Raw genomic sequence first — 57,671 nt, 5'->3', positions numbered from 1 at the left:
CAGCCTAGTTATAGATGTCATAAGCAACAAGCTAACGAGATTGAATAAGTTTATTGGCTTAAATCTATAAAAACTCAAAAATATTAATGAACTTAGAAAATATATAAATATATGAACTTGAAGTACTTGATTGTCTGTTATAGGCGACAAGTGCTTTTTTCATTTTAGCAGGATCACATTCCAGTCGAAATGACAGAAGAACAGAAACAGCAAGGCTTAATGACAGGCCTCATGGTCGGTGGAACAGCAGGAGCAGCAAGAATTATAGATAAAGGAGTACCTAACCTCCCATACAGCAAGGAATACGTCCAGCAGCAGATTCAGAAGGGTCAAGCGATTCTGAAGGATATGGGCAGAGCGACGAATAGAACGCTGACAAATCTGAGAGAAGCAGCAGTATCCAATATTCAACAAGCAGTCTCCCGTATCGAAGGAGCTGTAAAGAAAATAGGAGATCTAAAAATCCCGACTGGAATGACAAGGGAACAGCTCATAACTACTAATGGGGCGGCTAGTGATCTTAATGTTAGAATAGAGACAACACCGTTGAAAGATTTCTTTCAGAGGGCTGATAGTGGGAGTTCTGGTTCGCGGGTTGATGATGGTACGATTAATCTGAAAGACTTGCCAAGCATTGTAGACCGTGTTAAAGAGATAAGGTCTCAATTACCTAGTAAGTTAAAAAAATCAGGTAACTTTGGCTACGCAGAGGCTGATGTTCAAGGAATTAAAAAGAATGAATTTTTCGCTCATAGTTCAGTAAACGAAGCAACAGATAAAGATGTATTACCAGGAATGTCATTAAAGCCTCAAGGAGAACCAGTATTCAAAGCGAAAAAGGTTGACCCTGATAACGCAAGAGTTGACACACCTGAAGCATACCTAAGAGACTATGATACAGAGTATAAAATTTTAAATGATATAGCATCACAACTTGGAAATAACAAATATGCCAAGGGAACTATAAACTTATTTACAGAGCGTCTTACATGCCAAAGTTGTACTGATGTAATTATGGACTTTAGGAAACAGTATCCAAATATCACAGTAAACATTCTTACAAACGACGGAAAAGTTGTAAAATAGGAGGGAGAATGTATGGAAGAATGGGATTATAAAGAATTAAAAGAATATGTAAGTGAAGTTTTCACCAATTCTATAAATGACGGATTAGATGCCCTTCAATCAGGAGGGCGATGTTTGTATGAATTTGCCAATGTAATTGAAGAGGGAGAAACAGAGAAGGCTATATTTTATATTAGCCTAGCTCATTTACAAATTGAAAAAGGGATACTATCGCAACGAATCTTTGACGAAGTCAAAAGTATTACTAAGGACTTTAATATTGATAAATTCATTAGTGAACTCGGTTTAGAGGATGCTCAGGATTTGAGTGAACTTCTCCGAATAGTAGAAGCTAAATTTCATGGTGTTGAGGTTGTGAATTGACCAATGTGCAACCAATTAAAAACTAGCTGTTAAGCAAATTCAATTCGCTAGAAGAAGCAATAAGAAATATATAAGTTCTAACGTAGCGGATGGTGGGAACAAGAACAAGTCTTGAAATGCATTATGAAAAGGCTAGTAAGATAGAGAATATATTTATACTCGCAGCTAGATTTTCTCTGCTCTTTAATAATTATATGAAAAAAAGTTAAGATATTGATAGAGAACTACATTACCTTGATTGGCTTCCATACCTTTCAAGGTTTTTTAATTAATTTATGGTGAGTAATGATTGAAAAATATAATTTCATATTCATATCAAAGTTGACCAAGAAGCTCTAAGGGTTCGAAAGGTTTCGAAGAATGGGAGGAAAGTTAATGAAAACTAAATTATCAGGAAAAACTATTAATATACTGGAAGAATCAGGATGGAACCCGAATAGTAAGGTTGATTTAACCGAGACAGTAAGGTTTTTAGAGACAATGGGATATCAAATATTCAATCCAGTGATAGAGGTATTAAGTATATTTGGTGGAGTTAAATCTAAGTTTAAGCACCCGAACGGAAGTTTAGAAACCTTTCATTTTAGTCCCGAAGAAGCTGTTGGGGATTACTATGAAAAAGAAGATTTTGAAGAATTTGAGCAGCGAGTAAAAGAGCCGCTTGTTGTAGTTGGAGAGGCATACCGTGGAAATTTAATTATGTTTGTTTCAAAGTCGGGCAAGGTCTTTGGGAAAAATGGTTATTCAGTATATAGGTTTGGCAATAACATTTTTGAGGCACTAGATACTCTTTGTTTATTTAGAAAACCGGAAGAAATAGAGTAAGAAGAAAGTTCAGTATTCTATAAAAAGATGGTAACATGAGAAGCGACTATCTGGTGTTCAAGAAAATACTTAACCTTATATTTAAAATAAACTAGTAGTAAGTTTTTCATGGGAGGAGTGAAAAAGTAGTATGAAAGAATTTGAAGATAAGTTTAGTGAATTGCAAGCAGATATGATATCCATATGTATGGAATATGTGGAAGATAGAGCCGATAAAGTGTATGTTTATGCCTCATGTGAAGAAGGAGTTATTTCGAGCAGATTCTTCTATTTGATTAATAATAAATATGTAGAATGTCATAAAGTGAATGATGCATTGGAGAAGGGAGAAGAAAGATATGATGTGTCTCCAAAACGAGGGTTTATGGTATTAAATATCTTAAATGAAGATATTGAAAAAATGAAAGAATTATGCAAAGGATACGAAAGAGAAATGCCAACTGAAATGAAATTAATTTATGATGTAAAGAGTGGCAAATTTAAAGCTGAATACAAGTATGATTTAGTTTATACTAATCACGATACTAAAACGGCTGGTCAAATTGCTAATGAGTGGTTTGAGGAGATAAAAAATAATAATATTTAAATAGACCGGCCTACTTATAGATCTCATAAAAAACAAACTAAAGAGATTGAATAAGCTCATTAGTTTAAATTTATAAAAACTCAAAAATATTAGTGAACTTAGAAAATATATAAATATATGAACTTACAGCACTTGATTGTCTATTATAGACGAAAAGTGTTTTTCATTTTAGCAGGATCCATTCGTTTCGAACTGACAGAAGAACAGCAAGGTCTGATGACGGGTCTCATGGTCGGCGGAACAGCAGGTGCAGCAAGAATTATCGATAAAGGAGTACCTAACTTCCCATACAGCAAGGAATACGTCGAGCAGCAGATTCAGAAGGGTCAAGCGATTCTGAAGGATATGGGCAGAGCTAGTTATAGACAATTAGAACAAATAAAAGAGGGCGGAAAAAAGGCTGCTGAAGTAATTGGAAGAGAAATAAAAAAAGTCGATCTTTTTCCGATTATTTGAGTCAGAGAATCAGTTGCTACGAACGGGATAGTATCATCCAGCACTTATGGTATAGAGACGATCAAGGTTGAGGATATTATACAGAGATTAAACGTGATGGTTCTGGGTCGCAGGTTGATGAGTATAAGGGTAAAGTTAGTCAGAAGACTAGCAATGAAGATATTGAAGAAACCAAAGCATGGATTATAAATAAAACCTAGCTATATGCCTTTTAATATTATGAAGAGAAAATATATTTTTTAAAATATTTTCTCTTTTTTTATCTAGAATTTCCCTTTTCCTAGAAATAAGCCGAATTTCAACCTAGTAATAAAAGACACTATGAGAAAAGGGACTAATGTAATAGTTTTGCTCTTTTTTCGGCTGAAAATAAAAAAATACATACTAATAACCTAGATTAAATTTTAGAAGTTTTTAAGTATTTATTACTGTTTTTTACAAAAAATACAAAATCTATTGACCCGTCAAAGTGAATTCACTAAACTGTAGTTGAAATAAATAAACTGTCGAATAAAGGAGATGGGAACATGTCAGGAATTATTCGTGCTACTCCAGAAGAACTTAATAGTGTAGGTGGCCAGTACGCAGTACAGAGCCAAAATGTTGAAGAGGTTATTAGACATTTAGAAGATATGAAGAAGCATTTAATTGACATCTGGGAAGGGGAAGCTAGAAACGCTTTTATTACTCAGTATGAAGAATTAAAACCTTCTTTTGTAAATATGGCTACATTATTACAAGAAGTATCACAACAACTGCAAAGTACTGCTAAAGCGCTTGCTGATGCAGACCAACAAATCGCTAGCCAAATTCGCGGTTAATGAAGTTAGGGGCGCTTCAATCAATTGAGATTTTAGCGCCTTTTTTAATGGAATATTATTTTTGACATGTTTAAAGGTGATCGCTATTTATATTCAAATAACAATTGACTTAAAAAATTATAATGGGGAAACGCTTGATCTCAGGCTTTCTAATTACTATACAATTAAAAAATTAATAGATATTGTTTGGCAGGAAAGAAGTATTTCTATGCCTCCAAGAGAAGGTTATTGGGTGAGAGTGCTAAATAAAAATACAGTTTATCCTGGTTCTAATACGCTTGAAGATAGTGAAATAATGACTGGGGATAAACTGGAGATTCTATAAAGTTAACTGTAGAAAATGAGGTTCATCGTATGGAAGAAACGAATAAGACGTATTTAGAACAACAGCTGGATGCCATTATTTCAAAAGAAGAGAATGGAGATTTTGTTTTTGTTTTTCAGCGTGCGAGATTAAAGATGCAGCATCAGCTGGAAATTCAAATGCTGGAAACGTTGGATAAACCTCTCCATAGAAAGATTGAAGAAACAGAAGATGAAGTGAAGATCACTATTCAGAAACCCTCATCTTTTTTTGATTTTAATAGAGTAAAAAAGAAAAATGCTTATGCGAGACTGGTGGCTGCTGGTCAACTCGTAAATAAAGTTGCTCATCATAGTTTAAAAAGGATAAATCTTATCACTTGTCCGGAAAATCTTATTTTTGATCAAAGTTTAACGCCGTATTTTCTTCATTACGGAGTAAATGAAAGTATTCCACCATATGAAGAAGATTCGGCTCGGCTGCTGCAAGAGGTGAAGGCTGTCACATCGGTTCTTATTGATGGGCAGTATGATTTTGAAGATTATTTAAAATATGTGGAAGTAATGAAACTTTCGGATAAAGCAAAATTAATCCAGGCAGCCGACAGTTTAGAAGAATTGTCAGAAACGTTAAAGCAATTTGTTACCGAGCTGGAAGAGAAAGAGAAACATACAGTATATTTGCCGAAGAAAAAGTGGCAAGTGCAGCGTTATGTTTTCTGGGGAACGATCATTCTTTTAATACCTGCCATTATTTATTCATTCTATTCTGTTTTATTTATTCAGCCGAAACAAGATGCATATGTAAAAGGCAATGAATATTTCTTACGTGAGAAATACAGTAATGTAATTGATGTTTTGAACCAATACAGCCCAGAAGGAATGCCCTATTCAGTACAGTATGAATTGGCTTTTTCTTATGTTTTAAATGAAGAGTTAGGAGAACTGCAAAAGGAGAATGTACAAAAAACAATTACATTGCAGACAGATCCGGATTACTTCGTATATTGGATTTACATAGGCAGAGGGATGAATAAAGAAGCGATAGATTTGGCAAGGTCTCTTGAAGACCGAGACTTGATCAGGCTTGGCTTAATAAAATATCGAGAAGATATTAAAGCAATGGATAAGTTGTCAGGAGAAGAAAAGGAAAAAGAAATAGAAGCAATTACAGAAGAATTGAAACAGTTTGAAAGAGAAATAGAAGAAGAGAGAAAGCTAGAAGAGGAAAAGAGATTAGAGGAAGAAGAGAGGATGGGACCATCAGCTCCCGAAGAAGCAGAGAGTGAACAAGAAGCTGCACCTCCAAAAGAGCAGGAAGCTAATAAGGAACAATCCCCGCAACAGCAGAATAATGGGGAACAGCCTCCAAAGGAACAGGCAGCCGATAATAAACAGCCGGTCGAAAATGTTCCAAAAGCACAGTAATGGAAAGCAGTAGCACAGGAGTTGATTTTTTTGGGTTCTTTATGGATATTTTCAGACGAGAATTATGAGCAGTATAGATTAAAAGAAGATATTGAGACGGTCACGATTGGAAATGACAGTGAGCATACGATAACAATTCAATCATTTCCTTTTGAAGGGGAAATGATTGAATTAAAGAGAGATAAAAACTCTAATAGTTTTTATATTATGAACAATGAAAACGAAATTGGTACCATTCAGCCGGAACAGCCCTTTTTCTTTTCTCTAAATGGAAAGCAGCTTGAAATTATTTATGTGGCAAGAGAAGAGAAAGAAAAGATTTATTATGTTGGCAAAGAAAATGAGATTTCAGTTTCAGCTGATGATCATGCCGTTATTTCTCGGAAGGGAGAATATGACCGGGACAGCTGGTTTACCTTCATTAAGCTGAACGGAAAATGGAAAGTAATAAATGAAAGCAATCGTCTTTTTCTAAACGGCCAAAAGTTGAGTGAAATAAAGAGCGTTGAAAATGGAGATGTAGTCAGCTGTCCCTTTATGGAAGCCATTTTTTTAGAGGAAGATTTATTGTTAATAAGAAGTGCGGATCTATTTGAATCTTCCTTGCCGGAAACATTAAATCCTACATCTGAAATGAAGAAGAAATATCCGAATTATCATAGGACACCCCGCTTAATATATGATTTGCCAAAAGAAAAAGTACATTTCTCTTTTCCAAGCCAGGAAGCAGAGGATTATAACAGAGGTCTTTGGCTGATGATTATGCCGCCGCTCGTCATGCTTATTGTTATGGGAGTTGTTTTTCTTATTCAGCCAAGAGGTATTTTTATTCTTATTTCGATCTCCATGTTTGTCATGTCTATTATTACATCAAGTGTACAGTACTTTAGGGAGCGAAAAAATAGAAAAGAAAGAAGTATAAAACGCCGCATAGTATATACAAAATATCTTGAACAAAAACGGGAAGAGCTGCAGAAGCTGTCTCATAAGCAAAGAGAAGTATTGTATTTTCACTTTCCTTCATTTGAAAAAATGAAGTATTTAACAGATCAGATTAGTGACCGGATTTGGGAAAGGGCATTTGAAAGTGAAGATTTCCTTCAATTTCGAATCGGCAGAGCCACAATTCCTTCAAGCTATGAAGTATCAGCGGGTTCGAATGATATGGCTAATCGGGAAATAGATGATCTGTTGGAAAAGTCACAGGAAATGATCCGCATATATAAGCAGGTTAAAGATGTTCCGTTAACGATTGATCTGTCATATGGAGCGATGGGGCTGGTTGGGAAGAAATCAATATTAAAAAGGGAAATTCAGCAATTAGTCGGACAGTTAGCTTTTTTTCACAGCTACCATGATATCAGATTCATTGCGATTTTTGATGAAGAGGATTATTACGACTGGGAATGGATGAAATGGCTTCCTCATTTTCAGCTTCCTTATTCCTACGCAAAAGGCTTCATTTACAATGAACAGACCCGTGATCAGCTGCTTTCCTCTATTTATCAGATGATTAGAGAACGTGATTTAGATGAACAGAAAGATAAAAAAAGATTTTCGCCGCATTTTGTGTTTATTGTGACGAATAGAAAGCTTATCGCAGAACATGTCATTTTAGAATATTTAGAAGGGAAAAATGTACAGCTTGGATTTTCTGTCCTTTTTGCTTCTGATACGAGAGAAAGCTTAAGCGAAAATCTTCATACGCTTGCAAGCTATATTAATGAACGTGAAGGTGAAATAACGATTCAAAAAGGGAAGGCTGTTCATACAGCATTCCAGTTAGATGAACATTCCCCTTCTAATAATGAGAAATTTTCAAGAATGCTTCTCTCATTGAACCATGTAAAAGGGATGAACAACTCCATTCCTGAGAGTGTAAGTTTCTTAGAGCTGCTGCAAGTAAAAGAAACACATCAATTAGAAATAGGAGCAAAATGGCTGACGAGTGAACCTTCTAAGTCTTTAGCAGCTCCTATCGGTTTAAAAGGAAGAAATGATATCGTTGAACTAAATCTTCATGAAAAAGCTCATGGACCACATGGTTTATTAGCGGGAACAACAGGTTCAGGGAAAAGTGAATTTTTACAAACTTTCATTTTATCTCTTTCCGTTCATTATCACCCGCATGAAGTCGCCTTTTTATTAATTGATTATAAAGGCGGAGGGATGGCACAGCCATTCCGAAATATGCCGCATTTACTAGGAACAATTACAAATATTGAAGGCAGTAAAAACTTTAGTGCGCGTGCACTTGCCTCTATCAACAGTGAATTGAAAAAGAGGCAGCGATTATTTGATGAATATGAAGTAAATCATATTAATGATTATATGTATCTTTATAAAGCTGGAAAAGCAAAACAAGCAATGCCTCATTTATTCTTAATCTCGGATGAATTTGCAGAGCTGAAAAATGAAGAGCCTGAATTTATTAAAGAATTAGTGAGTACCGCAAGGATTGGAAGAAGCTTAGGAGTGCATCTTATTCTTGCAACACAGAAGCCGGGTGGTGTAATAGATAACCAGATTTGGAGTAATGCCCGCTTTAAAATTGCTTTAAAGGTGCAGGATGCAAATGACAGTAAAGAAGTTTTGAAAAATAGTGATGCCGCAAATATTACTGTCACTGGTAGAGGATATTTACAGGTAGGAAATAATGAAGTATATGAATTATTCCAGTCAGCGTGGAGCGGTGCCCCTTATTTAGAAGATACAGTGGAATCGGAAGATGAAATTGCATTTGTCACAGATTTAGGTCTTATTCCAATATCGAATGTACAGCAAGTGAAGAAGAAGAAAGCGGAGCGGACAGAGATTGAGGAAGTAGTGAAGGAGATTATTAAAGTACAGCATCAATTAGAAATAGAGAAACTTCACAGCCCATGGCTGCCTCCTTTAAGATCAAGAATTTCAAGGTATGAAAGCAAAGTACAGCAAGACGGCGCATTTGCGATCGGTATAAAAGATGAGCCTGAAAAGCAAAGCCAGACAGATTATATATACGAATGGATCGATGATGGGAACATTGGTATATTCGGCTCATCCGGATACGGGAAATCAACGACAATTCTTACGTTGTTGTTAAGTTTTGCGGCAAAATATTCGCCAGAACAATTGCATTATTATCTGTTTGATTTCGGAAATGGAGCATTGCTTCCTCTCCGACAGCTTCCGCATACCGGGGACTATTTTAAATATGATGAACAGAGAAAAATCGAGAAGTTTATGCAGATGATGAAGGCGGAGCTTGATCGCCGCAAACAGTTATTTTCGGAAGCGGAAGTGAGCAATATTAAATTATATAATTCTGTTTCCAAAAATAAACTGCCGGTCATTTTTATTACGATTGATAATTTTGATTTAGTAAAAGAAGAAATGCCGGATTTTGAAGCACAATTTATTCAGGTTGTAAGGGACGGCCAGTCGCTCGGGATCTTTACAATTACTGCTGCAACAAGGATTAATTCTATTAGACAGCCGTTAATGAATAATTTAAAAACAAAAATTGTCCACTATTTAATGGATCAGTCCGAGCAGTTTGGCTTAATAGGGAGAACAAAATTTGATAATGAACCAATTCCCGGCCGGGCATTAATTAAGAAAGAGCAGACACTGTTCACACAAATGTATTTACCGGCAAATGGGGAAGATGATCTTACAATACTGGAAGAAATGAAGCAGGAAATTAAGAGTCTAAAAGAGACATATAAAAATTTCAAAAAACCGGCAAGAGTTCCGATGCTGCCGAAACGTCTTGGTCTGCGCATGTTTGTTCAGGACTATGTCGATACAGAATTAGAAAATGGCGTTATTCCTTTTGCATTAAATGAAGCAACAGTTGGAACTGTTGAAGTCGATTTAATTGCGGGCAATCATTGCCTTGTAGTCGGACAATCGAAAAAAGGAAAAACGAATGTATTGAGAGTTATGCTGGAAATGTTATTTTTACAGGAAGTAAGTGAAATTGGCGTTTTTGATGCTATTGACAGAGGGTTATCGGCATATGCATCCCATGAAAAAGTGAATTATATGAATTCAAAAGAAGGGATGGCTGATTGGTTCAACAGTATTGATGCTGTGTTGCAAGAGAGGCAGCAGCAATATGAGAACTCCATTGAAAAAGCAGTCTTTAAACCGATTATTTTTATGATTGATGGTCTTTCAAGATTCCAGCAAACTGCTGATATGACCATCCAGGATCGTGTCAGCGGTTATTTAAAAAATTACAGTCACTTAAGTTTCCACGTAATCGTGTCGGGCAATGCTAATGAATTTTCTAAAGGATTTGACAGTTTTACGTCTGAATTGAAACAAGTTAGACAAGCTGTTCTTCTGTTAAAGAAGTCGGACCAAAGCTTATATACTCTGTCATATTCAAGAAAAGAAGAAGAAATCAATCCAGGTTTTGGTTACCTTGTGAGGAATGGAAGAGAATATAAAATCCAAATACCTAATGCTAGTCAGGAGAGTAGTGAACAGTATGTCTGAAAACCAAAATGAGAAAAAGTCCATTTATCCTATTGTGAAGCTAATTAGTGTTATGGCCATCATTTTCCTGCTCCCAACTCTCTTCTTCTCTTATATAGGACATGAACCTATGAAAGTAGAGAAAAAAACGACGGAAATAGCGTCCAGAGAAATAGCGGTAGTAAATGAAGATGATGGTGCAGAATATGAAAAACAACCAATTTACTTTGGTGAGAAATTATCAGCAACATTTGGAGAAAGCTCCGAATACAATTGGTCAGTCGTTAGCCGAAGCGCGGCTGATAAAGGGTTAGAAAGCGGAAGATATGATGCCGTTATTTATTTGCCTTCTGAGTTTTCCAAAAATATTTTAACATTTAAAGAAGACACACCCCTGAAAGCGAATGTGAAATATGTTGTCCAGTCTAATTTAGATGCCAGAAATCGTGAAAAAGTCCAAAAGGAATTAGAAATTAGCAAAAATAAGATGAATAGTACGATTTCGACTCTTTATTGGAGCTATGTTTCAAAATCCGTTAATGATCTTAGAAAGAAATTTGATGGTATTGTTGAAAAAGAAGTTGCCTTCCAAACGACAATGTATTCTTTTTATAATCCCAATTCTAAGAAGCTGACAGGTGAAATCGACCAGCAGAAGAAAATGCTTGAAGCACTGCAGGAGTCAGCAAAAAATATACATTCAACGACAGCTGAAACATTAACGGAGCGAAATAAGACGAAAGAAGAAATTAAAACTTTTTTAGGAAATTTAAATAAGTATAAAGAATATCAAGAAAAACAAGCAGAACTGTTTGCTTTAACAGATCAGGAAAATCTGAGATTAGTAGATATATATACGAATGAATTTAATGAAAGAATAAACACTGGTATACAAAAGGTTGCTGGTGTACCGACCGATGAGAATCCAGAAACGACGTTAAATGGCGAGGAAATTAAGAAGAATATCGATTTAATTGAAGAAAATATGACAAAGACAAATGATTCATTATCAGCGATGTACAAGCTGTTAAGTGAATCAGCTGGAAATGATAATTTTGAAGGCTTCCTTAAGAATCAAAAGGAATTGATGGAACAGTATAAACAGACAGAAATTAATAATGAAATGAAAGAATTAGAGAAAAGCATATTCGCCAGCGTAGAAAAGCTGACGAAAGAACAACAGAATAATGAGGAAGAACAAACACCAGGAGAGGGGGGAATTACTCCTCCAGAGGAACTGCCTGAACTCGAAACTCCTGGTGATATACCAGAAGTGTCAACAGAAGTTAGAGAACCTATGGAAATTCCAGCTACTGAAGACAATTCGGTGAGTGTGGAGACATTAGTAACAGAGCTTAATAGTTTAAAAGAAAGCATCACTCAAATGAAAACTCCAGAAAATGAAGAACTATCTAAAAAAGTTGACAGTCATATTGAAAAGCTGGAAAAAGATATTCAAGCTTTAAAAGAAAACTCAACTGGTTCTGGACAAATAGAAAAAGAATACAATGATATTCTTGAGCAAAATAAAGCATTGGCAGAAGCGTTAAGCCTGCTGGAGAAAAATCTTGAATTGCTTGAGTCCAATAATAAAGCTTTAGAAGAATATAATAAACAATTAATAGAGCTAGGGAAGTTAGATGAACAGGGGAAAGCGTTCCAGTTCTTAATTGGAAAAATCAATAAAGTAGAAGAAACTATTTTAAACTCGAAATTTTTAACATATAGCACTAAATCTGAATTAAGTAAAAAATTCGAAGCTACTATCTTAAATACAGATTTAAGTGAGCTTCTGGAGTACTATTTATATTTAGCTAAATACAGAGCTGAATTAGAGAAGCTTGAAAAACATGATAGTGAATTTTTAAATGAATGGTTAAAAAATCAGCAAAAAACGACTGAAATGAAAGGGGCATTGGATTCCATTCAGGCGGAATCAGAACAAGCCTTAACAAATATTACAGCTTCAACAGAAGGAATAGAGGCTGTAAAAAATGCTGTTACACAAACAGATGAAAATATTACAAAACAGCAGGAAGCAATTGTTGCTTTATTAACTGAGTTAGAAGGAAAGACATCTGATTTAACAAATAAATTCAATGAGGAAAGACCGTCACTTGAAGTAGATCAGTCTCCGGTAACTGACTTACATGGGGATATGGTTCTAACTATTCAAGAGGGTACGCTTCATGATATGAAGTTTATTTCGGAGCTTGTTGAATCACTGGCCGATCGTCAAAGCTCTGTAACAGATTATACAAATGAGCTTCAAAGCAAAGTAGGTTCAGTCCAAAATAAAGCTGATGAATTAAATAATAAATGGGCCAAAAATGTAGTCGTTACGAAAAAGGTCAAAGGAGATATATATGATCTTTTAAATAATACATTGGTTGATGACCAGTATAATTCATATGTATACGATTATTTATCAAACCCGGTAAAAGTAAGTGGGAACGTCCCAATGGAGAAATCAGTAGAGGTTGTTAACACTCCGCCGGTTGTCATGCTTATTATCATTATGATCAGCGGTCTATTAATCGGATTTTTCCTTCATTACTATTCGTACTTGCCGCTTGCTGCTCATTTGCCGATATTCCTTTTAGTGAATTTAATCGTAGGAATTATTATTAGTATATACGGATTGAAAATTTATCCGCTCGAAGATATTCAAGCGATGAAATGGTCCATTTTTACGATACTATTATTATTCCTTTGCACGAGCATCGTTCGATTAGCGTTTTATATCGGACCGTTTGTCGGATGGATTGTTTCTATCTTGTTAACTGTTTATTTCCTTACACCGTTACTGGATTTAGTTAATCCTAATTTTGCTTTTGAACATCCGGTTTCACAAACATATATGTCACTGCAGTATGGAACACAATCGGCGTTTTACCCGGCTGTCGTTATCCTTTCGATAGGAATTATACTGACACTGTCCATACCGTATATTGTAAATATCATTCGTACAAAAGATGAGGATGAACATGCGGAAGCTTAAAATTCTGCTTCTTGTTATTTCTTGCGTCATTTTCCAGCAAGTATTAATAGATAAAGCAGCGGCAGAAGAAGAGATCGATGTGGAACCAAATGAGTACGAAGAGAAGAAAATTGATTTAGATACGAAATATTTTCATGATTCCTCGTTATTAAAGCGGAAGAAGCAATTGCCAGAGGAACTGAAAAAAATAACTTTTACGAAAAAAGACCAGACATTTTATGAGGATGTAAAAGAAAGCTTATTTACTAAAGAAACAGAAATAAACAATACAGTAGAGGCAAAGGTAGCACAGCTTCAGCTGTTTACAGCTGTAAATGCTAATTTTCTAGCAAATGATGATACGGAAACAGAAGAAAAAGGTAGAAGTTCCCATTATTTTCTAATACTCCTTATTGGAGTAGCGGTTATTTGTATGGCTATCTTGTTCTTTGTTATCATTCCGAAATTGAAGTTAACAGAGGGGAAGATAAAGTGAAGAAAAGGTGCTGGCAAACCCGCCAAGCACCTTTTTAAATTAGTAATTAGCATATTGTGAATATAAAGTAATTATGATACATTTAAACTACCTAATTGTGCGTCTAAATGGAGGTGTACTATATGCATACAGCTTTACTCATTCTGCTTATTTTAGTTTCTGTTTCATTAGTTATTGTTGTTTTATTACAATCAGGAAAAAGTGCAGGTCTTTCAGGTGCTATTTCAGGTGGAGCCGAACAGCTTTTCGGAAAGCAAAAAGCACGTGGACTTGATTTAGTATTACACCGTTTAACAGTTGTCCTAGCTGTCTTATTTTTTGTTTTAACGATTGCAGTTTCTTATTTTGGCGTTTAATAAGAGTGATACAAAAGGTCTGAGTATATATCAGGCCTTTTTTAATTTTTTAAATAGAAAATGTGTAAATTTGTTAAACTAATAAGTAGGAATATATATTGAAGGAGAAATAAGAATGAAAAGAGTATTACCAGAACCATTTACGTTTGAAGGTGGAGAAAAGGCAGTATTGTTATTGCATGGATTTACAGGAAATACAGCGGATGTGAGAATGCTGGCCCGATTCTTAAATGATAAAGGATATACATGTCATGCACCCCAATATAAAGGACATGGTGTACCGCCAGAGGAACTTGTTCGTACAGGTCCTGAAGATTGGTGGAAAGATGTGGAGGAAGGCTATCAATTTTTAAGGGATAAAGGCCATGAAAGCATCGCGCTTGCAGGTTTATCATTAGGCGGGGTTTTTTCTTTAAAATTGGGTTACACTGTACCAATAAAGGGAATTGTTACAATGTGTGCCCCAATGTATTTAAAAAGCGAAGAAACGATGTATGAAGGTGTACTTGAGTATGCTAGAAATTATAAGAAGTTTGAAGGGAAATCCCCTGAACAAATAGAAGAAGAAATGAAACAATTTGCACCGATGAATACATTAAAAGCTTTGCAGCAATTAATGCAGGATGTGCGTAATAATATTGATATGATTTATGCGCCGACTTTCGTGGCACAGGCCCGCCATGATCAGATGATTAACCCAGATAGCGCAAATATTATTTACAATGAAGTGGAATCAGTAAAAAAAGAATTGAAATGGTATGAAGAATCAGGACATGCTATTACGCTCGATAAAGAACGTGACAAGCTTCATGAAGATGTATATCAATTTTTTGAAAGCCTTGATTGGTAAGTTGAAAAGGAGGTTAAAGAATGGAAAAAGAAATAGAAAAGCATATTGAAAAACTGCTCGCTTTTATGAGAGAAGAAACATATAAACCTTTAACGGTTCAGGAGCTGGAGGAAGCTTTTGGCATTGAAGATTCAGGGGACTTTAAAGATTTTGTAAAAGCGCTCGTCCAAATGGAAGACGAGGGTCTTGTTGTAAGAACAAGAAGTAATCGTTATGGTTTGCCGGAAAAAATGAATCTGTTAAAAGGAAAGCTTATAGGTCATGCGAAAGGATTTGCATTTGTTGATCCTGAAGATGCATCGCTTGATGATATTTTTATCCCGCCAACAGAACTTAATAATGCAATGCATGGTGACACTGTTTTAGTTCGTATTAATAATCGCGAGTCGCAAGGAAGCCGCCAGGAAGGCACAATTGTAAGAATATTAGAACGCGGTGTAAAACAAGTTGTCGGTACATATACGGAAAGCAAAAACTTCGGTTTTGTTATCCCGGATGATAAGAAGTTTGCAAATGATATTTTCATTCCGAACAGTGGGAAAAAAGGTGCAGTAGAAGGACATAAGGTTGTTGTAAAACTAACAACATATCCTGAAGGCAGAATGAGTGCTGAAGGGGAAGTTATTCAAATTTTAGGACATAAAAATGATCCTGGCGTTGATATTTTATCTATTATTCATAAGCATGGTCTTCCGGGTCCTTTCCCTGATGATGTTTTAAAACAGGCAAATGATGTGCCGGACACGATTAAAGAAGAAGATATTAAGAATCGCCGCGATCTTAGGAATGAAGTAATTGTAACGATTGACGGGGCAGATGCGAAGGACCTTGATGATGCGGTTACAGTAACGAAGCTTGAAAATGGGAATTATAAGCTTGGTGTCCATATCGCAGATGTAAGCCATTATGTAACGGAAAATTCACCGATTGACAAGGAAGCATTAGAACGGGGAACGAGTGTTTATTTAGTCGACCGGGTTATTCCAATGATTCCGCATCGTCTGTCAAACGGAATTTGTTCCTTAAACCCTAAAGTCGACCGTTTTGCTTTATCATGCGAAATGGAAGTGAATGAGGAAGGGACAGTTGTAAAACACGAGATTTTTGAAAGTGTTATAAAGACGACAGAGAGAATGACTTACTCTGATGTAAATAAAATTTTAGCGGATAAAGATGAAGATGTCCGTGCTAAATATGAAAGTCTCGTTCCTATGTTCGAACTAATGGGAGAACTTGCTGATGTTCTGCGTACAAAAAGGATGAACCGTGGTGCAATCGATTTTGATTTTAAAGAGGCGAAAGTATTAGTTGATGATGAAGGTAAGCCGCATGATGTTGTGTTAAGGGAGCGTTCTGTTGGCGAACGTTTAATTGAGGAATTTATGCTTCTTGCGAATGAAACAGTGGCTGAACATTTCCATTGGATGAATGTCCCGTTTATCTACCGAATTCATGAAGATCCTAATCTTGAAAAATTACAGCGTTTCTTAGAGTTTATTACAAACTTCGGCTATACGGTAAAGGGAACGGCAAATTCTATCCATCCAAGAGCATTGCAGCAAATTATTGAAGAAGTAGCAGGAAAGCCGGAGGAAATGGTTATTTCTACTGTTATGCTCCGTTCGATGAAACAGGCGAAATATGATCCTGAAAGCTTAGGGCATTTCGGGCTTTCAACTGAATATTATACACATTTCACATCACCAATCCGCCGTTATCCGGATTTAATCGTTCACCGTCTCATTCGTACGTATTTAATCGAAGGAAAAGTCAATGAAGAGACAAGAGCGAAATGGGCAGAAAGATTAGCGGATATTGCTGAGCAAGCATCAAAAATGGAGCGCAGGGCGGTTGATGCTGAACGTGAGACAGATGATCTGAAGAAAGCCGAATATATGCTTGATAAGATTGGTGAGGAATACGATGGTATTATCAGTTCGGTTACGAACTTTGGAATGTTCGTTGAATTACCGAATACAATTGAAGGACTTGTACATGTCAGCTATATGACAGATGATTATTACCGCTATGATGAACGTCATTATGCCATGATTGGTGAACGTACTGGTAATGTGTACAGAATCGGTGATGAAATAACAGTTCGTGTTGTAAATGTAAATAAAGACGAACGTTCTGTTGATTTTGAAATTGTCGGTATGAAAGGTACAAGAAGACCGATAAAAGACCGACCGACAGTTATTAAAGTCGATAAAAAGCGCGGGAAGCCGGAAGGTAGCGAAAACGGCAAAAGCAATGATGAATGGTCAACACGCCCGCCGCGTAAGAAGAAAAAGAAACATTATGAAAATGCGCCAAAAGCGAAAAGAAAGAAAAAGAAACGTTAATACCAGGAAGCCAATTGTTGGCTTCCTTCCTCCCTTTTTGTTAAAATAGAACCTATCTCTTATTCTGAAAGGGGGAAACCTCATTGCCAAAAGGTATGGGAAAAGTCGTTGCACAAAATAAAAAAGCAAATCATGATTATTTTATTGAAGATACATATGAAGCTGGAATTGTACTTCAAGGAACAGAAATTAAGTCTATCCGTAACGGCCGGGCAAACTTAAAAGACTCCTACGCAAAAGTAGAACGTGGAGAAGTTTATTTACATAATATGCATGTAAGTCCGTATGAGCAGGGAAACCGTTACAATCACGAACCGCTTCGTACGAGAAAGCTTTTGCTTCACAAAAAGGAAATAAGTAAACTGATTGGAATGACGAAAGAAGAAGGGTATGCACTCGTTCCATTGAAAGTTTATTTGAAAAATGGCTATGCGAAAGTTTTAATTGGACTCGGTAAGGGTAAAAAGAAATACGATAAGCGGGAAGACCTCAAGAAGAAAGAAGCAAAGCGTGATATTGAGCGTGCATTCCGTGAACGTCAAAAGGAATAGAGTTATATCCTAAAAAATAACAATTGCAAACTTGTCTATTTCTGATATAATAAGTTTATAAGTTAATTAAACAATTTAATAAGCAAGTTAAGCTTTAGCTTTCTCCCGTATACCCTTAAGTGGCAATATGCGGCTTTATAATGGGGACGTTACGGATTCGACAGGGATAGTTCGAGCTTAGGTTGCGAGCCGAAGGGATCGTCTTCGTTAAAACGTCAAAGCCAATAATAACTGGCGAATCTAAACAAAACTTAGCTTTAGCAGCTTAATAACTGTTTAAGGCTGTTCCTCCCTCCATCGTCCATGTGGTAGGGTAAGGGACTCACTCTTAGTGGACTACGCCTGATTCCTCCGTCTGGGGATGAGGGAAGAGATTAATCAGACTAGCTGCTCGGACGCCCGTCGGTAGGCATAAGAGTTAGCGAAATTTAAATATATCGACTACGCTCGTAGACGCTTAAGTGCCGATATTTTTGGACGAGGGTTCGACTCCCTCCGTCTCCACCAAATATGAATTTGGTGGTTTTTATTTTGTCTTTTTTAGATAAATCGCTGATAAAGAGGGAAATTCGCCGATATAATTGTGAAATCGCTGATAAAATGGAATTTTCGCTGATATTCTTAAAAATGTATTGATTATTTGAGAATGGTAGAGGAATTTCGTCGTTTTAAGCGAAGTATGTCATGAATAAGTATATAGGAGTGACAATGTGATTATAAAAAAGCATGAGCAGCCTCTCTACTTGCAGCAGCTTGAGGCTTTATTACGGCGATTGCCATGTGAACATCGGAAGAGAGCGCAAATACAAGAAGCATATAATAAAAGTATTGCTGGATACAAAGGAGAACAATCGTTACAATTTCCTCTCAGTTACCTTAGAGAAGACCAATACCTCATTTTTTATGACCTTCGTTTAAGTAATGGAGCATATTTCTTTCAACTTGACACCCTCATACTATCTAAAAAATATTTTCTTATTATTGAAGTGAAGAATATAACAGGTACTCTATATTTTGATTTAGAGCTCAATCAATTAATTCGCTCAGCAGATAACAAAGAAGAGGCATTTCCAGACCCGCTAGCTCAAGTTTCTTACCAGCGTATTCAATTGGGGCTTTGGTTAGAGAAACTTGGTTTTACTGGAATTCCAATTGAAACTTTAATCGTTATTGCCAATACCCGTTCTGTTATCAAAGTATCAAATAAAACTTGCGACCTTTCTCAAAAAATTATCCACAGTCAAATTATCCCGATTAGAGTAAATGAATTAGATAAAACTTATTCAATTGAAAGTTTGGCTATGAATAACCTTCATTTTCTTGCAAAACAAATGCTTAGTAAGCATATTCCTCTAAGACAAAATATTCTCAAACGTTTTCAAGTTCACGCTTCTGAATTATTAAACGGTGTTCAATGTGACTATTGTTTAAAGCTTCCGATAGAAAGAATTCACGGGAGTTGGCTATGCAAGGTTTGTATGAAGACTTCTAAAAATGCCCATATAAAGGCATTGAAGGATTATAGTTTATTAATAGATACGACTATTAATAATAAAGAGGGCAGACATTTCCTAAAGGTTTCTTCCGAAGATGTGGTGAAAAGATTATTTCAAACTATTCCACTTGAAGCTGAAGGGATGAATAAGGGAAGAAGATATAAGTTGCTATTTGATATACTGAATAATTTTAGAAATTAAAAATAAATTCAGTGATCTGACTTGAAAATAATGATTTAGATTATTATGCATTGATTGTCTATTTTCTTTCGTTTGATGTTGATTAAAAAAGAACGGGATTAATAAAATAGCCATCGTCAAAGCTTGAATAACGGCTTTTTTCAGTTATTTATTTTAATTTAAAAAGGAACTTCCCAAAATAGCGAAGTTCCTTTCTAAAACTAGCTTTCTTAAATTTTTTTTACTTCAATATAATGAATTTGATGTCCATCAATTTCAAATATTTTAAATGCATATCCTTCAGCTTCCACTATTGAATTCATTTTGGCATCGAAATTTTTTGTTAAGAACCAGCCGCCTATTGTATCAACTTCTTCTTCAAATAAGCTTGTTCCTAATAAATGATTGACATCTGTAATAAGTAATTTAGCGTCTAAGATAAAATGGTCTTCATTTAATTTTCGGATCTCAGGCACTTCATCTTCATCAAATTCATCTCTTATCTCTCCAACAATTTCTTCAATTATGTCCTCAACTGTAACTAAACCGGATGTTCCGCCATATTCATCAATTAATATAGCTAAGTGGACTCTTTCTTTTTGCATTTTTACTAATAAATCATGAATAGGTATCGTTTCAATAACACAAATGACAGGATTTATAAAATCTTCTATGTTTAATTTATTTTCTTTGTCTTTATTCATTACACTAGCTACGAGGAGTTCTTTAGCGTTAACAAACCCTAAAATAGTATCTTTATCACCATTTATTACTGGATATCTAGTATAGTTTTCTGATGTAACTGTATCCATGATTTGGCTAAATGTGTCGGTAACAGAAATACTTACTAGTTCAGTCCGAGGTGCCATAATTTCTCTAGCTATTCTCTCATCAAATTCGAAAATATTATTTACATACTTTAATTCATTTTTATTAATTTCTCCGCTTTTATAGCTTTCGGATAATAAGATACGTAACTCTTCTTCAGAATGGGCTAATTCATGTTCTGAAGCAGGTTTCAAACCGAATAATCCGACAAGAAAGCGAGCGGAACCATTAAGGAACCAAATAAATGGGTACAAGATTCTGTAAAACCATATAATTGGACGCGCGCATAAAAGGGTGATAGTCTCTGCTTTTTGAATAGCAAGTGTTTTAGGAGCAAGTTCTCCAACTACAACGTGTAAGAATGTTGCGATAGTAAAAGCGATCCCCAATGTTAATATATGCGAAGCCGACTCGCTCAAGTTAAAGTACTCAAACAAAGGATGCAAAATGATCTCAAATGTTGATTCTCCAACCATCCCGATTCCTAATGCGGTAACAGTTATTCCTAGTTGGCAGGCTGATAAATATTCATCTAAGTGTGTAACCACTTTTTTAGCAGCTGTTGCGCCTTTTTTCCCTTCAAAGATAAGCTGATCGACTTTAGAAGCACGTATTTTTACGATTGCAAACTCTGTTGCTACGAAAAATGCGGTTAAAGCGATTAATAATACAAATATAATTAAATTTATAGTGGTCAATAAGTAGTCTTACTTAAAGTAAGACATACACCTCCTTAAGTGGTAAATAATTTATTCTTCTTCGTTATTTCCCTGTAAAAAGATCATTACAAACTTAATTAATTCAAATAATGCCATTAAAGCTCCAGCTACATATGTTAAGGCCGCTGCATTTAGTACTTTTTTAACGCCTTTTTCTTCGTCGTTATATAAGATACCTTCAGCGAGCATTAAACTTTTAGCTCGTTTACTTGCGTCAAATTCAACAGGTAATGTAACTAATTGAAATGCTACTGCAGCGGAGAAGACAAGAATTCCTATCCCTATCAGAGAAAATTGCTGTAATAACATTCCTCCGATAAATAAAAAGGGAGCAATACCCGACGCAATATTAGCTACCGGAAAAATACGATGTCTAATAACGAGGGCAGGGTAGGCTTGCTGATGTTGAATAGCGTGTCCTACTTCATGTGCGGCAACAGACACGGATGCAATAGAGTGACCGTAATATACGGATTCAGATAATCGAACCACTCTGTTAATTGGATCATAATGATCAGAAAGTGTACCAGGTACTACTTCAATTGGGATATTGCTTAGCCCGTTACTGTCGAGAATTCGGCGTGCTGCTTCTGCACCGGACAAACCAGTCCGTGTTGCAACCTCAGACCACTTTTTGAAATTTCCTTTTACTTTAAATTGTGCCCATATTGAGATACCTAAGGCTAAAAAAATAAGAAAATCCATAGGGTGAAAAATCATAGCTGTTTAAAACCTCCGAAAGTTAATTGAGTAATAATAATAAAGTTTGAATTAATGATAGACTTTCATGTGAAACATGCTTCTTTACATATTCTTGATTCATTGAATCATGTTTACCGAGCTGGTCTAAAATTTGTGAGACATCTTTCTCTAAGCCTTTAATTTTTAATCTTAATTCCAGAACATCAATTTCTTCTGAATCTTCGTCTATTAGTTTCTTTTTAATCTCTTCTAATGACATACCACTATTTTTACAGTTTTCTATGAAATGTAGGCGCTCAATTGCAGAGTGATCATAGTAACGGTAATTTGAAGAGGAACGTTCCACTTTTAATAGACCAAGATTTGTATAATAATCGATTGTTCTCTTTGTAAGATTTGATAACTCTGCTAATTCTCCAATTTTTAATTTCTCTTTCCCAATTTTATTCCTCCAAACTGTAACGTGATAGTTATAAATTAATTATATTTTTTTTAAACAAATAATAAAACTATTAATCGGTAAATATAACAAAAAATTCACATTTAACAATTATTCAATTACTGTCTAATAGGACCTTTCAATTTTTATAAGGGATTACCTTGACATTGATAATGGTTATCAGTTAAATTAAAGTAAGTGATAATCATTATCAATTGATTTGTGTAATGCCAGAAGATTAAAAGAAAGGAAGGAATGACTAAATGAAAAACATGCACCATCTAGTCTCGGTGAAGACGATGACTGACTACCATTTAGAGTCGTTTATAAGATGTCCTTATAAATTTTATTATCAATATATTGTATCAGCCAACTTCCACCAAGTAAGATGGAGGCAGGCAGTTCAATTCATTGTTAATCAAGTTGTTCAAAAATATTATCAGCTCCCATTACATACGAGAAATAAAATAAACATATTAAAATTGATTGATAAATATTGGAAGGGTATAGATTTAAACTATTTTGAATCAAAAATCGATTATTATATTATTTTAGCAAAAACGACCGATCATTTACTTCAGTTTTTAATGACAGATAACGGCCCAAAGCCGCCGTTATTTCTATATGAAAAGCTGAATACATATATTGAAGAATTAGAGACTCAACTTTCAGTTACTTTTGAATTAGCAGAATGGTCAACAGATTCCTTTATCATAAAAAAATATCTTATAGAAGCAGATGAAGAAATGACCAAGTTATATAATTATTTAATTGTTGTATTTTCAAATCAAGCATTCGGCAAATTACCTGAAAAGATTGAGATTATTACACTGTTAGAAGGCAAAAGGTACACTTACTTTCCAAAAAATGATGATGTGAAAAAAGGAATCATTTATTTGAAACATATGAAATCTCTTTTACAACATCCAGATGGCTATATAAAAACAAATTTATTAAGAGAATGTATGAGCTGTCCTTTTACACAAAGATGTAAAGAGAGTTCTAATGAATTTGAAGAGGTCCATAAATTAACAAACAATTTATTACATTAACTGTGTCAGAAATTTTAACCGCAATATGATCAGAATATTGCGGTCATTTTTATTTTTCCAGAATAAATGAATTTAAATTCAAGTGGGAAAAGCAAAATGTTATCCCCCACACATAAACTAAAGAATGGGGTTTTCATTAGTCCGTTATAAAAATAAAGGTGGGATAGCATGCCAGCCATTAATGGTTCAGCCTTTTTGGAGCGGATTCGTCAGCTGCAAGCTGAGATTTGGATCGATGGTCAAAAGATAAAGGGAAATATTTGTGACCATTATGCATTTAAAGGGGTACTAAAAAGTAAAGCAGCCTTATTTGATTTACAGTTAACAAAGGATTTTATGACATATAAATCACCGTTAACGGGGGATAGAGTCGGGACATCTTATTTACAGCCGCGGACAAAAGAAGATTTAGAGAAAAGGAGGCTGACTACGCAGGAATGGGCTAAAACATCAGGCGGTATGATGGGGAGATCTCCGGATTATATGAATGCTGGGGTTATGGCGTTAGGATCAGCATGGGAATGTTTTGAGAATAAAGAGCATTTTGGGCAAAATATAAAAAAGTTGTATGAGCATGCGAGGGAGAACGATATAACATTTGCTCATACATTTGTTAACCCGCAAGTAAATCGTTCGATAGGTTATTTTGATGACGATGAGGCTGAGCCTATTTCCGCCAGAATTGTAGAAACGAACAGTAGTGGACTTATAATAAAAGGTGCACGTTTATTGGCGACACAAGGTGGAATTACAGATGAATTATTAGTTTTGCCAATTGGAGGTAATTTCATTGAAGAATCATTTATCTATGCATTCTCGATTCCAAGTAATACTCCCAACTTAAAATTTATATGCAGAGAGCCGTTTTCCTGTAGTAATTCCGTATTCGATCATCCTCTGGGTTCCAGATTTGAAGAAATGGATACTATTGTTGTATTTGATAATGTGTTAGTTCCATGGGATAGGGTATTTTTATATAATGATTATAATATTGTAAATAAAATGTATGAAGAATCAAAATTTTATCCTTTTCTCCTTCATCAAGCAGTAGCAAGGCAAGTAATAAAAACAGAATTTCTTTTAGGTGTCGCACAATTAATAGTCAACACAATTGATATTAGCGGATACCAGCATGTAAAAGAGAAAGTGAGCGAAATCATTATCGGATTTGAAACGATGAAGGCGCTCTTACTAGTATCAGAAATAGAGGCAAAAGAAGATAAGAGAGGGATCATGCTGCCAGGCTTAAATCCGCTTTACACAGCTATTAGTACTTTTCCGAAGTTATATCCGAGGATAGTGGAGATTTTGCATCTTCTTGGGGCAAGCGGATTAATTTCCATTCCTACAGAAAAGGATTTTAATTCAGACATAAAAGGTGATTTGCATCATTACTTACAAGCAGCTTCCGGTGATGCACAAATGAGAACAAAGCTTTTTAGATTGGCATGGGATATAAGCACAAGCTCATTTGGAGGAAGACAGACCCTATATGAGAGATTCTTCTTTGGTGATCCGGTAAGGCTTAATACAAGCTTATATAATAGTTATTCAAGAGAGAATGCAATAAAATTGGCAAAATCTCTATTAGATACAGAATGAAATGTTTGTAGAATAACATTCTTTTATTAATAATGGAGATAGGATAAAATAATATTTAACCATTTACGAGGCTGCCAGCTTCGTATTTTTAATTTTATAATAAAGTGAAACTTCCATCAGTGGGGGGTTTTTTCATCTCCCCACTAACTTCTTCGAATTCTCAGAACATTGAAGTGGGAGTCTTACTGCCCGTTAAGGCTGGCATAAAAGAATAGGAGGGCCATTTTGAATAAAAAAGTTTTTCTGCTAGCATTTATTACAATTATAATATGGGGTTCTACATTTGCTGCTATTCGAGCAAGCCTGCAAGGCGGTTATTCCGCAGGACATTTAGTACTTATTCGTTTCCTTATCGCATCAAGTATTTTTCTCATCTACGCTTTATGGCCTGGTGTTCAGTTTCAGCTGCCGAAAAAAGAGGATGTAATTAAGATTTTAGCACTTGGATGGGTCGGTATTAGCATTTATCATATTGGTGTAACATTCGGGGAATTAACAGTAGAGGCAGGCACTGCTGGAATGATTATCGGTTCGGCTCCTGTCTTCACATCCTTGATTGCTGTCATCGTATTAAAAGAAAAGCTTGGTCTGTTTGGATGGGCAGGTCTATTTGTCGGATTTATCGGTATTATTCTTATTACGATAGGAACGACAGGTCAATCTTTTCATATATCTGAAGGAGCTTTATTCATGCTGCTTGCGGCTGTGGCAACATCCGTATTTTTTGTTTTTCAAAAGCCGTTATTCAGTCGTTATAAGCCAATTGAGTTGACTGCCTATTTTACCTGGGCTGGTACATTGCCGTTTTTCATTTTCTTTCCCGGACTTTTTGAAGATATTCAGCATGCTACAATCGAGGCTCATTTATCAGCGATTTACGTTGGGATTTTCCCGGCAGCAATTGCATATGTTATGTGGGCTACAGCATTATCTCTGGGAAAAGCGAGTTCTGTAACGAGTATGATGTACGTAGAACCAGTCATTGCAATCTTTGTCGCATGGCTTTGGCTTCGTGAATGGCCAAGCACTCTTTCTCTTATAGGCGGGATTATCGCAATTTCAGGTGTAATTATCGTTAACTGGTTAGGGAGCAGAACAAGCTATGTCACTGGATAATGGGGAAAGGTTTCCTTTTAAAAGGAAAACCTTTCTTACTTTTGTAAAAGTTTATCTTTTTCAATAGGAATCTTCACTTCTAAATCTTTTCGTGTAACTGGATTTATTCCCCTTACATGAATATAAAGGTCGTCTGTTAATGGTGTTTCATATTGCTTTTCATATTTTTTATTTTTAAAAGAGTACTCAGATGATTCTATAAACGCCTTTCTACTTTTTCCCTGTTCCATATCCTCCCTCCTTTCAATAATTAGACGAGAATAGGTTATAAAACTATTCAATTTATTATTTACAGGTAAATAATAGTCTAAAATACTTATTTTTGTATTTTTTCCTTATTATTAAAGTAGTATAATAGTCTTACTTGTACTTTTGAGAGGAGTTGGAAATATGAGATGATAAAAAACTTTAGAATATACCTTACATTAATAATGATTTCGTTTTCAGTGCTTATCTCTTTATCGGTAGCATTTATCGACCAAGTTAAGGTAAAAAGACATTTAATTGAAGAGCATAATATAAAACTTCAGCTAGTAGAGGATACTATTTTGAATTCCTTACATACTATTGATAAAGCTTATAATATGTTTGATAAAGAAACGACGGAAAAGATGAGGCAGTACTCAGAAGCATTGCTTTCACTTTATAAAACTAATTCGAATTTTGATATGTGGGATTTTGATGCACTTAAGGAAAAGTTCGGAATGGATGTTTTTATTATAAATAAAGAAAATATTATTACTCATAGCAGTTTAAAAGAAGACATTAATCTTGATTTTAAATCATGCTGTGATTCCTTTTCTAAACTTTTGGATATGCGCAGAAATGGGGAAACCTTTGTTTATGATGGTATGGATCTTCACCAGAAAAGTGGGGAATTCAAAAAATACAGCTATATGCCTACACCGGATCATAAATACATAATTGAGTTAGGGGTTTCACTTAGTAATAAAGAAATATTAAATGAATTTAATTTTACGGATGTAATTGACAGTTTAGAAAAACAGTATACATCTGTGGATGAAATCCATGTGTATGTTCCTGATGGTTTTATTTTAGGAGAAAAAATAAAGAATGGGGAAATTGTGAAGCTGTCAAAGCAAAAAGAAAAAGTATTTAGAAATGTTGTGAAAAGTGGAAAAGAAGAGGAATTTACAGGGATATTAAATGGAAAAGAAACTAATTTTCGTTACATTCCTTATGAGTATTATACGGACAATGGTTCAATGACTCACCGAATTGTTGAAATCGCTTACAATAAGGGGGAATTGAATTCGGTATTAAATGATTACCGAAAAGATTTCCTTATACATTTATTCATTATTCTAACTGCGGCTATTATTCTTTCATTCATTATTGCCCGTATTGTTGCAAGACCGATGTACCTCGCATTCCATGACAGTTTAACAGGATTAAAAAATAGAGCGGCATTTGAACAGACATTAAAAGGCTTACTTAGAAGAAGAGAATCGAATGTTGCTTTAATGATGGTTGACCTAGATAATTTTAAATTAGTAAATGATAAGCTCGGTCATGGTAAGGGAGATGTTTTATTAACAGTCACAGCGAAAGTTATTCAAGCCTGTGCCGGCAAGCAAAATCTAGCTGCAAGACTGGGAGGGGATGAGTTTGCTATTATTTTTTCGAATACTAACATGGAAGAAATTATTAGCATCTCAAATAAACTGATTGCAGAAATGAATAAATTATTATTGCCGGAATGTGATTTAAGAAAGGTTGATGTTACAGTTAGTATAGGAATTGCTTTTGCAAATGATGATGATAATATGCAGATGCTTTATGAAAAAGCAGATACTGTTTTGTATGAATCAAAAAGAAAAGGCAAAAATCAGTATCAAATCTATGCCTAGTTTCTCATTAGGAAGAATAAGGCCAAATAAAATTTGAATAATCACAAAACTTGACGCAATTTTTAGATTATGCTTAATTGACTAATGGAATAAAAGAGCTTAAAATATTAGATAGAATTTAATAGATTCCCGTGGTGAAATCATGGACTTGAGTTATTTCGAGAACAGGTTTACAATTGGAATCGAAGCGTTTTTATAAGTATTATATATAGAGAACAAAGATAAAAAAAGGAGCGTTTGTACAGATGGGTTATCCTAAAGATTTATTATCAAGCAGATCAATTATTAAGCATGGTTTATATGCATTAATCGCACCTGAAGGACTAGTGAACAATGTTGTTCCTGGATTTGAAAACTGCATTATTTCAATTTTAGGTTCACCTAAGCTTGGAGCAAGCTTTGTTGATTACATTATCACAATGCAAGACGGCGGGAAAAATGCTGAAGGTTTCGGCGGACAAGCAGATGTAGAAACATTTGTTTATGTTATTGAAGGTAAAGTAAAAGCTAAAGCAGACGAGCAAGAGTTTGAATTAAAAGATAGCGGATACTTATACTGCCCACCTGGAACAACTATGTATTTAGAAAATATTGCTGAAGGTGACTCTAGAGTATTCCTTTACAAACAAAAATATCGTCCGCTTGAAGGCAAAAAACCATGGGTTTACTCAAGCCATTCAAACGATATTGAATATAGAGATTATGATGATATGCATAATGTACACATTAAAGACTTATTACCAACGGATATCGATTTCGATATGAACTTCCATATCCTTTCATTCGATCCAGCAGCATGCCATCCATTTATCGAAACACATGTACAAGAGCATGGCGCATACCTTCTATCAGGAGAAGGAATGTACAACCTAGATAATGAGTGGATTCCAGTGAAAAAAGGCGATTACATTTTCATGGGTCCATACGTACAACAAGCAGGTTACGCAGTAGGAAGAGAGCCATTAACTTATGTTTACTCTAAAGACTGCAACCGCGATGCAGAATTAAAATAATTTTTTAAAAAGATGCTCTGAAGAACAGACAGTTATTTTAGGGGGGAATCGCATATGTCAGAAAACAAGACAGCTGCAACAATCGAAGAAATCATGAAAGAAAGAGTCTTCGAAGTAGATAAAATCGCAAAATTTAGTTCAGAACAAGCGCAAAAGAACTTCTTCTATGAAACAGAAAGAACAGTTGGGGCAATTTGGTGCCTTGAGCCTGGACAAGACTTATATGTTCATTCACATTCAGCTGTTGATGATATTTGGGTTTGTATTCAAGGAGAAGGAGTTTACTATCCAGACCTTGAAAACGAAATTCCTATCAAAGCTGGTATGATCCTATTAGCTAAACCTAACCAAATCCATGGAATGTTAAACACAGGTACAGAAAACTTCATGTTCGTTGGATTTGCTTGTGGCGATAACCCAGCTACTATGGATATTACGAAATACGAAAGAAAAACGAAATAAATAATATTGCGGACTTGCCTTAATTGGTAAGTCCGTTTTTATTTACTTCATGTAGTTAAATAAATAGGAATAAATTGAAAAAAAGAAATTTTTTGAAAATTATATTGACGTTTTATAAGGAGCAATATAGAATGATAGTTGTCTATGGTGATGATTATCATTATCATCAAAAAATGAAGTAAAAGGTGGAGTAAGGATGAAGAAGTTTTCAAAACTTGCACTTAGTTTCCTTGCAATGGTCTTACTTGCAGCTGGGCTTGCTGCCTGTGGTTCAAACGAAGCTAAAAATGAATCAACTAAGGACAATAGTGCTAATGATAAACCGAAGGAAGATCAAGTTGTAAATGTATACACTGCTAGACATTATGAAGCAGATGATAAAGTTTTCAGTAATTTCACAGAGAAAACTGGTATTAAAGTAAATGTTGTAAAAGGTGAAGCTGAAGAGCTGATCGAACGTTTAAAACGTGAAGGGGAAAGTACAGAAGCGGACTTATTTATTACTGTTGATGGCGGAATTTTAGCAAATGCGAAGAAAAATGATATTCTTCAGCCAGTGAAATCAGATATTATTGATAAAAATGTTCCTGCTAAGTTCCGTGATAAAGATGATAACTGGATTGGTATGGCAACAAGAGCTCGTGTTATCGTTTATTCAAAAGACAGAGTAAAACCTGAAGAGCTTTCTACATATGAAGACTTAACAAGCGATAAGTGGAAAGGCAAAGTATTAGCTCGTTCTTCAACAAATTTATACAATCAATCATTACTTGCTTCTTTCATCGAGCTTAACGGTGAAGAAGAAGCAGAGAAATGGGCAGCAGGTGTTGTGAAAAACTTTGCTCGCCAGCCAGATGGCGGTGACCGTGACCAAGCGAAGGCAATTGCTGCTGGTACGGGTGATGTAGCAATTATGAACACATATTATGTTGGTTTACTTGCAAATTCATCAGAGCCGGAAGAAGTAAAGGTAGCTGAAAACATTGGTGTTTTCTTCCCTAACCAAGAAACAAATGGTACACATGTTAATATTAGCGGAATCGGTTTAACGAAGCATAGTAAAAACCCTGAAAATGCAACGAAACTAATCGAATATATTACAGATGTGGAAGCGCAAGAATTCTTATCAGCAAATAACTATGAGTTCCCAGTTAATGAGAATGCTGAGAAACCAGAGATTCTTAAATCATGGGGAGAATTTAAAATGCAAGAGCTTAACTTTGATACTTTAGGTGAACATAATCAAAAAGCGATCGGCATTTTCAATAAAGTAGGCTGGAAATAAAATGAATACAGAAGCCTTAAAACGTTACTTTCGTAAAGAATTTAACGGATGGTGGATGATTAGTATAATGGTGGCAGCAGTTATTCTGCTGCCTATTATCTTTATCTTCCTTTCTTTATTTCATGAGCCGAATGAAAATTGGCTTCACATCCGTCAATACTTACTGACAAACTATGTAATGAACACAATTGTTATTGTTGGTGTTACTGGTGTATTAACTGCTTTCTTAGGGGTATCTTTAGCATGGCTGATTGCTGCTTATGATTTCCCTTTAAGAAAATTTTTTCGTTGGGGACTTATATTGCCTTTGGCGATACCGCCTTATATTGCCGCATATATTTATCGAACGATGCTCAGTTATACAGGTGTTTTGCAGACGACTTTAAGAAATAATTTTGATTATCAAATTAATTCAGAATTATTATCTATTTCATCACTTCGCGGGGCTATTTTTATTTTTACTATATTTCTCTTCCCTTATGTATATATTATTACGAGAGCATTTTTAGAGAGTCAAAGCACTTCATTTTTTGAAAGTGCAAGATTATTGGGAAAGAAGCCTTTAACAATCTTTTTAAAAGTTGTTCTTCCACTGTCCAGGCCTGCTATTATTGGTGGGGCTGTTTTAGTTATATATGAGGTAATGAGTGACTATGGTGTCACAAGTTATTTCGGTATCCATACCATTACGACGGCAATCTTCCAAACTTGGTTCGGTATGTATGATGTTGATTCAGCAATGAGGCTTGCTTCATGGTTAATGATTTTTATTGTTGGATTGTTTATTTTAGAAAGAATTCTTAGACAGCGCCGCCGTTATCAATTGAGTAATCAAACAAGACCTTTATCGAGAATGAAATTAACTGGATTCCGGGCAGGTGCTGCTACAGCATTTTGTTCTGTCATCGTGGCATTAGGCTTTTTTATTCCTTTCATCCAGCTGTTATCATGGGCAAGATTAACTTTTGATAAAGTTTGGGATGAATCATTCTTTTTGCTGCTTTATCAGACAGTTTATGTTGCTGCAATTGCAACAACACTTATTCTCATTGTTTCTGTCATTGTGGCAAATGTTTGCAGAACACAGTCTTCATTATCTTATTTTTTAGCAAAATGGATTACATCAGGATATTCGATTCCAGGTGCAATTATTGCGATCGGTGTGCTTGCTATGTTTATTACGCTTGATAAAAAGTTAGCACCGCTTTATTCTGCCATTGGATTTGAAGGAGCTCCATTAGTATTAAGCTTATCCCTCGTTATGCTGATCGTGGGCTATACGATTCGTTTCATGGCTACTGGATTTAATGCTGTGGAAGTAGGATTTGAAAAAATTGGTACACAATATTCAGAAGCATCAAGAATGCTCGGTCTTGGTGTGACGAAGACATTTTTCAAAGTAGATCTTCCCTTAATTAAAGGAGCATTATTTAGTGGATTTATACTAACTTTTATTGAAATTTGTAAGGAGCTGCCGTTAGTATTATTATTAAGACCTTTTAATTTTGAGACATTAGCGACGAAAACGTTTCAATTTGCAAAGGATGAGCAAATTTATGAAGCTTCCATTCCATCTTTAATTATAATTTGTATTAGTACATTATCGGTCATTATTTTTCAAATGGTAGATAAGAGGGTGAAACGATGAAAATAGTAGAAGTCCAAAATCTTACTTATTCTTATACGCATAAAGGTATGCCGATTATTAGTGATGTTTCATTTTCAATGGATGAGGGAGAAATTGTTGGGGTGCTTGGACCGAGCGGGAGTGGGAAAAGTACACTGCTTCGTTTATTATCAGGATTGGAAATGCCGACAAAAGGAAGTATTACTATTGCTGGCAATGTCGTTGCAAATGAGAAGAAATTTATGCAGCCGGAAGATAGGGGTGTAGGAATGGTATTCCAAGATTATGCTTTATTCCCCCATATGACAGTGAGAGAAAATATTCTTTTTGGTTTAAGTAGATTACCGCGAAAAAACCGAAAGTCCCGTCTTACAGAAATGCTGGAACTTGTTCAGATGGAGAAATTTGAAAAACGGTATCCACATGAGTTAAGCGGAGGACAGCAGCAGCGTGTTGCGCTTGCAAGAGCGCTTGCTCCAAAACCGAATGTATTATTAATGGATGAACCATTCAGTAACCTGGATCAGGATTTAAAGGGTTCTATTCGTGAAGAGCTTAGGATGATTTTGAAAACAGCTAACATGACCTGTATCATCGTTACACATGACCGTAATGATGTTAATGCTATTTGCGACAGTAGTATTATATTTGGAGAAGTTCCATTGAGTGACGGAAAATGTTTTGAATGTATATATAATGCTGGAATTAATATAAGACAGGAACAGGAAGTAAATTAATATTTGAGGAGGGCTTGCTTATATCGAGTAGGTCCTTTTGTTTTATCTAAATATTCAAAAAATTATTGACTAAAGAGAAACATATTGTTAACCTAAAAAATAGGTTGCTTTTAATTAAAGAAGAGCTTTTTAATAGAAGTATTAAAGGGAATTTAGTGTATAATTATATGAATGCGCTTTCAATTGGTTTTATTTAATTTGCTATTGTATGTTTGAAATATTGCAGGAATGATGATTAGAGATTATTATATTATTAGGAATGCTCTTTTTGTTGGTTTTTCAGTAATTATTTTTTAAAAAATATTTCTATTACTAAGACTCCAACGATAAAAGTAGAACAAGTACAGATATTAAATATTTGTGAAAAAAGGATGGTTTCTATGCAAACTTATGACAAAATAATTCGTAATGGATCTATCGTAAATGCTGAAGGAATTAAAAAAGGCGATATCGCAATTAAAGACGGAAAAATTGTGGAAATTGCTGAAAAAATTAATGGTTCTGCTGTAGAAGAAATTGATGCAACAGGTCTTCATGTATTACCAGGTTTAGTTGATACACATGTTCATTTCAATGAGCCGGGAAGGGCTGAGTGGGAAGGACTTGCAACTGGAAGTGCGAGTTTAGCAGCTGGCGGTGTAACAACATTTTTTGATATGCCATTAAACAGTACACCTCCAACAATTGACGGGGAAGCATTTGATGCAAAAGCAGCACTTGCTGAAGAAAAATCTGTTGTTGACTACAGACTATGGGGCGGAATGGTTCCTGAAAACCTTGATAAATTAGAAGAGCTACATAACAAAGGTGTTATCGGTTTCAAAGCATTCATGTCTAACAGTGGAATTGCAGATTTCGGTTATGCTGAAGACGTAACACTTTTCAAAGGTATGCAAGTTATTAAAGGATTAGATTCTATTTTAGCAGTTCATGCTGAAAGTGATATTATTACAGGTCAATTAGCAAATTATATGAAAGAAAATGGACAAGTATCTGCTCGTGATTATGTAAACTCTCGTCCAATCCTTTCTGAAATGGAAGCTGTAAGCCGAATTTTAGCATATGCAGAAGCTACTGGATGTAAGCTTCATGTTGTACATGCAAGCAGCGGTGAAGTTGTTCAGATAATTGCTGATGCAAAAAAACGCGGCATTGACGTAACAGTGGAAACTTGTCCGCATTACTTATCATTAACTGTTAGTGATTTAGAAAAATTAGGACCAATTGCTAAATGTGCGCCGCCATTAAGAGATGAAGAGCATGTTGAATCATTATGGCAGCTTTTAAAAGACGGTGAAATTGATGTAATCGGTTCTGACCACTCTCCATCACCGCTTGATTTTAAAGAAGGAAAAGGCATTTTTGAAGCATGGGGCGGAATTTCAGGTGCTCAAACTACATTAAACGTACTTTTAGAAGAAGGATACTGGAAACGCGAAGTATCACTTGAAAAAATCGTTCAAGTAGCAGCTGAAAACCCAGCGAAACGTTTCGGATTATACCCTGCAAAAGGAACAATTGCAGCTGGCAGTGATGCAGACCTTGCAATCGTTAACTTAGAAGAATCATTCACATTACAAGCAGAAGATCTTCGTTACAGACATAAATACAGCCCATATGTTGGCAGAACTTTCCGCGGAAAAGTTCAGTACACAGTAAGCAATGGGGAAGTTGTATTTGCTGATAACAAAGTTGTAACTGAATAATATTATTTGAAGTGAAGACCCACCTATTTTAGGTGGGTCTGTTTTTTTTCTAATAAATATATTCAAAATTTTGAAGTTAAAATCAAATTTGGTACATATATCCTTATTTAGCTTTGAAAATGTTAAAATAGTAGCATTATGAGCAGTATATGTGGAGGTTTCCAATGAAATATAATAAAAAATCAGTTAGAGCATGGAAAATTCTTAGTTTTGCCTTATCTGTTTTTTTGAAAGTATATTGGTATCGTTTTAGGAGAAAATCTGAGTCTGAATGGGAAAGGTTTTGGGAGAAGACTGGTAATCAATTTCGGGAGCTTTTATTTGATTTAGAAGGGTTATTAATAAAAGTGGGACAGCTATTAAGTATTCGTGAAGATTTATTGCCGAAAAGCTTTACAAAACAAATTCAGGATCTCGTTGACCAAGTTCCAGCTGCCCCTTGGGAAGAAATCAAGAAAGAATTGGAAAAGGAATGGAATAGACCGATTGAGGATATTCTGCTTTCAATTGAAGAGGAGCCAGTTGCATCTGCATCGATTGGACAAGTATATAAAGCGATATTGAAAGATGGAACAGAGGCAGCAGTCAAAGTACAGCGGCCAGCAATCAGATCTATTATAAAAACGGATTTTCGTTCATTGGCTATCATTTTTTGGTTTGCGGGGCATTTTGCTCCACTGCCTAAAGGATTTATTAATTTTAATTTATTATTTAAAGAGTTAAAGATTGTTATTGAGAGAGAAGTAGATTTTAAAAAAGAGATGGAAACATCGAATTACTTCAGAGAACGATTCCGTTCTTTTTCAAATCTGCTCATACCAAGAGTATATTCTGAATTCACTACATCACAAGTACTTGTCATGGAATGGGTAGATGGAGCAAGGATTACCGACATTGATTTTTTAGAAAAGTATCAGATTTCAAGAAAAGAATTATCGGAGCATGTATTAAGAGTATTTCTTCCGCAATGGTTAGAGGCAGGATTTTTTCATGCTGACCCACATGCTGGAAATGTACGAGTGAGATCAGATGGAACACTTATTTTACTTGATTTTGGTATGGTGGGTGAAATTTCAAAGAAGGATGCCCTTAATTTTCAGCACTTAATTCAGGCAATTTTATTTAAAAATTATGCAAACGCAGTAGATGCTTTAAGAGAATTAGATTTCTTGCTTCCAAAATCTGATGCAAAGCATGTTGAAAAATTATTAAAAGAGGTACTATCAATTGATTTCAACCGGTTTAAAGAGATGGATATACTTGCTGTAAAAAAAGAAATGAACGATATTATGAGATCTTTACCAATTCAAGTTCCAACAAGATTTATATTTCTGGGCAGATCATTTGTGACAATTGAAGGAATGCTTTTAACGATTAATCCTGATGAAGAACTGATTGATATGATAAAACCTGTTTTTATGGAATGGATTAACAAAAATTATCCGAACAAGTGGAAACTCGTGCTGACATGGATAAAAGCACAGCCATTTATTCAAATGTTCCAATCTACTTTTACTAGTTTAGTTGAACTACCTGGAAGATTGCTAGATAAAAGAGAAGAAGAACAGATGAGATCTTATTATTTTTCTATTTATGAAAATCAGAAAAAACAAGTTTTCTTCCTAGGTATATTAGCGGCATTAAGTACTTTTTTTGGAATGCACGTACAAAATTCATACATATGGCAAGTATCAAGCGGAGTAGTCGGACTATCACTATTCGGTTACATTTTATGCACCTGGAAACAGAGAAAATGGCTGAAAAGAAAATAAATGTTATATTTTAGTTGACAATTCGATCCAAAACTTTTAAGATAGTCGTTAATATAGAAAATGGCAATGAGAAGGATCAAGATAATAGTCATTATGTGACAGAGACTAATACAGTGCTGAGAGTATTGGGATAATCTATTATCGACTCACCTTTTAGCCGGTTTCCTGAAATTTTGCAGTAGGGAAATCCGTTAGACCTGCGTTAAAGGCATCGAATTGAGGCTTTTTTACATTGTATTCAGTAAAAAAGTAAATTAGGGTGGTACCGCGTCGGAAATAGAACTCCTGTCGTCCCTTGTAGTAATACAAGTGGAATGGCATGGAGTTTTTTTATTTCAAAAAATGAAAAAGGAGGAACATGTATGAGAAAAATTCATATGTTCGATACAACATTAAGGGATGGTGAACAATCGCCGGGAGTCCATCTTACGACAGAGGAGAAGGTGGCTATTGCAATACAGTTAGAAAAGTTAGGAGTCGACCGTATTGAGGCTGGTTTTCCTGCAGCATCACCGGGAGAAATTATTAACGTACAAGAAATAACGAAAGCAGTTCGGAACACAAGCATTGCCGTTTTAGCAAGAGCTCATAAAAAAGATATAGAAGCCGCAATAGACGCATTAAGAGGTGCTGCAACACCTTGTCTGCATATTGTCCTTGCGACTTCACCTATACATCGTAAATATAAATTAAATATGACAAAAGCGCAAGTCATTGAGACAGCTGAAATGGCGATAAAATTTGGAAAAAACTATTTTTCAGAAATTGAGTTTTCACTTGAGGATGCGAGCCGTACAGAGCTTGAGTTTATGTATGAAGTTGTTGACCATGCCATTCGTGCAGGTGCAACTGTTATAAATTTACCTGATACAGTTGGCTATGCATCACCGGAAACATTTGGAGAAATGTTTAGAAAAGTTAGAGAGAATGTTCCGCGCCTTGATAATGTCATGCTAAGTACACATTGTCATAATGATCTTGGTATGGCAACTGCTAATACAATGGCAGCCATTTATGCAGGAGTCGACCAAATCGAAGGAACAATAAATGGGATTGGTGAAAGAGCTGGAAATACTTCCATTGAGGAAGTTGCTTTAACTCTTGAGACGAGAAAAGATCTTTACAAAGCGACATCAAATATCGTTTTAAATGAAATATATAATACGAGTAAACTTGTAAGCCAATATACAGGTATTACTGTGCAGCCTAATAAGGCAATTGTAGGTGAAAACGCATTTGCTCATGAATCAGGAATCCATCAGGATGGGATGTTAAAGGAATCATCCACATATGAGATTATTAAACCGGAAACTGTCGGTGTCTCATCCAGTACAATCGTTCTGGGCAAACATTCCGGCCGTCACGCTCTTAAAAAGAAAATTGAGCACCTAGGCTATAATTTAACTGACGAAGAGCTGGCACATGCATTTGAAAAATTTAAAAAAGTAATTGACCAAAAGAAATATGTGGTTGATGATGATATTCACACATTAATAGATGAAGACTATGTAAATAAAAATACTCGTTATGAATTATCAGACCTGGTCATTACATATCCGAATAATACAGTGGAAGTAATGATTGAACTTTCAGATGAAAACAGAAATCATATAAAGACAACTGTTAAAGGAAATGGTGTCATTGATGCTCTTTATAGCGGGATTGACGAATTAATCGGTATCGAGTTTCAATTACAGGATTACTCGATCCGTTCTAAAAACATCGGCAAAGATGCGGTTGGAGAGGTTATTGTAAAAATTGGAAAAGATAACCAGACTTATTCAGGACGCGGAATGGATACAGATATTATTAAAGCAAGTGCAAAGGCGTATTTAACAGCAATTAATACACTGATTCAGGATAATGTGAAGCAGGCAGATAATTTTACATTTTCTAATTAATTTTTTAGCTGAAAACAGACTTCTATATGACTGGGGGCTTTTTTGGCTCAAGAATGAAACTCGCTGCGCATGGATGAACTTATGCGCAGCGGGTTTTTTATTTTTTCCTTACTAAGTCAAGAAATACTTGTAATGCCTTTGTCTGAAATGGGGAGCTTAGTACAGTTGAGAATTCCCTGGTTACTGGAAGTTCTCTTACTTTTACTATTTTTAGAAGTCCCATTGAGTGTTCTTTCCTGATTGCCGAATCAGAGAGAAGCGTGATGCCAAGTCCTTCTTCTACAGATTCTTTAATTAATTGTGTGCTGCCGAATTCAAGCTTCCTCTGAGGTTTGATACCGAAAGTTTGAAACATTCTTTCAGTTGCTGCTCTTGTACCGGATCCTTCTTCTCTGACGATCCATGTTTCTTCTTCTAATTGGGAAATACTTATTTCTTCACTCCATTCCCTATTTGCCGAGGCAATAATATACATGAAATCTGTTGCAAAAGGTTCGATTGTTAATTGTTTATCTTGCAGTTCTCCCTCAATAATTCCTACATCTAATTGATGTTTTTTCACCAGTTCTGCTATGTCTTTTGAATTACCAATCATAATGGATGGATGAATTAACGGATATCTCTTATGCATGACAGTAATAATATGAGGCAAAACATATTCACCAACTGTATAGCTTGCCCCGATTGAAACGGAGCCGCTCGTCTTATTCGTTAAATCATCAACTAAATCATGCATTTTAGTATATAGTCCTAATATTTCTTTTGCATGATGGTAAACAATTTCCCCTGCCTTATTTAAACGTACATATTTATTATTACGATCTAATAATTTCGTCCCGATTGTCTGTTCAAGAGTCCGAATGTACTGACTTACAGCAGGCTGAGTCATATGCAGTTCTTCTGCGGCCCGTGAGAAATTTTTCTTCTCTGCTACTGTTACAAAGACAAATAGTTGCTGGTCTATTTTAAACACTCCTCTCTATCATAAGTTATTACTTATGATTAGCATTATATATAATTATTTTTCTTATTATAAAGAAAGTTTTAAAATAAAACCATAGACAAAAGATATATTTGTTCGGAATATTGGAGGGGATTTTCAATGGAATTACTTCATGGAAAGCCAGAAAGAGAAAGAAAAGTTTTATTGGCAGTAAAACTTTTAGCTGGAAGTGCTTTTACATTTTTTATCGCATTTATCGCATTTTTTATCGCAAAACTGCCTGGTCTTGATCATGTCGGTCAATTGGGGATAGGAATTCTTATTGCTGTTTTGTATCGTCAGTTTTTTGGCTACCCACAGTTTCTGCGCTTAGGAATCGAGTTTTCTTCAAAAAAACTATTACGCTTAGCTATTATTTTATATGGTTTAAAACTTAATATTCATACGGTTTTGAGTGAAGGCCTAACTCTCCTTGCACGAGATGCAATTGTTATTACTTTTTCAATCTTATTCATGATATGGCTTGCGAAAAGGTTTAAAGCCGATAAAAATATTTCCCTTCTTCTTGGAATTGGAACAGGGGTTTGCGGTGCTGCAGCAATTGCTGCAATCGCACCAATTATAAAATCAAAAGATGATGATACAGCGATTAGTGTCGGGATTATTGCATTAGTAGGAACTATTTTTGCAATTGGCTATACATTGATAGAACCTGTTTTACCTTTATCTCATGTCGATTATGGAATTTGGTCTGGAATGAGCTTGCATGAGCTTGCCCATGTTGCATTAGCCGCAGCACAAGGCGGGGAGGATGCCTTAGCATTTGGGCTGCTTGCGAAGCTTGGTCGAGTATTCTTATTAGTTCCACTCAGTTTCCTCTTTATGTATATTATGAAAAGAAAAAGTAGCAAAGAAGAAAATAATGATGCAAAAGTTCAGTTTCCATTCTTTCTATTAGGTTTTATAGTAATGAGTATCATTCACACTTATATTTTAGGAAATATTATTACAGTACCGGAAGCAGTAATGGACAGCGTACCTGTTTTCACTGCATGGTGTTTATCAGCAGCAATGATCGGGCTTGGTTTAAATGTGAATTTGAAGGATCTTCAATCAAAAGCACTAAAACCGCTCCTTGCTATGATTATTACTTCTATTTGTTTAGCAGTCTTATCTTACTTCCTTATTTAATGAAACAGAGGGATATTCTCTCTGTTTTTTTCTGCTCAATTTGATGCTGTTTTTAATAAAAAAATAACCTATAATGGAAATAACTGTGTCAAATGGAGGATTTAATAAATGAGTATTTTAACTATAGAAAAGCTGGAAAAACGTGTAGGAAATATTTTGTTTTTCCCTAAAATTGATTTACATATAAAAAAAGGAGAAGCAGTGGCAATTAAGTGCAGTCATGAAATAGGAAAATTACTTATTGAGATGATTATTGGTAAAGAAAGAGTATCAGATGGAGAAATTTCTATTTTAGGATTAAAAGTAAGAGACAATTATAAACAGCTATGCAAAAAGATTGGTATTCTTTCATTAAATGAAGGGATGTATGAGCGTCTTAATGCTGTCGATTATCTTCAGTTTTTTAATCGGCTTTACGAAGGTAGAGCAGAGGTGGATGTTATCCTTCAAAAAGTTGGATTATGGGAAAGAAGAAAACAGAAAATTGAACAGCTCACTTTTTCTGAAAGGAAGCGTCTTCAGCTTGCTCGGACCATTTTACATAATCCAGACTTCATTATAATGGAAGAGCCTGATCAAAATGTAGATGTGGAGACAAAGTTAATCATCCAAAAAATGATTAGTGAATTAATTGAAAAAGAAAAAGCAGTCCTCATTACAACTAGTAATTTTGAAAATGCTATTTTAATTACAGAAAATGTATATAAATTAAGTGATGAAGGTTTGAAAAAAATTGAGATAGCAGAAGAGGATTCTAATATACAGCAAGATGAACCGAAAAAGCTGGAAGAAGAAATAATGGAGGAAGAAATGATTCCGCTTATTCAGCCTGTCCGTTTTGAAAAAATCCCAGCTAAAGTAGAAGATAAAATTATTTTATTTGATCCAACAGAAATTTCCTTTATTGAAAGTAATGAAGGTATTTCCCATCTTCATGTAAATGAAGAAGTTTTTCCATGTACATATACATTGAATGAACTATTTGATCGTTTGCAGCCATTTGGATTTTTCCGTTGCCACAGATCGTATATCGTTAATTTGCAAAAAGTAAGAGAAGTAATAACATGGACTAGAAATAGTTATAGTCTTATTTTGGAAGATTCAAAGAAAAGCTCCATTCCGTTATCAAAAGGAAAATTAACGGAGTTAAAAGACGTTATTGGTCTCTAAATATGCTCCATTCAGGTGAAAAACTGCTCCTTTTAACGTGAAAACTGCTCTTTTGAGCCTGACTTTAATGATGAACCCTATTTTTCCAGCTAAACTGAAGTCAACAAAACAAATTGTTGAAAAGGAGTTTGGCAGATGGAAAACATTATTGAAGTAAGAAATTTAATGAAATCTTTTGGAAATAAACAAGCTTTAAAGAATGTTAGCTTCCATATTAAAAAAGGAGAAACAATCGGATTTTTAGGGCCGAGCGGATCAGGTAAAACGACAACAATTAAAATTTTAACATCTCAGCTTCATTTAACAGCAGGGGAAGTGAAAGTATTCGGCAGTCCGATTCAAAAATTAAATGATCCTGCTTATATGAGAAGAATTGGAATTTTAACAGATAATAGCGGTTTATATGAAAGACTTACTATTTATGATAACTTGGAATTATATTGTAATTTATATGATGTGAAAAAAAGCAGAATTGATGAAGTCCTCAAAGCAGTAAATTTAGTGAGCGATAAAAAAACAGTAGGGAAGAATCTTTCTAAAGGAATGAAACAAAGAGCAACATTAGCGAGAGCGATTTTACATGAGCCGGATTTACTTTTTTTAGACGAGCCGACTTCAGCATTGGACCCTGTTAATACGAAGCATATACATGAAGGTTTAAAGCAGTTAAATGAAAGAGGAACGACCATCTTTTTAACGACACATGATATGGCAGAAGCAGAAGAGCTATGTGACCGTGTGGCATTTCTTCATAACGGTGAAATTAGAAAGTTTGATACACCGCAAATGATCAGGAATGAATATGCTGATTCAACGATTACACTTATGCTTGCTGGAAACAAGGAAGTTGTTGTTAATAAAGATGAAGAAGGGGCACAGGAAATTTATAAATATATGAAGGATGGACAATTGCAGACGATCCATTCAAATGAACCGACATTAGGAGAAATATTCGTACAATTAACAGGGAGGAATTTATAATGCAATTTTCTATTAAAAGAGTAAATGCCATTTTAATGAAAGATTGGAAGGACTTATTAAAAAATTCTTATATTATTTTTACACTAGCTTTACCATTAATTTTTGCTGCTTGGATAGGGCGTATTGGAGAAGGTAACTCCGCTCTCTCTGGAATGATCATTAATTTAACTTTAGTAATTGTGGGAGCATTTATACAAGCTGCTATAGTAGCAGAGGAAAAGGAGAAAAATACATTAAGAGGACTTATGCTTTCTCCGGCTACGACGGCTGAAATTCTGATTGGGAAAAGTGCCTTATCAGCATTAATGACAATTATCATTATTATTGGTTCTATTTTTTTAGCTGAGTTTAAAATACCGTCTCTTCCGTTATTTGCATTAACAATTTTAATCGGCTTAATTATTTATATTGCAATTGGAACGATTCTTGGCCTGCTTTCACGAACGGTAATGGAAACGACAATTATCGGTATGCCTATTATGTTCATATTAGGAATGGGTTCGATGTTTAAAACAATGATTGAGAATGAATTTATTTTAAAAATAATGAGCTATTTGCCGAATGAACAATTAGATGCAATATGGACAGGTTTAAATAATGGGGAAGCGGTATTTACTAATTTTCTTATTCTTCTCATTTGGATAGTAGTAATACTCGCATTGACTTTTATTATTTATGGAAAGCGAAGATTTGATAATTAAATAGAATAGGGTTTTCCGATAAGTCCCTAATAAATTTTAAAAGCTGAAAGGCCCTGTCACCAAATCTTTGATTTTACTGAATTTCGGTAACAGGGCCTTTCAGCAGGGTGTCCCAAAAGGGTTGTTTTTTAACCCTTTTGGGACACCTTCGTTCTATTATTCTTCATTTGTAGTAAGGTCAACGATAATCCCGACTAAAACAGTACTTACTAAAATAATGGAAAAAACAGCTGTAAACATGTTTATCAACTCCTACCATGTTTTGAAACCTGGGGATCCAGGCGGTGCGTGCTGAATCATACCTGACAATGGAATTGCATAGGCAATAATAATTAGGAATAGTGAAATAGCAATCCAAATCCACCATCTTTCTAAAAACTTCGGCGTGTTTTCGGTTTCACTTTCAGCAAGCGGGAAATCTGTCATTTCTTCCGCTGTCTGTGCTTTAGGAAGAGCAAATAAAGATTGGAAGACGATAAAAATTAAGAGCATTGCTGAGAAAAATAAAATAGTACCGCCAATTGCCATCGTTACATGATTTGTTAAAACACCATTAAACCAGTCTAGAACAACGGGATAATCACCATAATTAGTATAGGCAGTTCTTCGCGGTGCACCTAATAATCCTAAAATATGCTGTGATGTTGACATAAGAAGCATACCGATTGTCCATGTAATAATTTGAATAAAGGCAAGTTTTTGCATTGATTTTGTAAATTTTCTACCTGTTAAATAAGGGATAATCCAAAATGTAATACCCATAAATGTCATTGCTACTGGTGTTCCAACTGTTATATGAAAATGTCCAACAATCCACATAGTATTGTGAACAAGCTCATTTAATTGAAAACTTGCATTAATAATTCCTCCTGCTCCACCAGGGATGAAGAAAAGCATGGCGATGAATACAGAAGTAAAGCGAATATCCTTCCAAGGGAGTTTGAAAAACCACCCGAATAAACCGGTACCGCCTTTTTTTCTGCCAGCTGTTTCAAATGTTGCGAAAATTGAAAATGCAGTCATAAGGGATGGAATAATAACCATGAATGTTAAAATGACCTGTAAAAACTTCCAAAATCCATTAATGCCAGGCTCTGTTAATTGATGATGAAACCCGACTGGAATCGAAAATAAAATGAATAAAATAAAAGTTAATCTTGCAAGGGCGTCACTAAATACTTTACCGCCAATGATTTTTGGTATGATTAGATACCATGCCATGTAGGCTGGCAAGAGCCAGAAATAAACGAGCGGATGCCCGAAATACCAAAATAATGCCCGGCTTAATTCTACATTAATTGTATCTGTCCAGCCGAATGCCCAAGGGATAAACTGGAATAATACTGCTGCGACAACACCTAGACAGCAAATGATCCAAAGGATGATCGTTGCAACTGTCATATAAGCAAAAAGCGGGCTCATTTTATTTTTATTCTGTTTTTTCCAGACGATATAATGTCCAACTAACGCAAAACTATTAATCCAAGTACCAACGACAAATAATGCTAATCCGACATAATACCAGCCGCTTGCTTTAAGAGGCGCATAGAAAGTGTATAATACAGAAGCGTCCCCTGAAATAATTAAAACAGTAGCCATTACTGTTCCAATTGTCATAACAGTAAAGCCAATCCAGGAGAAAGCCCTTACTTTTGGACCAAATCCGCCTAATGATTTACTCATTCCAGTAATAAAAAATCCAAAGATAAAATAAGTAGTAAAAATAAGTGCTAAAAGTACTCCATGTGCAGTTAGAATTTGATAATAATCGAGCCATGCGGGTAGTTGGAGTGCATTATTGCGAATGAACACTTGTAATAATCCGCAGAAGGTTCCTATTAAAAAGGCAATGTAGGCAACCGTTATATTTGTAAGTGCTAATACCCGGTCTTGCTTTGGAATGACTGTGTTCATTGTTCAATCACCTCGACTTCCGTTTTCATGAAATGATGTCCAGTTCCGCAATATTCATTGCAGATTACTAAATGGGTGCCAGGCTCTTTAAATATATATTCCTTCGTACTGACTCTCCCAGGAACGATCATCATATTTACATTTGTCTGTACAATTGAAAAACTGTGTGTTACATCTGTGCTTGCTATTTTAAAAATAATTTTCTTACCGACTGGAACTTGAATTTTGTTCGGTTCGTAAGCAAAAGCTGATGCTACAATAGAGACTTCATATGTGTCCTCATCAATTTTCTTCACTCCCGGCTTATCAAAAGGAGGAGTTTCTTTTACTTTGTTAGGGTCAATTGCCTCCATTCCGCCTGATGGATGATGCTCAAAGGCAAAAGCACTAACACCAACGATGCATAAGAATAAAGCAATTGATGATATACCGAATATTAACCAAATTTTCTCGTACTTATGAATATGCATAAAATCACCTTCTCCTTTTTGTTATCTTGAAAGATAAAAAGCGTAAGCACTGAACCACATAATACAAATAATGATTCCAATAACGAAAACACTTACTAAAGTTCCTTTTAAATTTGGGTCTTTCATACTTCCCCCTCCTGTGAAAATAAGGTTATTTATTTGGATTATAATGAAATAAGGTCATATAAACTGTGAGAAAAGTCACAGTTTATGGATGAAATGTTAACTATATGTAAAAAGAGGCTGAATGAAAAGACCATTTAATGATCTTTTCATTCAGCCTCAAATATGAAAGTATTAATACACATCTATTTTTCCGCTAGATACTTTTAAATTCACTTCATGTTTTCCTGTTCCATGAACACCTTGGATATACTTATTTTCCTGTTTTGTAGTCGTTAGGGGAAAATCCGTAGAGATTTTTCCGCTGCCAATCTTCCCTTTTAATGTGAAATCAGCTTTATCTGGCAGATCGAGTTCTACTTTTCCAGAGCTAACATCGACATCGATTGCACCAATTAATTGATCAATATGTGCATTGAATTTTCCAGATGATAAATCCGCTTTTAATTTCCCGCTATAATTATTCAGTTTTACATTTCCTGAACTGATATCTATGCGGCTGGAATTTGCTTTGAGTGATTCAATATTTACATTACCGGAAGATACATCTAATTTAAAATCCTTTACAGTTAAATTCTTAATATTAATATTACCAGAACCAATATCTACTGCTAGCTGGTCTAATTTACGTGCATCATAATTTATATTGCCTGATCCAATATCGATTTTCATATCCCTATCATAATCTTCAGGTATATAAACAGTGAGCTTATTTCTTTTGAAAAGTGAAAAGAAATCAAACCATTTCCGCTCAAACCGGACAGTTATTGTATCCCCGTCTGTATGGACATCTAATTTCCCTTTTCCAACTAAATCTGCCTCAACAGTGTCTCTATCTTCAGAAATGATTTCTGTGGAAATGGCACCAATATCAAGCTCAATTAAGTCAATATCTTTCGTCGCCTTTGCTTTCTCTTCCTGCTTTTTAAATGGCAGCCACGAGAAGCTGGCAGATAAGAGCACAGAAATACCTACGATTATTAAAAAAATAAGAAAGACCTTTTTCAATTAAATACCTACCTTCTACATGCAAGATAATTATAATTTTAAGATACCTCTTGGTATTAAACAATGAACCAGGGATTTATTTCTTACTAAGGCTCAAGACGGATGAATATAAATTTTTCTTTATCCGTAAACTAAAATGATCAAAAAATAGGGAGGAACTGCTATGGATGTAAGGCGTGTGAAGCAAATTCTTTCTTCTTCTGCAACGATTGATGTGACCTATCATGGGTCTTCTGTATGGATTGACAGTGTGGATGAGGAAGAAGGATTAGCAACTGTTCATCTAAGAGGGCCTTTAGAGGAAAGAACAAAAGTGTCCATTGATGATTTAATTGAGGTCAGAGATTAATTATAGTAAAGAGCTGTCTCAGAGGGAGCTGGTACTTCAATCTTGAGACAGCTGTTTTAATTCCATTCTTTCTTGACAATGAGTTATGTTAATCGACTGCGGATTTTCCCTGAAATTAAATCAATAGCAGAGACCATGATAATAATTCCGAGTAAAATAACACCAACCCGATCCCAGTCCCTTGATGTTAATGCAAAAATAAGAGGTGTTCCAATTCCGCCAGCACCGATGACACCAAGAATGGTTGCAGCACGAACATTAATTTCAAATCGATAAAGAATAAAAGAAAGATAACTCGGCAAGATTTGTGGAATAATAGCAAACCAAATTGTTTTTATAGGATTTGCTCCTGTTGCCATCAATGCTTCAGATGAACCAAGCTCGACATTTTCAATATCTTCAGAGAATAATTTCCCAAGCATGCCGATTGAGCCTATTCCGAGTGCTAATACACCTGGAAATGATCCGGGTCCGACAGCTTTAATGAATAAAAGTGCTAAAATAATGTCAGGGAAGACACGGATAAAGCTCAAAACGACTTTTGCTCCTCCGCTTATTCCTCCGTTATTAACAATATTTCGAGCGGCTAAGAAGGAAAGCGGGATGCAAAATATTCCGGCAATTACTGTTCCGAGTAGGGCAATTGCGAGTGTTTCAATAAGACCACGAAGTAAATCTTCTCCACCAGGATCGTATACATATCCCCAATCAGGACTGATTAATCCAGTAAAAATAGAGGAAACAATTTGGGTAGATGTCTCCTTTAATTCAATTGCAGGCATTCCGGCAAAGGCCCAAATATAAATAAGAGCGATGATGATAATAGTAAGCCATACTTTGAATTGTTTTTTTCGCGAGCGCGGTGGCTGCAATAGTAATTCTTTTTTCATAAAATCTTCTCCCTGAGCTTGTTACTAATAATATCGATTATTAAGACAACTGCTAATGTGTAAATGATGATCGAAGCCGTTTTGTCGTATTCAAAAAAACCAAGTGTTTGTTCATAATACAGCCCAATTCCGCCAGCACCAACGAGTCCAAGTACTGATGCGGCCCTAATATTTACTTCAAACATATAGAGAAAGAAGGAGGTGAACTGTGGAATGACTTGTGGAATGACACCGAGTGCAATCCATTTTATTTTATTTGCTCCAACAGCGGTCATCGCTTCTAGCGGTCCTCTATCAATCGATTCAATTGCTTCATAAAATAACTTGGCGATAATCCCAAATGAAAAACCTGCTAAAGCCAGTATCCCGGGAACTGCTCCAATTCCGAAAATGGCAACAAAAATAGATGCAAGCAGCAAATCGGGGATTGTCCGAATAAGATTTAAAATAAAACGGGCAGGATATGTAATCCAATTGGATTGAAAAATATTCTTTGCTGCAAGCAATGCTAACGGTATGGAAAGAATAGCACCAAAGGTTGTTCCTAAAATAGCAATTCGAATTGTATCAAGAATCGGTTCGGTAATCCGCACAAAATATGCCCAATTTGGAGGAAACATTTGCACGAGTAAATCACCCATATTTGGTAAACCGATGAGCAATTCATAAAAAGAAAATCCGATCTTTTGTCCACTTAAAAAAATGAGCAATAAGACGAGAAGAAAGGTAAAGAGATATTTCAGTTTCTTTGATGGCAGGGGAGCAGAATGAAGTATTGTGTTTGTTTTTATTTCTTGCTCTGTCTTCATTTCGCTACCCCTAATAATTCATCTTCATGAATAGGTCTGCCGTAGATTTCTGAAAAACGTTCATCTGTTGCCTCGCAAACAGGACCATCAAAAACAACTTCACCAGCCCGAAGGCCGATAATACGTGTTGCATATTGCCTTGCCAGATCAATAAAATGCAAGTTGACGATTGTTGTTATATTCAGCTCTTCGTTAATCCTTTTCAAGTCGTCCATTACTTGTTTTGTTGTGAGGGGATCGAGTGAAGCTACAGGCTCATCAGCTAAAATGATTTTCGCTTCCTGTGCAAGTGCACGGGCAATAGATACACGCTGCTGCTGTCCCCCTGACAGCTCATCAGCTCTTGAATAGGCTTTTTCAAGAATATTTACACGGTCTAACGCTTTTAAGGCAAGCTCTTTATCTTCTTGTGGGAAAAGTCCTAAAAGCATCTTAAAAGTAGAATGATAGCCGACACGTCCTGATAAAACATTTCTAAGAACGGAGGAGCGTTTGACGAGATTAAAGTTTTGGAATATCATCCCGATATCGCGCCTGATTTTATAAAGTTCACTTCCTTTTGCAGATGTAATTGATTTATCTTCAATGAGTATCTCACCTGAACTAATATCATGCAGTTTGTTAATCGATCTTAATAGTGTTGATTTACCTGCACCTGACAGCCCGACAATAACCACAAATTCTCCTTTGTTAATTGTTAAGTTAATATTATTAAGCCCTTTTGTACCATTCGGATATACTTTAGAAACATTCCGAAATTCAATCATTTTCGTACCAACTTTCCTTTTAATTTAAAAAGTGGCTGAAAGTCAAAAGGATTCGTGTATCCTCTTGATTCTTTAGCCACTTTTCCTTGTAAGACAACTTTCAATATAAGGTATATATACTTACTACTCAGTTTTTACTTTTTCATTATATTCACGGACGATATCAAAGTTTTTATCATCCGATTTTGTGTAACCTTCATGTGTGTAGATTTCTTGAATAATTTTACGGCCTTCTTCATCTTTTCCGATATTAATAAATGCCTCTTGAATTTTATTTTTTAGATCTGCATCAAGATCTGTCTGAACAGTAATTGTGTCATTTGGAATCGGCTCTGTAAATTTAATAATCTTTGTATCTTCGAATACTGTCGGGTAGTCACCCTTTACAACGTTTCTAGCATCCTGGAAAGTTACTGCTGCGTCAATGTCACCGTTTAAAAGAGCAATGATAGCCTGATCATGGCCTTTAAAAGTAACAGGTGTCACATCTTTTAAAGGATCGATATTAACATCTATTAATGAAGCTGCCGGCCATACGTAACCTGCTGAAGATGTCACATTTTGATAACCGATCTTCTTTCCTTTTAAATCTTCTACTTTTTCAATTCCTGAATCTTTTTTAACGATAAATTGTGATTTATAAAAGTCTACAAGTTCTTCAGTTGGTGAGCCGTCTTCATCATTCACACCGTAACGCTGTGCTTGTAAAATGACTTCTGCTGCGCCTTTTTCTTTAGCTAAAACGTATGCAGTTGGCGGTAAGAATCCAACATCAACTTGTTTAGAAGCCATAGCTTCAACAATTGTGTTGTAATCAGTTGAAACACTTACTTTTACGTCCATATCAAGTTCTTTACCAAGTAATTCTTCAAGCGGCTTTGCTTTTGCTTCAAGTGTATCAGCATTTTGTGAAGGAACGAATTGAACTGTTAATTCTTTCTTTTCTTCTTTAGAAGCTGTTCCAGAAGCTTTCTCTGCCTTATCGTCTGAACCTGACCCACAGCCAACTAAAACACTAGCCGCCAATGCGAAAGTTAGACCAAGACCTGTTAATTTCTTGTACATGTAATGACCTCCGATATAATATGTAGCATTTTGTCGAACAAGCTTATGGTATCAAATGAATATTATGGAAATATTTACAGAATGTATAGAATTAGTAAATGTTTTTAAAGGAAATGTAAAGATGGTTAAAGGAGAAGAGAGGGAATAGTTGAAAAATTGGCAGTTTAGAAGTAATATAGGAAATATGATGGAGTTTGAGACAAACCTCGTAAAATTATCGCGAGGCTGCCTCATTTTAAAGAGAGAATTTACAAACGGGGTAAAACCTTCCTTGCTGCAAGAATAACCCAGGAGCTAAGAACGAATGGCATCGTTAATGATGGTAATCCATATGGTAAAAGCCACGTACTTACACTTGCTGTCATAATGACTGCCAGAAACGCACCGAAAATACCAGTTAAAATAATGGAAAATCGATTTTGATTTGATTGAAAGACAACTGATACAGCTAGAATTGTTAGAATAGCATTATATCCGTAAAGTCCCATTGTAATTAAAGTATGCTCCGCACCTAAGAAAAGTGCTGTTAGCAAGGCAATTATATTTCCCAATAAAACATAAATGCAGAACTTCCAGCCGGCGAAGCATACAGCAACAAGGATAAGGAAGCATGATACATTTTGTTCTAAGAAAAATATTTGTCCAATACCATTTAAAATTCCTTCAAGTAAATGTGTTTCACCTACAAATTTCAGCTTCCTATGTGATAAATATTGTGGTACTAATTCAGGGCTTAAAGTAAAAGTATCCAGCCGATAAGCGGCAAGCAGCATAAACCAGGTTAAGATAATATAAGGGAATGTTAAGACAGGTAACCCGGTACCTTTCATTATGTGCATAATGGCCGCTGTAACAATTGCAGTGATGGCGGCACCAGCAAGAGCAATAATCCATTGATAAGGTTCATTTAAAAATAACTCTAATGCTATTCCTGTTAATAGAGAGTTATATCCGAATAATCCTTGATTTATCTTTGCTTCATCAGCCCCCCCGATTTTTGCAACTAAAGTACCAATTAAAGATGATAAAAGGGCAATGATTCCTAAGAAATAAGATGAGACCGTTATTGCAAGTAAAATAATAAAACCTGAAAAAGCATTCTCAATTAATATAACTTGAGAAATGCCTCTTAATGTTGCCAGTCCCAACGACTGGATGTTTCTAATGTTTAACATTTTTTCTTCCCTCTCATATATATGTTTCTTTTTCATATGTTTTCAAAAATCTATTAATCAGGTTTCTATCTTATAAATAATATAAGACAGCAGTTTATTTTACTTTTAAGCTCTAATTATATGAACTTAGTTCGTTGAATATATTATAGTTCAAATAATGATTAGTATGGTAAAAAAAATTGTAAATCTCTATGTAATTAATGTAAATATTTCCTTGTGAAAGAACGCTGCTCCATCTATATTTTCAATTGTCAAAATTTATTTTTATTTTAATCAAAAAAGTAATGCTATTAGAGAAGAAATCTGATATAAATATAATTGAAATTTTATATAAGTTTCTAAGTAATTACTTTTTTTACCAGAAATTCCAATAAAAACCGATTTCCTTATGAGAAATCGGTTTAAGCTATTGGATTAAAACAAAAAAAGGGTGTTGTGTTTAAAAATGTAAATTAATAACGTTCTATTGTTTAATTTCATATGCAATAGGAGATTTTATTTAAAGAACTCATTTTTAAATATAGGAAAAAACACCATTTTTATTTTTGATAAATAATGAGCATGAAAGGGAATTTTCCCCTCTTAACTGTTAAGAAACGTAACTCTAAGAGAACTTGCTCTCTATTTCTATTATACATCATTAAGGAGGTTTTGAGATGCAATTATTACCAAGAGAAATTGATAAACTTATGATTGTAGTCGCGGCTGATCTTGCTAGACGCCGAAAGGAAAGAGGATTGAAATTAAATCATCCTGAAGCAGTTGCCATTATTACATATGAAGTATTAGAAGGAGCAAGAGACGGAAAAACGGTTGCGGAACTAATGGAATATGGAGCAACTATTTTATCACGTGAAGATGTAATGGATGGAGTACCGGAAATGATTCATGATATTCAGGTTGAGGCTACTTTTCCAGATGGAACAAAATTAGTAACAGTTCATAGTCCAATTAGATAAAAGGTTAGGAGGGCATATTTCATGCAGCCAGGACAAATATTTTTAAAAGAAGAAGATATTGTTTGCAATGCTAATAGAGAAACATATAAATTGTCTGTGATAAATACAGGAGACCGTCCTGTTCAAATCGGTTCTCATTTTCATTTTTATGAAGTAAATGAAGCATTAATTTTTAATAGGGAAGAAGCATTTGGAAGACGTTTGAATATCCCTGCGGGTGCTGCTGTTCGTTTTGAACCGGGAGATGAGAAAGAAATTGAATTAGTGGACTTCGCAGGAGAACAGGCTGTCTATGGTTTTAATAATAAAGTAGATGGTTCTGTAAAGAGAGGTGCTAAATAATGAGTTTTAAAATGCCTAGAAAACAATATGCACAAATGTACGGACCAACGACAGGAGATTCAGTTCGTTTAGCAGATACAGATATCATTATTCAAATTGAAAAAGATTATACGACATATGGGGAAGAAGTCGTATTTGGCGGCGGTAAGGTAATCCGTGATGGAATGGGTCAGCATCCGCTTGCAACTCGTGGTGATGGCGTTCCAGATACTGTTATTACAAATGCGATCATCTTAGATTATACGGGAATTTATAAAGCGGATATCGCTATTACTGACGGGAAAATTGCTGGTATCGGAAAAGCTGGTAATCCATTAATTATGGCTGGTGTTGATATCATTATCGGTGCTGGAACAGAAATCATTGCTGGTGAAGGAATGATTGTTACTGCTGGTGGAATTGACACGCATGTTCATTTCATTAATCCTGAACAAGTTCAGACAGCACTTTCTGCTGGTCTTACAACACTTGTCGGTGGAGGAACTGGCCCTGCAGCTGGATCAAAGGCAACGACTGTTACACCTGGTATATGGAATATGCACCGTATGCTTGAAGCAGCAGAAGGACTTCCGATTAACGTTGGCTTTACTGCGAAAGGACAAGCAGCTACTGAAGAACCTCTGGCTGAGCAAATAAGAGCAGGTGCAATCGGCTTAAAAGTGCATGAAGACTGGGGAGCGACAGCATCAGCACTTGATCATGCACTTAAAGTAGCAGATAAATATGATGTTCAAGTTGCACTTCATGCAGATACTTTAAATGAAGGTGGATTTGTTGAAAATACGATGGCTGCTGTTAAAGATCGTGTTTTACATATGTATCATACAGAAGGTGCAGGTGGTGGGCACGCACCAGACTTAATCAAATCTGCAAGCTACATGAATATTTTACCTTCATCTACAAATCCGACATTACCTTACACAATTAATACGATTGATGAGCATTTAGATATGCTGATGGTATGTCATCATTTAAATCCATCTGTACCTGAAGATATTGCATTCGCTGATTCTCGTATTAGACGTGAAACGATTGCAGCGGAAGATATTCTTCAAGATATGGGTGTATTCAGTATGGTAAGTTCTGATGCACAAGCGATGGGACGTATTGGTGAAGTTGTTTTACGTACGTGGCAAGTAGCTGATAAGATGAAAAAACAAAGAGGGTTGTTACCGGGAGATACTGAGCTTTCTGATAATAATCGTGCGAAACGATATATTGCAAAATATACAATTAATCCTGCAATTACTCATGGTATTTCAGAATATGTCGGTTCGATCGAAGTAGGTAAAATCGCTGACCTTGTTATTTGGTCGCCAGCATTCTTTGGAGTAAAACCTGAATTAGTTTTAAAAAGCGGTTTTGTTGTGGGGGGAATGATGGGTGATGCAAATGCATCAATACCAACTCCACAGCCAGTCATTTATCGCCCAATGTACGCTCAAATTGGAAAAGCTCTGCAAAGAAGTTCGATTACGTTCGTTTCTCAAGCTGCTTTTGAAGATAAAATTCATGAGAAACTCGGATTAGAAAAAATGATCCTTCCTGTTAAAGGAATTCGGACATTAACGAAAAAAGATATGAAGTTAAATTCAGAAACTCCTGAAATAACTGTAGATCCACAAACTTATGAAGTAAAAGTAAATGGGGAACTCATTACTTGTGACCCTGTTGATAGAGTTCCAATGGGACAACGATATTTCTTATTTTGAGGTGAGATAATTGATAATCGAAAAGATCGTAACGAATTTAGAACAGATGGATCAGGCGGAAATTGGAAAAAGGCATATTGAGAAAGTGTATCTTGAAAGCTCTGATTTAGTAAAAAGAATCCAAAGAGTAAAAACAGATCATGGCAAAGAGGTCGGTATTCGTCTAAAAGATCCTCGTGATCTTATTGCTGGTGATGTTCTTTACATGGATGATAAAAACATGATTGTTATTGATGTTTTATCAGATGATTTAATTATTATTACTCCACGCAGCTTAAATGAAATGGGTGTTATTGCACATCAATTGGGAAATCGCCATCTTCCAGCCCAGTTTGAAAACGATGAAATGCTTGTTCAGTATGATTATCTTGTAGAGGAACTGCTAGAGGAACTTAACATTCCTTATAAACGTGAGGAGCGTAAAGTAAAACAAGCATTTAGACATATAGGACATAGTCATGGATAATCGGATTCTTTCACTGTTTCAGCTATGTGATTCGAATTTTCCTACCGGGGCTTTCAGTCATTCTTTCGGACTTGAGAGTTATATACAGGAAGATAGAGTACATGATAAGGAGACATTCTCCAAATGGCTGCATGTTTATTTGCACGAGCAGCTCGTCTATTCAGACGGGCTTGCTTCAAAGCTTGTTTATGAAGCATTGGAGAAGGGTCAATTAGAAGATGTATGGCGGCTTGATCAAATGCTCATTGCTCAGAACTTACCGCGTGAAACGAGGGAAGGTACACAAAGAATTGGAGACCGGATGTTAAAGCTTACACAAACCTTGTATGATTCTTCATACCTTAAGTCCTACGAGCAACGTATTAAAGACAAAAAATCATTCGGACATCCAGCGATTGTATTTATGATGGTAGGATTCCATCTTGGTATTCAAAAGGAAACAACAATTTTGTATTATTTATACTCTTCTATTTCAAGCCTCATTCAAAATGCAGTAAGAGCGATACCGCTTGGCCAAACAGAAGGTCAGAAAATCATTCAGGAATTCCAGCAGTCTTTAGAGGAAGCTGTTTTAAAAATTGAAAGTTTAGATGAAGAAGATTTTGGGATTGTTTCACCAGGGTTAGAATTATCACAGATGAAACATGAACGAGTAAATATTCGTATTTTTATGTCTTAATTTCAAGGAAAAGGAAGTGTTTTTAATGGAACCTATCAGAATCGGTGTAGGGGGACCAGTTGGAGCTGGTAAAACAATGTTGGTGGAAAAATTAACGCGGGCATTAAACGGTGAGATTAGTATGGCTGTTGTAACAAATGACATTTATACAAAAGAAGATGCGAAATTTTTAATGAAAAATGGTATTCTGCCTGAAGATCGTATTATCGGTGTTGAGACAGGCGGATGTCCTCATACAGCAATCCGCGAAGATGCATCCATGAACTTCGCTGCAATTGAGGAGCTAAAAGAGAAACATCCGGATGTCGAATTAATTTTCGTAGAATCCGGCGGAGATAATCTTGCAGCGACATTCAGTCCGGAGCTTGTTGATTTCTCTATTTACATTATTGATGTTGCACAGGGAGAGAAGATTCCAAGAAAAGGTGGACAAGGAATGATCAAATCTGATCTGTTTATTATTAATAAAACAGATTTGGCCCCTTTTGTTGGAGCAAGCTTAGAAGTAATGGAGTCTGATACAAAAGTATTCCGCGGTAATAAGCCGTTTGTTTTTACAAACTTAAAAGATAATACGGGACTTGATAAAGTTGTAGAATGGATCAAAAGGAATGCCTTATTAAAAGGATTGGAATAAGATGAGTGAATGGACTGGGGTTTTACGTTTAGATGTCGAGGATAAACAAGGGAGAACAGTTGCGAAAAATGTTTACTTCCAAGGAGCATTGAAAGTAATGCGTCCTATTTATCACGATGATTCTGGACAAGTTTGTTATTATATTTTAAATCCTGGTGGGGGATATTTAGATGGAGACCGTTATCATATAAATATCTTGCTCGAGGAACAGTCAAGACTGACTTTAACAACACAGTCAGCAACAAAAGTATATAAAACACCTAATAATTACGCTTATCAGGAAACAGAAATTCATCTTAAAAAAGGCAGTTATCTTGAATATATTCCCGATCCGTTAATTGCTTATGAACATGCCAAGTATAAGCAGAAAAATATAATAAGAATGGAAAAAGGATCGACCTTTCTTTATTCTGACATTACGACCCCGGGCTGGTCACCGCATGGCGGAAAATTCAGTTATGAGATGGTGCAGCTGTTAAATGAAATATATATGGATGACGAACTTGTTGTATATGATCATATAAAATTACAGCCTGCTTCCCAAAAGATGAACAGCCTTGGATTTATGGAAGGGTATTCTCATTTAGGGTCAATGATTGTTATTGGTGAACAGACTAATAATGATCTTATTGATCGTCTGTATGACTTAATATCTACAGACGATAATAAATACGAAATAGGTATATCGAGGTTAAGAGTACCTGGTTTTGCTGTTCGGATGTTATCGAATTCGACACAGGAAATTGAAAGAGTATTTAATACAATTCATCATACTGTTAGTACGGACTGGTTTAATATAAAGCCTAGTTCGTTAAGAAAATATTAAAATTTTAGGTTTTATAACGGCAATCAAAGTGATTGCCGGTTTTTTAAGTTATCCCAGCCTTAACGAGCAGTAA

General features: G+C 35.3%; 54 protein-coding genes, 1 other RNA gene and 1 other annotated feature. Of the genes, 41 read left to right on the top strand and 14 right to left on the bottom strand.

Annotation, left to right across the window (positions count from 1 at the left end):
* Positions 1 to 189: 189 nt before the first annotated feature.
* From BFA01S_RS01430 to BFA01S_RS01350, 17 genes are all read left to right on the top strand, one after another.
* On the top strand, positions 190 to 1,086 hold the full coding sequence (locus BFA01S_RS01430; RefSeq protein WP_235842937.1) for a deaminase domain-containing protein: 897 nt from the start codon (positions 190 to 192) through the stop codon (positions 1,084 to 1,086).
* A gap of 12 nt (positions 1,087 to 1,098) precedes the next feature.
* Positions 1,099 to 1,449, top strand: a complete 351-nt coding sequence (locus BFA01S_RS01425; protein ID WP_066224952.1) for an Imm3 family immunity protein — start codon at positions 1,099 to 1,101, stop codon at positions 1,447 to 1,449.
* A gap of 375 nt (positions 1,450 to 1,824) precedes the next feature.
* On the top strand, positions 1,825 to 2,274 hold the full coding sequence (locus BFA01S_RS01420) for an SUKH-3 domain-containing protein (RefSeq protein WP_066224950.1): 450 nt from the start codon (positions 1,825 to 1,827) through the stop codon (positions 2,272 to 2,274).
* Between the two features lie 130 nt (positions 2,275 to 2,404).
* Entirely contained in the window at positions 2,405 to 2,860 is a 456-nt protein-coding gene (locus BFA01S_RS01415; RefSeq protein ID WP_066224949.1) for an immunity protein YezG family protein, read from the top strand.
* 117 nt (positions 2,861 to 2,977) lie between these two features.
* The gene (locus BFA01S_RS01410; RefSeq protein WP_156483501.1) at positions 2,978 to 3,316 is read left to right on the top strand and encodes a hypothetical protein; all 339 of its coding nucleotides are present in this window, start codon (positions 2,978 to 2,980) and stop codon (positions 3,314 to 3,316) included.
* Positions 3,317 to 3,843: 527 nt separating this feature from the next.
* Entirely contained in the window at positions 3,844 to 4,137 is a 294-nt protein-coding gene (locus tag BFA01S_RS01405) for a WXG100 family type VII secretion target (RefSeq protein ID WP_066224946.1), read from the top strand.
* Positions 4,138 to 4,222: 85 nt separating this feature from the next.
* Positions 4,223 to 4,462 (top strand): ESX secretion system protein YukD, encoded by a 240-nt coding sequence (gene yukD / locus BFA01S_RS01400; protein WP_066225066.1) that lies wholly within the window; start codon positions 4,223 to 4,225, stop codon positions 4,460 to 4,462.
* Positions 4,463 to 4,491: 29 nt separating this feature from the next.
* A complete protein-coding gene (essB, locus tag BFA01S_RS01395) occupies positions 4,492 to 5,868 on the top strand; it encodes a type VII secretion protein EssB (protein ID WP_066224945.1) in 1,377 nt (458 codons plus the stop codon).
* A gap of 30 nt (positions 5,869 to 5,898) precedes the next feature.
* On the top strand, positions 5,899 to 10,356 hold the full coding sequence (gene essC / locus BFA01S_RS01390; protein ID WP_066224943.1) for a type VII secretion protein EssC: 4,458 nt from the start codon (positions 5,899 to 5,901) through the stop codon (positions 10,354 to 10,356).
* Positions 10,349 to 13,336 carry a type VII secretion protein EsaA gene (gene esaA / locus BFA01S_RS01385; protein WP_066224941.1) on the top strand — a complete coding sequence of 996 codons (2,988 nt, stop codon included), beginning with the start codon at positions 10,349 to 10,351 and terminating at the stop codon, positions 13,334 to 13,336. Before essC ends, esaA begins: the two co-directional genes overlap by 8 nt.
* The gene (gene essA / locus BFA01S_RS01380) at positions 13,323 to 13,811 is read left to right on the top strand and encodes a type VII secretion protein EssA (RefSeq protein WP_066224938.1); all 489 of its coding nucleotides are present in this window, start codon (positions 13,323 to 13,325) and stop codon (positions 13,809 to 13,811) included. The genes esaA and essA overlap by 14 nt, the downstream gene beginning before the upstream one ends.
* Positions 13,812 to 13,933: 122 nt before the next feature.
* Positions 13,934 to 14,167 (top strand): preprotein translocase subunit SecG, encoded by a 234-nt coding sequence (secG, locus tag BFA01S_RS01375; protein WP_066224936.1) that lies wholly within the window; start codon positions 13,934 to 13,936, stop codon positions 14,165 to 14,167.
* A 115-nt stretch (positions 14,168 to 14,282) separates the two neighbouring features.
* Positions 14,283 to 15,017: an alpha/beta hydrolase gene (locus BFA01S_RS01370; protein WP_066224933.1), complete on the top strand. Its 735-nt coding sequence runs from the start codon at positions 14,283 to 14,285 to the stop codon at positions 15,015 to 15,017.
* 20 nt (positions 15,018 to 15,037) lie between these two features.
* Complete coding sequence (gene rnr / locus BFA01S_RS01365; protein WP_066224931.1) at positions 15,038 to 17,362, top strand: ribonuclease R; 2,325 nt, start codon at positions 15,038 to 15,040, stop codon at positions 17,360 to 17,362.
* Between the two features lie 83 nt (positions 17,363 to 17,445).
* Positions 17,446 to 17,913 (top strand): SsrA-binding protein SmpB, encoded by a 468-nt coding sequence (gene smpB / locus BFA01S_RS01360; RefSeq protein ID WP_066224930.1) that lies wholly within the window; start codon positions 17,446 to 17,448, stop codon positions 17,911 to 17,913.
* A 142-nt stretch (positions 17,914 to 18,055) separates the two neighbouring features.
* Positions 18,056 to 18,420, top strand: a transfer-messenger RNA (tmRNA) gene (gene ssrA / locus BFA01S_RS01355).
* A 203-nt stretch (positions 18,421 to 18,623) separates the two neighbouring features.
* Positions 18,624 to 19,610: a nuclease-related domain-containing protein gene (locus BFA01S_RS01350; protein ID WP_066224928.1), complete on the top strand. Its 987-nt coding sequence runs from the start codon at positions 18,624 to 18,626 to the stop codon at positions 19,608 to 19,610.
* A 209-nt stretch (positions 19,611 to 19,819) separates the two neighbouring features.
* Here BFA01S_RS01350 and BFA01S_RS01345 read toward each other — a convergent pair whose 3' ends face one another.
* Genes BFA01S_RS01345 through BFA01S_RS01335 form a run of 3 tightly spaced genes read right to left on the bottom strand, consistent with a single transcriptional unit; the run spans position 19,820 to position 22,259 of the window.
* Entirely contained in the window at positions 19,820 to 21,115 is a 1,296-nt protein-coding gene (locus tag BFA01S_RS01345; RefSeq protein WP_066224926.1) for a hemolysin family protein, read from the bottom strand.
* A 51-nt stretch (positions 21,116 to 21,166) separates the two neighbouring features.
* Complete coding sequence (locus BFA01S_RS01340; protein ID WP_066224924.1) at positions 21,167 to 21,856, bottom strand: zinc metallopeptidase; 690 nt, start codon at positions 21,854 to 21,856, stop codon at positions 21,167 to 21,169.
* 22 nt (positions 21,857 to 21,878) lie between these two features.
* Positions 21,879 to 22,259 carry a MerR family transcriptional regulator gene (locus BFA01S_RS01335; protein ID WP_066224922.1) on the bottom strand — a complete coding sequence of 127 codons (381 nt, stop codon included), beginning with the start codon at positions 22,257 to 22,259 and terminating at the stop codon, positions 21,879 to 21,881.
* Between the two features lie 281 nt (positions 22,260 to 22,540).
* On the opposite strand from BFA01S_RS01335, the gene BFA01S_RS01330 reads away from it, so the two are divergent.
* The 3 genes from BFA01S_RS01330 (at position 22,541) to BFA01S_RS01320 (ending at position 26,047) form a co-directional block, all read left to right on the top strand.
* Complete coding sequence (locus tag BFA01S_RS01330) at positions 22,541 to 23,329, top strand: PD-(D/E)XK nuclease family protein (protein WP_235842936.1); 789 nt, start codon at positions 22,541 to 22,543, stop codon at positions 23,327 to 23,329.
* A gap of 168 nt (positions 23,330 to 23,497) precedes the next feature.
* Entirely contained in the window at positions 23,498 to 24,931 is a 1,434-nt protein-coding gene (hpaB, locus tag BFA01S_RS01325; protein ID WP_066224920.1) for a 4-hydroxyphenylacetate 3-monooxygenase, oxygenase component, read from the top strand.
* Positions 24,932 to 25,156: 225 nt separating this feature from the next.
* Positions 25,157 to 26,047, top strand: a complete 891-nt coding sequence (locus tag BFA01S_RS01320) for a DMT family transporter (RefSeq protein ID WP_066224918.1) — start codon at positions 25,157 to 25,159, stop codon at positions 26,045 to 26,047.
* Positions 26,048 to 26,082: 35 nt separating this feature from the next.
* On the opposite strand, the gene BFA01S_RS01315 is transcribed toward BFA01S_RS01320, so the two are convergent.
* Complete coding sequence (locus tag BFA01S_RS01315; protein ID WP_066224916.1) at positions 26,083 to 26,277, bottom strand: hypothetical protein; 195 nt, start codon at positions 26,275 to 26,277, stop codon at positions 26,083 to 26,085.
* Positions 26,278 to 26,478: 201 nt separating this feature from the next.
* Here BFA01S_RS01315 and BFA01S_RS01310 point away from each other — a divergent pair, with 201 nt between their 5' ends.
* The 9 genes from BFA01S_RS01310 (at position 26,479) to BFA01S_RS01270 (ending at position 38,421) form a co-directional block, all read left to right on the top strand.
* Positions 26,479 to 27,918 carry a GGDEF domain-containing protein gene (locus BFA01S_RS01310; RefSeq protein WP_169800419.1) on the top strand — a complete coding sequence of 480 codons (1,440 nt, stop codon included), beginning with the start codon at positions 26,479 to 26,481 and terminating at the stop codon, positions 27,916 to 27,918.
* Between the two features lie 245 nt (positions 27,919 to 28,163).
* Positions 28,164 to 28,931: a (S)-ureidoglycine aminohydrolase gene (gene allE / locus BFA01S_RS01305; RefSeq protein WP_066224910.1), complete on the top strand. Its 768-nt coding sequence runs from the start codon at positions 28,164 to 28,166 to the stop codon at positions 28,929 to 28,931.
* Between the two features lie 54 nt (positions 28,932 to 28,985).
* Positions 28,986 to 29,393, top strand: a complete 408-nt coding sequence (locus BFA01S_RS01300) for a cupin domain-containing protein (protein ID WP_235842935.1) — start codon at positions 28,986 to 28,988, stop codon at positions 29,391 to 29,393.
* A gap of 196 nt (positions 29,394 to 29,589) precedes the next feature.
* On the top strand, positions 29,590 to 30,678 hold the full coding sequence (locus tag BFA01S_RS01295) for a Fe(3+) ABC transporter substrate-binding protein (RefSeq protein ID WP_066224905.1): 1,089 nt from the start codon (positions 29,590 to 29,592) through the stop codon (positions 30,676 to 30,678).
* A 1-nt stretch (position 30,679) separates the two neighbouring features.
* On the top strand, positions 30,680 to 32,326 hold the full coding sequence (locus BFA01S_RS01290; RefSeq protein WP_066224903.1) for an ABC transporter permease: 1,647 nt from the start codon (positions 30,680 to 30,682) through the stop codon (positions 32,324 to 32,326).
* The gene (locus tag BFA01S_RS01285; protein WP_082799799.1) at positions 32,323 to 33,042 is read left to right on the top strand and encodes an ABC transporter ATP-binding protein; all 720 of its coding nucleotides are present in this window, start codon (positions 32,323 to 32,325) and stop codon (positions 33,040 to 33,042) included. Before BFA01S_RS01290 ends, BFA01S_RS01285 begins: the two co-directional genes overlap by 4 nt.
* A gap of 380 nt (positions 33,043 to 33,422) precedes the next feature.
* Complete coding sequence (locus BFA01S_RS01280) at positions 33,423 to 34,748, top strand: allantoinase (RefSeq protein WP_066224901.1); 1,326 nt, start codon at positions 33,423 to 33,425, stop codon at positions 34,746 to 34,748.
* A 164-nt stretch (positions 34,749 to 34,912) separates the two neighbouring features.
* Positions 34,913 to 36,520, top strand: a complete 1,608-nt coding sequence (locus BFA01S_RS01275; RefSeq protein ID WP_066224899.1) for an ABC1 kinase family protein — start codon at positions 34,913 to 34,915, stop codon at positions 36,518 to 36,520.
* A gap of 57 nt (positions 36,521 to 36,577) precedes the next feature.
* Positions 36,578 to 36,819 (top strand) — a binding site (T-box leader).
* Between the two features lie 63 nt (positions 36,820 to 36,882).
* Positions 36,883 to 38,421: a 2-isopropylmalate synthase gene (locus BFA01S_RS01270; protein ID WP_066224897.1), complete on the top strand. Its 1,539-nt coding sequence runs from the start codon at positions 36,883 to 36,885 to the stop codon at positions 38,419 to 38,421.
* A gap of 97 nt (positions 38,422 to 38,518) precedes the next feature.
* On the opposite strand, the gene BFA01S_RS01265 is transcribed toward BFA01S_RS01270, so the two are convergent.
* Positions 38,519 to 39,385, bottom strand: a complete 867-nt coding sequence (locus BFA01S_RS01265) for a LysR family transcriptional regulator (protein ID WP_066225060.1) — start codon at positions 39,383 to 39,385, stop codon at positions 38,519 to 38,521.
* A 138-nt stretch (positions 39,386 to 39,523) separates the two neighbouring features.
* Here BFA01S_RS01265 and BFA01S_RS01260 point away from each other — a divergent pair, with 138 nt between their 5' ends.
* From BFA01S_RS01260 to BFA01S_RS01245, 4 genes are all read left to right on the top strand, one after another.
* Complete coding sequence (locus BFA01S_RS01260; RefSeq protein ID WP_066224895.1) at positions 39,524 to 40,555, top strand: YeiH family protein; 1,032 nt, start codon at positions 39,524 to 39,526, stop codon at positions 40,553 to 40,555.
* A gap of 108 nt (positions 40,556 to 40,663) precedes the next feature.
* Positions 40,664 to 41,725: a LytTR family transcriptional regulator DNA-binding domain-containing protein gene (locus tag BFA01S_RS01255; RefSeq protein WP_066224891.1), complete on the top strand. Its 1,062-nt coding sequence runs from the start codon at positions 40,664 to 40,666 to the stop codon at positions 41,723 to 41,725.
* A 135-nt stretch (positions 41,726 to 41,860) separates the two neighbouring features.
* Positions 41,861 to 42,706: an ABC transporter ATP-binding protein gene (locus tag BFA01S_RS01250; protein ID WP_066224889.1), complete on the top strand. Its 846-nt coding sequence runs from the start codon at positions 41,861 to 41,863 to the stop codon at positions 42,704 to 42,706.
* Complete coding sequence (locus BFA01S_RS01245; RefSeq protein WP_066224887.1) at positions 42,706 to 43,407, top strand: ABC transporter permease; 702 nt, start codon at positions 42,706 to 42,708, stop codon at positions 43,405 to 43,407. The genes BFA01S_RS01250 and BFA01S_RS01245 overlap by 1 nt, the downstream gene beginning before the upstream one ends.
* 252 nt (positions 43,408 to 43,659) lie before the next feature.
* Here BFA01S_RS01245 and BFA01S_RS01240 read toward each other — a convergent pair whose 3' ends face one another.
* From BFA01S_RS01240 to liaG, 4 genes are all read right to left on the bottom strand, one after another.
* Entirely contained in the window at positions 43,660 to 45,321 is a 1,662-nt protein-coding gene (locus tag BFA01S_RS01240) for a b(o/a)3-type cytochrome-c oxidase subunit 1 (RefSeq protein ID WP_066224885.1), read from the bottom strand.
* The gene (locus BFA01S_RS01235; protein WP_066224882.1) at positions 45,318 to 45,791 is read right to left on the bottom strand and encodes a cytochrome c oxidase subunit II; all 474 of its coding nucleotides are present in this window, start codon (positions 45,789 to 45,791) and stop codon (positions 45,318 to 45,320) included. The genes BFA01S_RS01240 and BFA01S_RS01235 overlap by 4 nt, the downstream gene beginning before the upstream one ends.
* 21 nt (positions 45,792 to 45,812) lie before the next feature.
* The gene (locus tag BFA01S_RS01230; protein WP_066224881.1) at positions 45,813 to 45,917 is read right to left on the bottom strand and encodes a cytochrome c oxidase subunit 2A; all 105 of its coding nucleotides are present in this window, start codon (positions 45,915 to 45,917) and stop codon (positions 45,813 to 45,815) included.
* 171 nt (positions 45,918 to 46,088) lie between these two features.
* On the bottom strand, positions 46,089 to 46,922 hold the full coding sequence (gene liaG, locus BFA01S_RS01225; RefSeq protein ID WP_066224880.1) for a LiaG family protein: 834 nt from the start codon (positions 46,920 to 46,922) through the stop codon (positions 46,089 to 46,091).
* A 163-nt stretch (positions 46,923 to 47,085) separates the two neighbouring features.
* Between liaG and BFA01S_RS01220 the strand changes: the two genes are divergently transcribed.
* Positions 47,086 to 47,271 (top strand): H-type small acid-soluble spore protein, encoded by a 186-nt coding sequence (locus BFA01S_RS01220; protein ID WP_066224878.1) that lies wholly within the window; start codon positions 47,086 to 47,088, stop codon positions 47,269 to 47,271.
* An 83-nt stretch (positions 47,272 to 47,354) separates the two neighbouring features.
* Here the strand turns inward: BFA01S_RS01220 and phnE (BFA01S_RS01215) are convergent, their stop codons facing one another.
* From phnE (BFA01S_RS01215) to BFA01S_RS01195, 5 genes are all read right to left on the bottom strand, one after another.
* Complete coding sequence (gene phnE, locus BFA01S_RS01215) at positions 47,355 to 48,161, bottom strand: phosphonate ABC transporter, permease protein PhnE (protein WP_066224876.1); 807 nt, start codon at positions 48,159 to 48,161, stop codon at positions 47,355 to 47,357.
* Entirely contained in the window at positions 48,158 to 48,970 is an 813-nt protein-coding gene (phnE, locus tag BFA01S_RS01210) for a phosphonate ABC transporter, permease protein PhnE (RefSeq protein WP_066224874.1), read from the bottom strand. Before phnE (BFA01S_RS01210) ends, phnE (BFA01S_RS01215) begins: the two co-directional genes overlap by 4 nt.
* Complete coding sequence (phnC, locus tag BFA01S_RS01205; RefSeq protein ID WP_066224873.1) at positions 48,967 to 49,737, bottom strand: phosphonate ABC transporter ATP-binding protein; 771 nt, start codon at positions 49,735 to 49,737, stop codon at positions 48,967 to 48,969. Before phnC ends, phnE (BFA01S_RS01210) begins: the two co-directional genes overlap by 4 nt.
* Before the next feature lie 123 nt (positions 49,738 to 49,860).
* On the bottom strand, positions 49,861 to 50,802 hold the full coding sequence (locus tag BFA01S_RS01200; protein WP_066224872.1) for a phosphate/phosphite/phosphonate ABC transporter substrate-binding protein: 942 nt from the start codon (positions 50,800 to 50,802) through the stop codon (positions 49,861 to 49,863).
* Between the two features lie 248 nt (positions 50,803 to 51,050).
* Entirely contained in the window at positions 51,051 to 51,977 is a 927-nt protein-coding gene (locus tag BFA01S_RS01195) for an urea transporter (protein WP_235842934.1), read from the bottom strand.
* Positions 51,978 to 52,633: 656 nt separating this feature from the next.
* Between BFA01S_RS01195 and BFA01S_RS01190 the strand changes: the two genes are divergently transcribed.
* The 7 genes from BFA01S_RS01190 to BFA01S_RS01160 are packed head-to-tail and all read left to right on the top strand — an operon-like array spanning position 52,634 to position 57,598.
* Positions 52,634 to 52,936: an urease subunit gamma gene (locus tag BFA01S_RS01190; RefSeq protein WP_066224868.1), complete on the top strand. Its 303-nt coding sequence runs from the start codon at positions 52,634 to 52,636 to the stop codon at positions 52,934 to 52,936.
* A gap of 21 nt (positions 52,937 to 52,957) precedes the next feature.
* Entirely contained in the window at positions 52,958 to 53,278 is a 321-nt protein-coding gene (locus BFA01S_RS01185) for an urease subunit beta (RefSeq protein WP_066224865.1), read from the top strand.
* The gene (ureC, locus tag BFA01S_RS01180) at positions 53,278 to 54,990 is read left to right on the top strand and encodes an urease subunit alpha (protein WP_066224863.1); all 1,713 of its coding nucleotides are present in this window, start codon (positions 53,278 to 53,280) and stop codon (positions 54,988 to 54,990) included. Before BFA01S_RS01185 ends, ureC begins: the two co-directional genes overlap by 1 nt.
* Positions 54,991 to 55,000: 10 nt before the next feature.
* Positions 55,001 to 55,456, top strand: a complete 456-nt coding sequence (gene ureE / locus BFA01S_RS01175) for an urease accessory protein UreE (RefSeq protein ID WP_066224860.1) — start codon at positions 55,001 to 55,003, stop codon at positions 55,454 to 55,456.
* Positions 55,449 to 56,135 (top strand): urease accessory protein UreF, encoded by a 687-nt coding sequence (locus tag BFA01S_RS01170; RefSeq protein ID WP_066224858.1) that lies wholly within the window; start codon positions 55,449 to 55,451, stop codon positions 56,133 to 56,135. The genes ureE and BFA01S_RS01170 overlap by 8 nt, the downstream gene beginning before the upstream one ends.
* A gap of 25 nt (positions 56,136 to 56,160) precedes the next feature.
* Positions 56,161 to 56,772: an urease accessory protein UreG gene (gene ureG, locus BFA01S_RS01165; protein ID WP_066224856.1), complete on the top strand. Its 612-nt coding sequence runs from the start codon at positions 56,161 to 56,163 to the stop codon at positions 56,770 to 56,772.
* A 1-nt stretch (position 56,773) separates the two neighbouring features.
* Positions 56,774 to 57,598 carry an urease accessory protein UreD gene (locus tag BFA01S_RS01160; RefSeq protein WP_066224854.1) on the top strand — a complete coding sequence of 275 codons (825 nt, stop codon included), beginning with the start codon at positions 56,774 to 56,776 and terminating at the stop codon, positions 57,596 to 57,598.
* Positions 57,599 to 57,671 lie beyond the last annotated feature (73 nt).

The sequence above is a fragment of the Metabacillus fastidiosus NBRC 101226 genome, assembly GCF_001591625.1.
GTDB classification, from domain to species: Bacteria; Bacillota; Bacilli; order Bacillales; family Bacillaceae; genus Metabacillus; species Metabacillus fastidiosus.
The sequence above is the reverse complement of the archived record's forward strand: the minus strand, read 5'-3'. Positions and strand labels throughout refer to the sequence as shown.

Coding starts and splice junctions, on each gene's coding strand:
- BFA01S_RS01245 (WP_066224887.1), top strand. CDS start 42,706: ATGCAATTTTCTATTAAAAGAGTAAATGCCATTTTAATGAAAGATTGG.
- BFA01S_RS01425 (WP_066224952.1), top strand. CDS start 1,099: ATGGAAGAATGGGATTATAAAGAATTAAAAGAATATGTAAGTGAAGTT.
- BFA01S_RS01295 (WP_066224905.1), top strand. CDS start 29,590: ATGAAGAAGTTTTCAAAACTTGCACTTAGTTTCCTTGCAATGGTCTTA.
- BFA01S_RS01285 (WP_082799799.1), top strand. CDS start 32,323: ATGAAAATAGTAGAAGTCCAAAATCTTACTTATTCTTATACGCATAAA.
- phnC (WP_066224873.1), bottom strand. CDS start 49,737: ATGATTGAATTTCGGAATGTTTCTAAAGTATATCCGAATGGTACAAAA.
- allE (WP_066224910.1), top strand. CDS start 28,164: ATGGGTTATCCTAAAGATTTATTATCAAGCAGATCAATTATTAAGCAT.
- BFA01S_RS01420 (WP_066224950.1), top strand. CDS start 1,825: ATGAAAACTAAATTATCAGGAAAAACTATTAATATACTGGAAGAATCA.
- BFA01S_RS01300 (WP_235842935.1), top strand. CDS start 28,986: ATGTCAGAAAACAAGACAGCTGCAACAATCGAAGAAATCATGAAAGAA.
- BFA01S_RS01240 (WP_066224885.1), bottom strand. CDS start 45,321: ATGAACACAGTCATTCCAAAGCAAGACCGGGTATTAGCACTTACAAAT.
- BFA01S_RS01170 (WP_066224858.1), top strand. CDS start 55,449: ATGGATAATCGGATTCTTTCACTGTTTCAGCTATGTGATTCGAATTTT.
- ureG (WP_066224856.1), top strand. CDS start 56,161: ATGGAACCTATCAGAATCGGTGTAGGGGGACCAGTTGGAGCTGGTAAA.
- hpaB (WP_066224920.1), top strand. CDS start 23,498: ATGCCAGCCATTAATGGTTCAGCCTTTTTGGAGCGGATTCGTCAGCTG.
- BFA01S_RS01280 (WP_066224901.1), top strand. CDS start 33,423: ATGCAAACTTATGACAAAATAATTCGTAATGGATCTATCGTAAATGCT.
- rnr (WP_066224931.1), top strand. CDS start 15,038: ATGGAAAAAGAAATAGAAAAGCATATTGAAAAACTGCTCGCTTTTATG.
- BFA01S_RS01415 (WP_066224949.1), top strand. CDS start 2,405: ATGAAAGAATTTGAAGATAAGTTTAGTGAATTGCAAGCAGATATGATA.
- BFA01S_RS01190 (WP_066224868.1), top strand. CDS start 52,634: ATGCAATTATTACCAAGAGAAATTGATAAACTTATGATTGTAGTCGCG.
- BFA01S_RS01230 (WP_066224881.1), bottom strand. CDS start 45,917: ATGAAAGACCCAAATTTAAAAGGAACTTTAGTAAGTGTTTTCGTTATT.
- BFA01S_RS01160 (WP_066224854.1), top strand. CDS start 56,774: ATGAGTGAATGGACTGGGGTTTTACGTTTAGATGTCGAGGATAAACAA.
- BFA01S_RS01250 (WP_066224889.1), top strand. CDS start 41,861: ATGGAAAACATTATTGAAGTAAGAAATTTAATGAAATCTTTTGGAAAT.
- BFA01S_RS01430 (WP_235842937.1), top strand. CDS start 190: ATGACAGAAGAACAGAAACAGCAAGGCTTAATGACAGGCCTCATGGTC.
- BFA01S_RS01200 (WP_066224872.1), bottom strand. CDS start 50,802: ATGTACAAGAAATTAACAGGTCTTGGTCTAACTTTCGCATTGGCGGCT.
- BFA01S_RS01310 (WP_169800419.1), top strand. CDS start 26,479: ATGATTTCGTTTTCAGTGCTTATCTCTTTATCGGTAGCATTTATCGAC.
- BFA01S_RS01220 (WP_066224878.1), top strand. CDS start 47,086: ATGGATGTAAGGCGTGTGAAGCAAATTCTTTCTTCTTCTGCAACGATT.
- BFA01S_RS01405 (WP_066224946.1), top strand. CDS start 3,844: ATGTCAGGAATTATTCGTGCTACTCCAGAAGAACTTAATAGTGTAGGT.
- BFA01S_RS01370 (WP_066224933.1), top strand. CDS start 14,283: ATGAAAAGAGTATTACCAGAACCATTTACGTTTGAAGGTGGAGAAAAG.
- BFA01S_RS01275 (WP_066224899.1), top strand. CDS start 34,913: ATGAAATATAATAAAAAATCAGTTAGAGCATGGAAAATTCTTAGTTTT.
- BFA01S_RS01330 (WP_235842936.1), top strand. CDS start 22,541: ATGAAAAACATGCACCATCTAGTCTCGGTGAAGACGATGACTGACTAC.
- BFA01S_RS01270 (WP_066224897.1), top strand. CDS start 36,883: ATGAGAAAAATTCATATGTTCGATACAACATTAAGGGATGGTGAACAA.
- essB (WP_066224945.1), top strand. CDS start 4,492: ATGGAAGAAACGAATAAGACGTATTTAGAACAACAGCTGGATGCCATT.
- BFA01S_RS01195 (WP_235842934.1), bottom strand. CDS start 51,977: ATGTTAAACATTAGAAACATCCAGTCGTTGGGACTGGCAACATTAAGA.
- phnE (WP_066224876.1), bottom strand. CDS start 48,161: ATGAAAAAAGAATTACTATTGCAGCCACCGCGCTCGCGAAAAAAACAA.
- BFA01S_RS01410 (WP_156483501.1), top strand. CDS start 2,978: ATGAACTTACAGCACTTGATTGTCTATTATAGACGAAAAGTGTTTTTC.
- BFA01S_RS01260 (WP_066224895.1), top strand. CDS start 39,524: ATGGAATTACTTCATGGAAAGCCAGAAAGAGAAAGAAAAGTTTTATTG.
- BFA01S_RS01235 (WP_066224882.1), bottom strand. CDS start 45,791: ATGCATATTCATAAGTACGAGAAAATTTGGTTAATATTCGGTATATCA.
- BFA01S_RS01290 (WP_066224903.1), top strand. CDS start 30,680: ATGAATACAGAAGCCTTAAAACGTTACTTTCGTAAAGAATTTAACGGA.
- secG (WP_066224936.1), top strand. CDS start 13,934: ATGCATACAGCTTTACTCATTCTGCTTATTTTAGTTTCTGTTTCATTA.
- ureC (WP_066224863.1), top strand. CDS start 53,278: ATGAGTTTTAAAATGCCTAGAAAACAATATGCACAAATGTACGGACCA.
- essA (WP_066224938.1), top strand. CDS start 13,323: ATGCGGAAGCTTAAAATTCTGCTTCTTGTTATTTCTTGCGTCATTTTC.
- BFA01S_RS01340 (WP_066224924.1), bottom strand. CDS start 21,856: ATGATTTTTCACCCTATGGATTTTCTTATTTTTTTAGCCTTAGGTATC.
- phnE (WP_066224874.1), bottom strand. CDS start 48,970: ATGAAGACAGAGCAAGAAATAAAAACAAACACAATACTTCATTCTGCT.
- BFA01S_RS01315 (WP_066224916.1), bottom strand. CDS start 26,277: ATGGAACAGGGAAAAAGTAGAAAGGCGTTTATAGAATCATCTGAGTAC.
- esaA (WP_066224941.1), top strand. CDS start 10,349: ATGTCTGAAAACCAAAATGAGAAAAAGTCCATTTATCCTATTGTGAAG.
- BFA01S_RS01185 (WP_066224865.1), top strand. CDS start 52,958: ATGCAGCCAGGACAAATATTTTTAAAAGAAGAAGATATTGTTTGCAAT.
- BFA01S_RS01255 (WP_066224891.1), top strand. CDS start 40,664: ATGAGTATTTTAACTATAGAAAAGCTGGAAAAACGTGTAGGAAATATT.